The organism is Hyphomonas sp. BRH_c22 (assembly GCF_000961795.1).
GTDB lineage: Bacteria > Pseudomonadota > Alphaproteobacteria > Caulobacterales > Hyphomonadaceae > Hyphomonas.
This window is the reverse complement of record NZ_LADU01000019.1, coordinates 1-56401: the sequence shown is the minus strand read 5'-3', so window position 1 is coordinate 56401 and position 56401 is coordinate 1. Positions and strand designations below refer to the sequence as shown.

At 63.3% G+C, this 56401-nt stretch carries 54 protein-coding genes and 1 pseudogene; 32 read left to right on the top strand and 23 right to left on the bottom strand.

Annotated elements, in window-relative coordinates; genetic code table 11:
- Positions 1-2 precede the first annotated feature (2 nt).
- From VR74_RS02920 to VR74_RS02905, 4 genes are all read left to right on the top strand, one after another.
- The gene (locus VR74_RS02920) at positions 3-1877 is read left to right on the top strand and encodes a feruloyl-CoA synthase (protein WP_045694268.1); all 1875 of its coding nucleotides are present in this window, start codon (positions 3-5) and stop codon (positions 1875-1877) included.
- A 277-nt stretch (positions 1878-2154) separates the two neighbouring features.
- Entirely contained in the window at positions 2155-3702 is a 1548-nt protein-coding gene (locus VR74_RS02915) for an acetolactate synthase large subunit (RefSeq protein WP_045694314.1), read from the top strand.
- Positions 3703-3755: 53 nt separating this feature from the next.
- Positions 3756-4103 carry a hypothetical protein gene (locus VR74_RS02910; protein ID WP_299949439.1) on the top strand — a complete coding sequence of 116 codons (348 nt, stop codon included), beginning with the start codon at positions 3756-3758 and terminating at the stop codon, positions 4101-4103.
- A 62-nt stretch (positions 4104-4165) separates the two neighbouring features.
- A complete protein-coding gene (locus tag VR74_RS02905) occupies positions 4166-4873 on the top strand; it encodes a hypothetical protein (RefSeq protein ID WP_045694265.1) in 708 nt (235 codons plus the stop codon).
- Between the two features lie 357 nt (positions 4874-5230).
- Here VR74_RS02905 and VR74_RS02900 read toward each other — a convergent pair whose 3' ends face one another.
- Complete coding sequence (locus tag VR74_RS02900) at positions 5231-5800, bottom strand: NYN domain-containing protein (protein ID WP_045694263.1); 570 nt, start codon at positions 5798-5800, stop codon at positions 5231-5233.
- 157 nt (positions 5801-5957) lie between these two features.
- Here VR74_RS02900 and rpoZ point away from each other — a divergent pair, with 157 nt between their 5' ends.
- From rpoZ to recO, 8 genes are all read left to right on the top strand, one after another.
- Positions 5958-6308 (top strand): DNA-directed RNA polymerase subunit omega, encoded by a 351-nt coding sequence (gene rpoZ / locus VR74_RS02895; protein WP_045694261.1) that lies wholly within the window; start codon positions 5958-5960, stop codon positions 6306-6308.
- Positions 6309-6316: 8 nt separating this feature from the next.
- Entirely contained in the window at positions 6317-8581 is a 2265-nt protein-coding gene (locus VR74_RS02890) for a bifunctional (p)ppGpp synthetase/guanosine-3',5'-bis(diphosphate) 3'-pyrophosphohydrolase (protein WP_299949437.1), read from the top strand.
- Entirely contained in the window at positions 8571-9152 is a 582-nt protein-coding gene (pyrE, locus tag VR74_RS02885; RefSeq protein WP_045694259.1) for an orotate phosphoribosyltransferase, read from the top strand. The genes VR74_RS02890 and pyrE overlap by 11 nt, the downstream gene beginning before the upstream one ends.
- Positions 9152-9895, top strand: a complete 744-nt coding sequence (locus tag VR74_RS02880) for a pyridoxine 5'-phosphate synthase (RefSeq protein WP_045694257.1) — start codon at positions 9152-9154, stop codon at positions 9893-9895. The genes pyrE and VR74_RS02880 overlap by 1 nt, the downstream gene beginning before the upstream one ends.
- Positions 9892-10299 carry a holo-ACP synthase gene (acpS, locus tag VR74_RS02875; RefSeq protein WP_045694256.1) on the top strand — a complete coding sequence of 136 codons (408 nt, stop codon included), beginning with the start codon at positions 9892-9894 and terminating at the stop codon, positions 10297-10299. Before VR74_RS02880 ends, acpS begins: the two co-directional genes overlap by 4 nt.
- Positions 10296-11051: a ribonuclease III gene (rnc, locus tag VR74_RS02870; RefSeq protein WP_299949436.1), complete on the top strand. Its 756-nt coding sequence runs from the start codon at positions 10296-10298 to the stop codon at positions 11049-11051. Before acpS ends, rnc begins: the two co-directional genes overlap by 4 nt.
- The gene (gene era, locus VR74_RS02865; RefSeq protein ID WP_045694255.1) at positions 11048-11995 is read left to right on the top strand and encodes a GTPase Era; all 948 of its coding nucleotides are present in this window, start codon (positions 11048-11050) and stop codon (positions 11993-11995) included. Before rnc ends, era begins: the two co-directional genes overlap by 4 nt.
- A gap of 175 nt (positions 11996-12170) precedes the next feature.
- Complete coding sequence (gene recO / locus VR74_RS02860; protein WP_045694253.1) at positions 12171-12902, top strand: DNA repair protein RecO; 732 nt, start codon at positions 12171-12173, stop codon at positions 12900-12902.
- Here the strand turns inward: recO and VR74_RS02855 are convergent.
- From VR74_RS02855 to VR74_RS02845, 3 genes are all read right to left on the bottom strand, one after another.
- Positions 12899-13510: a glutathione S-transferase family protein gene (locus VR74_RS02855; protein WP_045694251.1), complete on the bottom strand. Its 612-nt coding sequence runs from the start codon at positions 13508-13510 to the stop codon at positions 12899-12901. The genes recO and VR74_RS02855 overlap by 4 nt on opposite strands.
- 31 nt (positions 13511-13541) lie before the next feature.
- Positions 13542-13970 carry an MAPEG family protein gene (locus VR74_RS02850; protein ID WP_045694250.1) on the bottom strand — a complete coding sequence of 143 codons (429 nt, stop codon included), beginning with the start codon at positions 13968-13970 and terminating at the stop codon, positions 13542-13544.
- Positions 13971-14052: 82 nt separating this feature from the next.
- Entirely contained in the window at positions 14053-14736 is a 684-nt protein-coding gene (locus tag VR74_RS02845) for an extensin family protein (RefSeq protein ID WP_045694248.1), read from the bottom strand.
- A 122-nt stretch (positions 14737-14858) separates the two neighbouring features.
- On the opposite strand from VR74_RS02845, the gene parC reads away from it, so the two are divergent.
- Together parC and VR74_RS02835 are read left to right on the top strand one after the other, a co-directional pair.
- Complete coding sequence (gene parC / locus VR74_RS02840; protein ID WP_045694247.1) at positions 14859-17093, top strand: DNA topoisomerase IV subunit A; 2235 nt, start codon at positions 14859-14861, stop codon at positions 17091-17093.
- 184 nt (positions 17094-17277) lie between these two features.
- A complete protein-coding gene (locus tag VR74_RS02835; protein WP_045694245.1) occupies positions 17278-17781 on the top strand; it encodes an Hsp20/alpha crystallin family protein in 504 nt (167 codons plus the stop codon).
- Between the two features lie 64 nt (positions 17782-17845).
- Here the strand turns inward: VR74_RS02835 and VR74_RS02830 are convergent, their stop codons facing one another.
- The gene (locus tag VR74_RS02830) at positions 17846-18595 is read right to left on the bottom strand and encodes a Sir2 family NAD-dependent protein deacetylase (RefSeq protein ID WP_045694244.1); all 750 of its coding nucleotides are present in this window, start codon (positions 18593-18595) and stop codon (positions 17846-17848) included.
- Positions 18596-18706: 111 nt separating this feature from the next.
- Between VR74_RS02830 and VR74_RS02825 the strand changes: the two genes are divergently transcribed.
- The 3 genes from VR74_RS02825 to VR74_RS02815 all read left to right on the top strand — a co-directional run bounded on the left by VR74_RS02825 (position 18707) and on the right by VR74_RS02815 (position 20787).
- Complete coding sequence (locus VR74_RS02825) at positions 18707-19270, top strand: LemA family protein (protein ID WP_045694242.1); 564 nt, start codon at positions 18707-18709, stop codon at positions 19268-19270.
- Positions 19271-19324: 54 nt separating this feature from the next.
- Complete coding sequence (locus VR74_RS02820; protein ID WP_045694241.1) at positions 19325-19654, top strand: hypothetical protein; 330 nt, start codon at positions 19325-19327, stop codon at positions 19652-19654.
- Between the two features lie 206 nt (positions 19655-19860).
- Positions 19861-20787: an IS110 family transposase gene (locus tag VR74_RS02815; protein WP_045694239.1), complete on the top strand. Its 927-nt coding sequence runs from the start codon at positions 19861-19863 to the stop codon at positions 20785-20787.
- A gap of 138 nt (positions 20788-20925) precedes the next feature.
- Here the strand turns inward: VR74_RS02815 and VR74_RS02810 are convergent, their stop codons facing one another.
- From VR74_RS02810 to VR74_RS02780, 7 genes are read right to left on the bottom strand one after another with little or no spacing between them, the layout of a single operon-like run.
- The gene (locus tag VR74_RS02810) at positions 20926-22056 is read right to left on the bottom strand and encodes an aminotransferase class I/II-fold pyridoxal phosphate-dependent enzyme (protein WP_045694237.1); all 1131 of its coding nucleotides are present in this window, start codon (positions 22054-22056) and stop codon (positions 20926-20928) included.
- Positions 22053-23633: a TRAP transporter large permease subunit gene (locus VR74_RS02805; RefSeq protein ID WP_045694235.1), complete on the bottom strand. Its 1581-nt coding sequence runs from the start codon at positions 23631-23633 to the stop codon at positions 22053-22055. Before VR74_RS02805 ends, VR74_RS02810 begins: the two co-directional genes overlap by 4 nt.
- A complete protein-coding gene (locus VR74_RS02800; RefSeq protein WP_299949433.1) occupies positions 23623-24300 on the bottom strand; it encodes a TRAP transporter small permease subunit in 678 nt (225 codons plus the stop codon). Before VR74_RS02800 ends, VR74_RS02805 begins: the two co-directional genes overlap by 11 nt.
- Positions 24301-24313: 13 nt before the next feature.
- On the bottom strand, positions 24314-25423 hold the full coding sequence (locus tag VR74_RS02795; RefSeq protein WP_045694233.1) for a TRAP transporter substrate-binding protein: 1110 nt from the start codon (positions 25421-25423) through the stop codon (positions 24314-24316).
- A gap of 42 nt (positions 25424-25465) precedes the next feature.
- The gene (locus VR74_RS02790; RefSeq protein WP_045694232.1) at positions 25466-26224 is read right to left on the bottom strand and encodes an arginyltransferase; all 759 of its coding nucleotides are present in this window, start codon (positions 26222-26224) and stop codon (positions 25466-25468) included.
- A gap of 17 nt (positions 26225-26241) precedes the next feature.
- A complete protein-coding gene (locus VR74_RS02785) occupies positions 26242-28086 on the bottom strand; it encodes an SLC13 family permease (RefSeq protein ID WP_045694230.1) in 1845 nt (614 codons plus the stop codon).
- Between the two features lie 44 nt (positions 28087-28130).
- Positions 28131-28865: a flagellar motor protein MotB gene (locus VR74_RS02780; protein WP_045694229.1), complete on the bottom strand. Its 735-nt coding sequence runs from the start codon at positions 28863-28865 to the stop codon at positions 28131-28133.
- A gap of 80 nt (positions 28866-28945) precedes the next feature.
- On the opposite strand from VR74_RS02780, the gene VR74_RS02775 reads away from it, so the two are divergent.
- The 4 genes from VR74_RS02775 (at position 28946) to VR74_RS02760 (ending at position 31778) form a co-directional block, all read left to right on the top strand.
- Positions 28946-29809, top strand: a complete 864-nt coding sequence (locus VR74_RS02775) for an NAD(P)-dependent oxidoreductase (protein ID WP_045694227.1) — start codon at positions 28946-28948, stop codon at positions 29807-29809.
- Positions 29810-29812: 3 nt separating this feature from the next.
- Positions 29813-30814: a TIGR00341 family protein gene (locus VR74_RS02770; protein ID WP_045694225.1), complete on the top strand. Its 1002-nt coding sequence runs from the start codon at positions 29813-29815 to the stop codon at positions 30812-30814.
- Positions 30815-30896: 82 nt separating this feature from the next.
- Positions 30897-31331 (top strand): DUF1801 domain-containing protein, encoded by a 435-nt coding sequence (locus tag VR74_RS02765; protein WP_045694223.1) that lies wholly within the window; start codon positions 30897-30899, stop codon positions 31329-31331.
- A gap of 12 nt (positions 31332-31343) precedes the next feature.
- Positions 31344-31778, top strand: coding sequence for a DUF1801 domain-containing protein (locus tag VR74_RS02760; protein WP_045694221.1), 435 nt, complete (start codon positions 31344-31346; stop codon positions 31776-31778).
- On the opposite strand, the gene VR74_RS02755 is transcribed toward VR74_RS02760, so the two are convergent.
- Positions 31757-32308 carry a response regulator transcription factor gene (locus VR74_RS02755; RefSeq protein WP_045694220.1) on the bottom strand — a complete coding sequence of 184 codons (552 nt, stop codon included), beginning with the start codon at positions 32306-32308 and terminating at the stop codon, positions 31757-31759. The genes VR74_RS02760 and VR74_RS02755 overlap by 22 nt on opposite strands.
- Before the next feature lie 107 nt (positions 32309-32415).
- Between VR74_RS02755 and VR74_RS02750 the strand changes: the two genes are divergently transcribed.
- Positions 32416-33069: a cytochrome b/b6 domain-containing protein gene (locus VR74_RS02750; RefSeq protein ID WP_045694218.1), complete on the top strand. Its 654-nt coding sequence runs from the start codon at positions 32416-32418 to the stop codon at positions 33067-33069.
- A 136-nt stretch (positions 33070-33205) separates the two neighbouring features.
- On the opposite strand, the gene VR74_RS02745 is transcribed toward VR74_RS02750, so the two are convergent.
- From VR74_RS02745 to hutI, 5 genes are all read right to left on the bottom strand, one after another.
- Positions 33206-34339: a PA0069 family radical SAM protein gene (locus VR74_RS02745; RefSeq protein ID WP_299949430.1), complete on the bottom strand. Its 1134-nt coding sequence runs from the start codon at positions 34337-34339 to the stop codon at positions 33206-33208.
- Positions 34340-34458: 119 nt separating this feature from the next.
- The gene (gene hutU / locus VR74_RS02740) at positions 34459-36126 is read right to left on the bottom strand and encodes a urocanate hydratase (RefSeq protein ID WP_045694216.1); all 1668 of its coding nucleotides are present in this window, start codon (positions 36124-36126) and stop codon (positions 34459-34461) included.
- 1 nt (position 36127) lies between these two features.
- Positions 36128-36931 (bottom strand): N-formylglutamate deformylase, encoded by an 804-nt coding sequence (gene hutG, locus VR74_RS02735; protein ID WP_045694215.1) that lies wholly within the window; start codon positions 36929-36931, stop codon positions 36128-36130.
- Positions 36928-38466, bottom strand: coding sequence for a histidine ammonia-lyase (gene hutH, locus VR74_RS02730; protein WP_045694213.1), 1539 nt, complete (start codon positions 38464-38466; stop codon positions 36928-36930). Before hutH ends, hutG begins: the two co-directional genes overlap by 4 nt.
- The gene (gene hutI / locus VR74_RS02725; protein WP_045694211.1) at positions 38463-39677 is read right to left on the bottom strand and encodes an imidazolonepropionase; all 1215 of its coding nucleotides are present in this window, start codon (positions 39675-39677) and stop codon (positions 38463-38465) included. The genes hutH and hutI overlap by 4 nt, the downstream gene beginning before the upstream one ends.
- Positions 39678-39741: 64 nt before the next feature.
- On the opposite strand from hutI, the gene VR74_RS02720 reads away from it, so the two are divergent.
- Together VR74_RS02720 and VR74_RS02715 are read left to right on the top strand one after the other, a co-directional pair.
- Positions 39742-41112 carry a formimidoylglutamate deiminase gene (locus VR74_RS02720; protein ID WP_045694209.1) on the top strand — a complete coding sequence of 457 codons (1371 nt, stop codon included), beginning with the start codon at positions 39742-39744 and terminating at the stop codon, positions 41110-41112.
- A complete protein-coding gene (locus VR74_RS02715; protein WP_045694207.1) occupies positions 41109-41801 on the top strand; it encodes a UTRA domain-containing protein in 693 nt (230 codons plus the stop codon). The genes VR74_RS02720 and VR74_RS02715 overlap by 4 nt, the downstream gene beginning before the upstream one ends.
- Positions 41802-41813: 12 nt before the next feature.
- Here the strand turns inward: VR74_RS02715 and VR74_RS02710 are convergent, their stop codons facing one another.
- A complete protein-coding gene (locus VR74_RS02710; protein WP_045694206.1) occupies positions 41814-42413 on the bottom strand; it encodes a DUF2064 domain-containing protein in 600 nt (199 codons plus the stop codon).
- A 65-nt stretch (positions 42414-42478) separates the two neighbouring features.
- Between VR74_RS02710 and VR74_RS02705 the strand changes: the two genes are divergently transcribed.
- Entirely contained in the window at positions 42479-43027 is a 549-nt protein-coding gene (locus VR74_RS02705; protein WP_299949428.1) for a hypothetical protein, read from the top strand.
- On the opposite strand, the gene VR74_RS02700 is transcribed toward VR74_RS02705, so the two are convergent.
- Complete coding sequence (locus VR74_RS02700; RefSeq protein WP_045694203.1) at positions 43024-43707, bottom strand: TIGR04283 family arsenosugar biosynthesis glycosyltransferase; 684 nt, start codon at positions 43705-43707, stop codon at positions 43024-43026. The genes VR74_RS02705 and VR74_RS02700 overlap by 4 nt on opposite strands.
- 91 nt (positions 43708-43798) lie before the next feature.
- Between VR74_RS02700 and VR74_RS02695 the strand changes: the two genes are divergently transcribed.
- Positions 43799-44275: a hemerythrin domain-containing protein gene (locus VR74_RS02695; protein WP_045694201.1), complete on the top strand. Its 477-nt coding sequence runs from the start codon at positions 43799-43801 to the stop codon at positions 44273-44275.
- Here VR74_RS02695 and VR74_RS02690 read toward each other — a convergent pair whose 3' ends face one another.
- Positions 44276-45079 carry a uracil-DNA glycosylase gene (locus VR74_RS02690; protein ID WP_045694199.1) on the bottom strand — a complete coding sequence of 268 codons (804 nt, stop codon included), beginning with the start codon at positions 45077-45079 and terminating at the stop codon, positions 44276-44278.
- A gap of 91 nt (positions 45080-45170) precedes the next feature.
- On the opposite strand from VR74_RS02690, the gene VR74_RS02685 reads away from it, so the two are divergent.
- The 5 genes from VR74_RS02685 (at position 45171) to VR74_RS02665 (ending at position 53443) form a co-directional block, all read left to right on the top strand.
- Entirely contained in the window at positions 45171-46853 is a 1683-nt protein-coding gene (locus tag VR74_RS02685) for an electron transfer flavoprotein-ubiquinone oxidoreductase (RefSeq protein WP_045694197.1), read from the top strand.
- A gap of 133 nt (positions 46854-46986) precedes the next feature.
- Positions 46987-48912, top strand: a complete 1926-nt coding sequence (locus VR74_RS02680) for a hypothetical protein (protein WP_045694195.1) — start codon at positions 46987-46989, stop codon at positions 48910-48912.
- A gap of 107 nt (positions 48913-49019) precedes the next feature.
- Positions 49020-51650 (top strand): penicillin-binding protein 1A, encoded by a 2631-nt coding sequence (locus VR74_RS02675; RefSeq protein ID WP_045694193.1) that lies wholly within the window; start codon positions 49020-49022, stop codon positions 51648-51650.
- Between the two features lie 87 nt (positions 51651-51737).
- A protein-coding gene (prfB, locus tag VR74_RS02670) for a peptide chain release factor 2 (protein WP_299949426.1) occupies positions 51738-52857 on the top strand; the annotation gives its coding sequence in 2 pieces (ribosomal slippage) (positions 51738-51806 and positions 51808-52857; 1119 coding nt in all).
- On the top strand, positions 52844-53443 hold the full coding sequence (locus VR74_RS02665; protein WP_045694305.1) for a DUF1294 domain-containing protein: 600 nt from the start codon (positions 52844-52846) through the stop codon (positions 53441-53443). Before prfB ends, VR74_RS02665 begins: the two co-directional genes overlap by 14 nt.
- Here the strand turns inward: VR74_RS02665 and VR74_RS02660 are convergent.
- Together VR74_RS02660 and VR74_RS02655 are read right to left on the bottom strand one after the other, a co-directional pair.
- Positions 53440-54783, bottom strand: a complete 1344-nt coding sequence (locus tag VR74_RS02660; protein WP_045694190.1) for a VWA domain-containing protein — start codon at positions 54781-54783, stop codon at positions 53440-53442. The two genes, VR74_RS02665 and VR74_RS02660, sit on opposite strands and share 4 nt — an antisense overlap.
- Before the next feature lie 6 nt (positions 54784-54789).
- Positions 54790-55782: a MoxR family ATPase gene (locus VR74_RS02655; protein ID WP_045694188.1), complete on the bottom strand. Its 993-nt coding sequence runs from the start codon at positions 55780-55782 to the stop codon at positions 54790-54792.
- Positions 55783-55907: 125 nt separating this feature from the next.
- Between VR74_RS02655 and VR74_RS02650 the strand changes: the two are divergent.
- Positions 55908-56401, top strand: a pseudogene (locus VR74_RS02650) (primosomal protein N'); the annotation flags it as partial.

The window sequence follows — 56401 nt, the reverse complement described above, 5'->3', positions numbered from 1 at the left end:
GCGTGGCCGATACAGCTCATATCCCGTTCCGCGAAGTGCCTTATCTTCCGCTCAGGCTGAACGTCGACCGCCGCGCAGACGGGACAATTTACCTGAATAACGGGCATCCCCTGAAGCCCTGCCCGCCGCACATGCTGGCGCCATTGGTGAAGTGGGCGGCCGAGGCACCAGGCCGCGTCTGGCTGGCCGAGCGGGTGCCGGAAGACCCGGCATCCGAAGGCTGGCGGGAGATGACCTATGCCGAGGGGCTGGAGCGCGTGCGGCGGCTGGCGCAGGGCTTTATCGATGCGGGCGCGGGGCCGGACGCGCCGGTAATGATCCTGTCGTCGAATGCCATTGACCATGCGCTGGTCATGTATGCCGCGATGTGGGCGGGCAGCCCGGTCGTGCCGGTGACACCGGCCTATGCGCTGCTGAGCCAGGACTTCGCGCGCCTGAAATATATCGACCAGCTGACCGAGCCGAAATTCATCTATGTCGAGGATGGCGCCGAGTATCAGCGCGGACTGGACGGCATGGGCGTGGGCAACCGGCTGGTGCTGTACAGCCGGCATGAGCCGAAAGGCTGCGACTGCGCCAATATCGGCCGCTTTGCCAGGGAGCCGACCGAAGCTGTCGATGCGGCCTATGCGGCGCTGACGCCGGAGACGGTGGCGAAATACATGCTGACGTCCGGTTCGACAGGCGAGCCGAAGGCCGTGATCAACCTGCACGGCATGGTGGCGTCCAATGCGAAGATGATCCGGTCGGTCTGGGACGAGGCGCGCCTCGACGAGATCACCGGCGGGCCGCAGGTGATGTGCAATTTCCTGCCGTGGAGCCACACCTATGGCGCGCATTCCATCCTGCACAACATGCTGGACTGGGGCGGCACGCTGTATCTTGACCAGGGCGCGCCGACGCCGGCCCGCCTGCCGGAAATGATCCGGAACCTGAAGGAAATTTCCACGACGCAGCACACGACCGTTCCGGCCGCCTGGGCGGCCCTTGCGACGGAACTGGAACGGGATGACGCCCTCGCCGAGGCCTTCTTCAAACGCCTGATCTGCATGGCCTATGGCGGCGCCGCAATGGGGCAGGATATCTATGAGCGTATCCAGGCGGTGGCCGTGCGGGTGACCGGCGAGCGGATCTCGCTGTCAGCCGGGTATGGCGCGACCGAGACGTCGCCGACGGCCTCGAACGTTCACTGGCCGAATGATGTGATGGGCCTGATTGGGCTGCCGCTGCCGGGCAATACATTCAAACTGGTGCCGAATGCCGGGAAGCTGGAGCTGCGCGTAAAGGGCGTGAACGTGACGCCTGGCTATTACCGCAATCCGGCGCAGACCGCTGCGGCGTTCGATGAGGAAGGCTATTACCGGCTGGGCGATGCAGTGCGGTTCGTCGATCCAGAACATCCCGAAAAGGGCCTCGCGTTCGACGGGCGCACTGCCGAGGAATTCAAGCTGGCGAGCGGGACCTGGGTGTCGGCGGGCACGGTGCGGGTGCAGGCGGTGGCGGCGACGGGGGGCGCCTTGTCCGATGCGGTCGTCTGCGGCCTCAACCGGGACGAAATCTGCCTGCTCGGTTTTCTCAACGAGGCCTGGTGCCAGCGCCTTGTCGGTGAGGCCCTGCCGATGGCCGAATTGTCACGGCATCCGAAAGTCATCGCGGCCGTGAAGGCGGGCCTGCAGAAGCACAATGCGGCCAATCCGAAGCCATCGGCGCGAATCGCCAGGATTCTGCTGCAGGAAACAGCGCCCCAGGCGGACGCGGGCGAAATCACCGAAAAGGGCTACATGAACCAGGGGCGCACGCTGGACCTGAGAAGAGATCAGGTTGAGATGCTTTATGGGGGTTCTGTATCTGATCCTGTAGTATCTATTGGCGATTAATCCCGAAAATTTGTGACTCTTGTCTCATTTTTTGCGATTCGGGCGTCGCAATTCTGTTTACCTTTTCCTAGACTGACTCTGGAGTCGCCCGTCCATCCCGGCGGCTTCAGCCAGATCCCCTCTGGCTGAGGGACGGATCGCAAAGTTGCCGCCAAGAACACCACGTCTGCCACGGCCTTTGCGATCCGTCCCGCTTTGACCCTCTGGGCGAACGCGCTAGACAAGCGCTGAAACAATAAAGGGCAGGACAATAATGCGCAATTCGGCTGAACGTAACATGACGGGCGCGGAAGCCCTGGTCTCGACCCTGGCTGATCATGGCGTCTCGGCGTGTTTCGCCAATCCCGGCACGTCCGAGATGCATCTCGTGACGGCGCTGGACCATGAGCCGCGGATCCATTCCGTCCTGTGCCTGTTCGAAGGCGTGGCGACGGGGGCGGCGGACGGGTTTGCACGTGTGGCGGGCGGACCGGCGATGACGCTGCTGCACCTTGGCGCGGGTTACCTGAACGCTGGGGCGAACATCCACAATGCGCGCCGGGCCTGGACGCCCATGGTCAACGTGATCGGCGACCATGCGGTGCCCCACCAGCGTTACGATGCGCCGCTTGCGTCCGACATAAGGGGCATGGCGGGGCCAAATTCGGTGTGGATCAAATCGGCTGACCGGGCGGAAACGGCGGGCGAGCTGGCCGCTGAGGCGTGGGAGGCGAGCCTGTCGCCGGTTACCGGGCCTGCGGCGCTGATCCTGCCGGCGGACACGGCCTGGCTGGAAGGCGGCAAGCCAGGGACGAAACGCGCGCGGCCGATGCTGCGCAAGCCGGATGCCCAGCGGGTCGATGCGGCGGTGGCGGCGATCAGGGCCGCGAAGAAGCCGATGGTGCTGATCAGCGGCACGGCGCTGACGGAAGGCGGACTTGCGATTGCCGCGCGGCTGAAGGCGGCCGGTGTGCGCGTGATGACCGACACGTTCTTCCCGCGCCAGGCGCGCGGGGCGGGGCGGTTCATTCCCGACCGGATGCAGTATTTTGCCGAGGGCGCGATGGCCGACCTTGAAGGCTGTGACCTGATGCTGGTGGCGGGCACGCAGGTGCCGGTGGCCTTCTTTGCCTATCCGGGCAAGCCGAGCGTGCTGGTGCCGGAAGGGTGCGCCACGATGATTGTGGGCGGACCGGAAAGCGACAGCGCAGCCATCCTTGGCGCGCTGGCTGACGGGCTGGGCGCAAAGGAGGCGGCGCCGTTTGCCGCGCTGGAGCAGCCGGGCACGCCAGCCGGGGCGCTGAATGCGGCAAGTGTGGGCGCGTCGATTGCGCGCCACCTGCCGGAGGGGAGTTTCGTGTCGGATGATGGCGTGTCGAACGGACTGCCCGCCTTCCTGATGACGCAGAAGGCCAGGCCGCATGACTGGATGATGCTGACGGGCGGTGCCATCGGGCAGGGCATGCCGCTGGCGCTGGGGGCGGCGCTGGCGGCGAAGGAGAGGAAAGTGCTGTGCCTGACCGGGGACGGCGCGGCCATGTACACCAACCAGGCGCTGTGGAGCATGGCGCGGGAGGGGGCCAATGTGGTGACGGTCGTGTTCGTCAACCATTCCTACCGTATCCTGAATATCGAGCTGGCGCGCACGGGCGCCGGCAATCCGGGCCCCACGGCGAAGAGCATGCTGGAACTCGACCAGCCGGAAATCGACTGGGTGGCCCTGTCGCAAAGCATGGGTGTGCCGGCGGTGGCGGTGGACACGGCGGAGGCCTTTGACGCGGCGCTGGCGCGGGCCTTTGCGGCGGAGGGGCCGCAGCTGATTGCGGCACATGTGCCCGCGCGGTGATTTCATCTCGCGCAGGCATTGAAGGACTGGGTTAACGGGGCCACATGGGCTTTATGAGTGATTATCCAACAAGCGAATATGAGAGAGACCAGTTGATTGCGCAGCGTCCAGGTGTTGGCCAGGTGGCAGGTCGTGTCGCAGTGGGCGCGACCAAGGGCACGTTCAAGTTCATTGCGTTCATCCTGAATTTCCTGATCCCGGGCGTCGGCACGTTTTTCGTGGGACGCTTCGGCACGGCAATCATACAGCTCGTCCTGCTGCCCATTGGCGTGCTCCTTATCCCGTTCAGCGGGATCGGCTTCCTTGTGCTGGTCGCGGACTGGGTGTGGGGACTGCTGACCGTGGTGCAGGCGTGGCGCAAGCCGGGCGTGGTTTATATCAGGCCGCGTTCGGGCCGATAGGTTTTTCCTATGTTAAGATTCCTCCGTTAGCTGCCGAAGGTGGTTGAAAGAGGAGAACAGGCATGGAAAATCCTGGCTTTGGCGTGGTCGCCGCAATCGCTGCCGCGGTACTTGTTGCAGTTGTGATCATCTATAATTCCGTCAGGAAACGGGGAACCGGACAGGGCGCTGCCAATGCGCCGGCGTCCGCGTCACCTTCGCAGCCGGGCCCTGATGCGGCCGGTATGCAGACAGTGATGTCGCATATCGTGACGAAAGCCCATTCGCAGCCCGCCTTCGATCAGTATCTCGCCGACCATACGCCCGAGCAGCTGGACGATGTGCCGGTCTATGCCGTCGCGCACATCATCACGGCGTCCATTCCGTCGGCATCGCGGGCAAAATGGCTGGAGCGGGTTGCCGCGGCCGTGGTGCCGCGCGGCGCCGATCCGGAACTGGTCCATACGGCGGACTATTTCTGGGAGGTGAACGAGAAGTGGCTGTTCAGCCAGACGGCGTTTGCAGACTTCTGCAGCCAGTACCTGATCGCGAACAAGGATGCCTGGCCACCGGCCGTTCATGAGCGGATCGTGCTGGCTGGGCTGACGGCGCTGGCATCACGTGACCCTGGCGATACTGCCAGTCCGGCAGACATGACTCGCGTCGCGACCGATTTTCTCAATGGCCTGAACATGGTTTCAGATGCCTATTTCGGCGCAGATTCTGAACAGGTCCGGGCGCGCCTCATGGGTGAGGCCGACAGGCTTGCACTCGGCATCAAGGCGGGTTAGGCGCAGCAGGAAAAGCCGGACTGGCGGGAGCCATCCGGTTTCCTCGGGAAAAAGTGCGCGGGAGGAAAGCTCCGGGCACGCGTTTTCAGTCTGTTGGTCTGAAAGGTTGGAAGGTGCGCACCTTCTGCCCTTCATCCCGCGCCAGTTACAGGTGACCGCGCAGGCGGGCACCCGCGCGGCCCGGCCATTATACGCCCGGCCGGGGGCCTGTGGGACAAGCGGGGCGGGATCTGCTGTGCGCCTTGGGCTATCGTGGTGGAGACGGACGCGGGGAGGGCGGGATTCGCCCGGCTCGTCCTTCGATCCCTGCCTGCGCAGGGACAGGCTTCGCTCCGGATGAGCCTTCGGGCGTGGGGATCAGTCCTCGTCGTCGCCCTGTTCATCGCCGGAAAATCCCTGCCGGGGGCGGGCGACGAGTTCGCCGAGGTCTTCCAGGTCGATGAAATTGTCGGCTTCGCGGCGCAGGTCGTCCGAGATCATCGGCGGATTGGAGGCAACTGTGGAAACGACAGACACACGCACGCCGCGCGCCTTCACCGCCTCGACAGCGCGGCGGAAATCACCGTTTCCGCTGAACAGGACGATGTGATCGATATTGCGGGCGGTTTCGAGCATGTCGACGGCCAGTTCGACATCCATGCTGCCGCGAACGCGTTTGCGGCCTTCGCGGTCGGTGAACTCCCGCGCGGGCTTCTTGATGACTGTGTAGCCATTATAGGCCAGCCAGTCGACGAGGGGCCGGATCGGGCTGTATTCGTCGGTTTCGACCAGGGCGGTGTAGTAATTGGCCCTGAGCAGGCGGCCCTTGCCCTGGAATTCCTTCAAAAGCTTGCGGAAATCGATCTCCAGGCCCACGGCGCGGGCGGCTGAATACAGGTTCGCCCCGTCAATAAACAGTGCAATGCGCTCGTCCTTGTAAAAGGCCATTGGCATTATTCCTCCGATGATTTAGGCTTGCGGCTAATAAAACGCCGAAATTTCTTATATGACTGGCATACTCAGGCTGCGTTTCAGGCGCAATAGCCGGGTTGCGCCAGCTTGCTGCACTGCATATAAGGGTCGGCTTCAAGGAGATTGACTGCCCATGGCCCGAGTGACCGTCGAAGACTGCATCCAGAAAGTGCCAAACCGTTTCGAGCTTGTCCTGCTCGCCGCGCACCGCGCACGCATGATCCGCGAAGGCTCGCCCCTCACGGTGGATCGGGACAATGACAAGGATCCGGTCGTGTCGCTGCGCGAGATTGCGGAAGAGTCGGTTGACCTGAAGCTGGTCAAGGAAGCGATGATCTCCAACCTGCAGGAAGTGCGTCCGAGCGAGGAAAGCGAACGCGAAGCCGATCGCATCGCCCTGATGTCTGGCCCGGCAGCCACCGAAGACGACGTAATGCGCGCCTATCAGGCTGAAATCGAGTCCGGACGCGACGACCGGCTCTAGGAGGCTCCATGGACGGCAGCGCCCTTTCCGCGAAGGACAAAGGGGCTGGCGAGGTGGCTGGCACGGAAGTTTCGACTGAAAATCAGGCTGAGCACCGCCACGTGCTGTTACGCGAAGAGCTGATCGCGAAAGTGCGGGCCTATCACCCCCGCGTCAAATCCGAACTGCTGGGCGCGGCCTATGATTTCGCCAAGCTGCATCACGGCTCGCAGACGCGCGATTCCGGCGATGCCTATTATTCCCACCCCGTGGAAGTGGCCAGCCTGCTCGCCGACGTGCGCCTCGACGAGGTGACCATCGTGGCCGGCCTACTGCACGATGTGGTGGAAGACACCGGCATCGACATTGGCGACATCGAAGTGCGCTTTGGCGCGGATGTGGCCGAACTGGTCGACGGTGTCACCAAGCTGGACGCGCTGGAATATTCGTCCAAGGAATCGGCGCAGGCCGAGAACTTCCAGAAATTCATCCTGGCCACGACGAGCGACCTGCGCGTGCTGCTGGTGAAGCTGGCGGACCGTTTGCACAACATGCGCACCCTCAAGCATCGCAAGAAGGCCGAGAGCCGCGACCGCACAGCGCGCGAAACGATGGACATTTATGCCCCGCTGGCGCGTCGTGTGGGCCTCTACTCGCTTGCCGCCGAAATGGAAGACCTTGCCTTCGAGGAACTCAATCCCGAAGCGCGGCGTGCGATCCTCTACCGCCAGGAAGAACTGGAACGCGAGAATGCCGACGATCTCGGGCGTATCGAGAGCGATCTGCAACAACTCATGGACATTTCGGGCATCCAGGCCAAGATCAAGGGACGCCGGAAGCAGCCCTATTCGCTGTGGCGCAAGCTGGAGCGCAAGTCGATTTCGTTCCGCGACGTGGCTGACCTGTTTGCGTTCCGTATCGTGGTGAAGGATGTCGACGATTGCTACCGCGTGCTGGGCGAGGTTCACACGCTGTGGGCCTGCATTCCGGACCGGTTCCGCGACTATATCTCGGTGCCCAAGCCGAATGGCTATGCTTCGCTGCACACGACGGTGCGCGCCTCGGGCAATCGCCGCGTGGAGCTGCAGATCCGCACCGAAGCGATGGACAAGACTGCCGAGTTCGGCGTTGCGGCCCACTGGGGCTACAAGAACAAGTCCTATGGCTTTGATGCAGAGTCCGCCCGTGCGGCGGGCCTTGACCCGGCCGCCAACCTGGAAGCATTTGCCGAGCTGATCCAGGACGGGGCCGACGCAAGCGAGTTTCTCGAACATGCCAAGCTGGAAATGTACCGCGAGCATGTGTTCGCGTTCAGCCCGAAGGGCAAGCTGATCATCCTGCCGGCAGGCGCCATGCCGCTGGACTTTGCCTATGCCGTTCACTCGGCGGTGGGGGATACGGCGATTGGTGCACGGATAAATGGCGAGGTGAAGTCACTGCGCCGCCCACTGAAGAATGGTGACGTGGTGGATATCCTGCGCGGCAAGGTGGCGGCGCCGGTTGTCGGCTGGGAAGCCATGACGATCACCGGGCGGGCGCGCTCTGCCATCCGCCGCCTTGTGCGCGAGCGTGACCAGATGCAGTTCCGGCGCCTTGGCGAAGGCTTGATCAACATGGCGCTGCGGCGCGCGGGGATAGATCCGATCGACGTGAAGATGACCCATACGGCGCAGCTTGCCGGGTTCCAGACCCGCGAGGAAATGGCCGAGGCGGTCGGGCGTGGCCGGATCTCGTCAGCGGACATCATGGAAGCGGCCTTCCCCGGCTATCGCGTCGAACGCTTTGACGACGAGAACAAGCTGCGACTGGACAATGAGCATGCGCGGCTGCTGGTGTCGGGGGAAGACCTGATGCCCGGCGTGACGCTGCATCTGGGCCAGTGCTGCTGCCCGTTGCCGGGGGACCGGATCATGGGCGTGCAGGAGCCCGACAAGGGCCTTGTCGTGCATGTCGCGAGCTGCCCGAAACTGGCCGAATATGACGACCATCCCGAGCTATGGGTCGATCTGAAATGGACGGAACTCGCCAAGACCGGCGCAGTGGCCGTGGGGCGGATCCGCGTCAATGCGTCGAACGAAAAAGGCGTCCTGGCCAAGCTGTGCGCCGCCGTGGCGCAGGCGAATGGCAATATCACGCGCATCGCGACGCAAGAGCGCCATGCCGATTTCACCGAACTGGTGATGGAAATCGAGGTTGAAGACCTGAAGCGCCTGTCGCAGATACTCGCGGCGCTCCGATCCCTGGCCGTGGTGGACCGGGCGGTGCGCGATCAGGAGGTCGAAGATGACGAATGAAGACGTGCTCGCGGTGTTCCGTGAGGCCGGAGCCTTGCTGGAGGGCCATTTCATCCTGTCGTCCGGGCGCCGCAGCCCGGTCTTCCTGCAAAAGGCGCTGGTCTTCTCGCAACCCGAACTGTCGGAGCGGCTGTGCAAGGCGCTGGCAGAAAAGCTGACGGCGCGGTTCGGCAGGATCGACGTGGTGGCCGGGCCGGCCGTGGGCGGGATCATTCCGGGCTATGAACTGGCGCGGCACCTGAAGGCGCGGGCGATCTTTGCCGAGCGCGTGGATGGCAAGCTGCAATTCCGGCGCGGTTTCGCGATTGCCGAAGGCGAGAAGGTGCTGATCGCGGAAGATATCGTGACGACGGGCCTGTCCTTCCGGGAAACCGTGGAGGCGCTGGACAGGCTGCCCGGCGAGGTGGTCGGCGGGGCGTGCATTATCGACCGGTCGAACGGCAAGGCCGATGTCGGGTGCGAACTGGTCTCGCTCGCGGCGGTGGATTTTCCTGACTATGACGCCAATGACCTGCCGCCTGAGCTGGCCGCGATGGAGGCCGTAAAGCCGGGCTCGCGGGGCCTTGCCTGATGGCAGGGCGAATACGCCTCGGCGTCAACATCGATCATGTGGCAACGATCCGCAATGCGCGCGGCGGGACGCACCCTGATCCCATGCGCGCGGCGCTGATGGCGACGGAGGCGGGCGCTGATGGCATTACGCTGCACCTGCGCGAGGACCGCCGGCATATCCGCGATGGCGACCTTGTGGAAATACGCACAGCGACGCAGCTGCCGATCAACATGGAAATGGCGGCGACCGAGGAAATGCTCGACATTGCACTGAAGTTCAAGCCGGAAACGGCGATGTTCGTGCCGGAAGAGCGCGCCGAACTGACAACCGAGGGCGGGCTTGATGCGGCGCGGGCGCACAACCATCTGGCGCATTTCGTTCGTCAGCTGAACAAGAATGGCAGCCGCGTGTCCTTTTTTATCGAGCCCGACATGGTGCAGCTGCATGCGGCGCAGGCGCTGGGCGTGCAGATTTGCGAGTTCCATACGGGGCGGTATGTCGAATTCATCCAGTCGGGCGAGGTGAAACTGGCCGAGCTGGAACTGGACCGGATCCGTACCTGCGCCGAAGAGGCCGTCCGTATCGGGATCGAGCCGCAGGCGGGGCACGGGCTGACCTTTGATACGGTCAAGCCGGTGGCAGCGATCGCGCAGATTACCGAACTCAATATTGGGCACTTCCTTGTGGGCGAGGCGATCTTTATCGGGCTGCCGGCGGCGATTGCCGAGATGCGCCGCCTGATGGATGAGGCCCGGGCATGATTATCGGCATCGGCAATGACCTCTGCAATATTGACCGGATCGCGAAGACGCTGGCCAAGTTTGGCGAGCGGTTTGAAAACCGCGTCTTTACCGAGACCGAGATTGCCCTGGCGCGGCGCCGCCGCCTGACGGCCGAGACCTATGCCAAGCGGTTTGCGGCCAAAGAGGCCTGCGCCAAGGCGCTTGGCACGGGCGTTCCGCGCCACGGCGTGCACTGGAAAGACCTGGGCGTTGTGAACCTGCCCTCGGGCCGGCCGACGCTGACGCTGACCGGCGGCGCGGCCGAGCGACTGGCGAAAATGATTCCCGAAGGGCATGAGGCGGTTATTCATCTGACGATCACGGACGATCATCCGTGGGCGGAGGCGCAGGTTATCATCGAAGCGCTGCCGGTGAAGCCATGAAGCCTGCCCGTCCGAAGCGTACGCGCCTGCGCGCCGCAGCCAAGGCCAACGTGCCGGGCCTTGCCGATGCGCAGGTCAAGGCGATCCAGGAGCGCATTGGCCATCATTTCAAGGACAGGAGCCTGCTCGTGCAGGCGTTCACCCATCCGAGCGCGGTGGCGGCAGCCGATTCCGTTCGCCTGTCGAACCAGAGGCTCGAATTCCTCGGCGACCGCGTGCTGAACCTCCTGATTGCCGAGCGCCTGATCGAGCGGCGCAAGACCGAGAGTGAAGGCGAGCTGGCCCCGCGCCTCAACCGGTTCGTGAAGAAGGGCGCCTGCGCGGAGGCCTTCCGGCATTTCGGCCTTCAGGAACACATCATACTGTCTGACGGCGAAGTGGCGTCTGGAGGCCGCGATCGCGAGTCCACGCTGGGCGATGCCTGCGAAGCGCTGATCGGTGCGATCTATCAGGATGGCGGCCTGTCGGCAGCGCGCAAGTTCGTCGAAGCGGGCTGGACGCACCAGTTCTCGTCGGCGCCTGCCGAAACCCGTGACCCGAAGACTCTGCTGCAGGAATGGGCCCAGGGCCAGGGCCTGCCGCTGCCGAAATACAATGTGATTGAGCGGTCCGGCCCTGACCATGAGCCGGTTTACGAGATAGAAGTGCAAGTACCGCCCCATGGGGCGGCCAAGGCGAAGGGTTCTTCGAAACGCGACGCCGAGCGAAATGCAGCCGCCCTGCTGCTGGACAGCCTGACTGGAACACCATGACTGAAACCGAAATCAACCGCGCTGGCTTTGCCGCCATTATCGGCGCGCCGAATGCGGGCAAGTCCACGCTGACCAACCGCCTTGTCGGGGCCAAGGTAGCGATCGTCACGCACAAGGTGCAGACGACGCGCTTTCCCGTGCGCGGCGTGGCGCAGGTGGGCGACGCGCAGATCGTACTGGTCGATACGCCCGGCATCTTCGTGGCCAAGCGCCGGCTCGACCGGGCCATGGTCAAGGCGGCCTGGAGCGGCGCGGCGGACGCCGATGCCATCGTGCACCTGATCGACAGTTCGGCCTGGGTGGCTGACCGGGCAGGCAACGCCACTGGCGCACAGAAAATGTCGATTGCCGATGACCGCCGCGTGATCGACCAGCTGAAACTGACCGAAAAGCGCGCTTTCCTCGCCCTCAACAAGATCGACCTGTTCCCGCATGACCAGGTACTGCCTGTCATGGCGGAGCTGAGCGACACCGGCGTCTATGACGAGATCTTCATGATCTCGGCCGAGAACGGTGACGGTGTCGACCGGCTGGCCGCTGCGCTCGCGGAGCGGATGCCTGCGGGTACGGCGCTCTATCCGCCGGACCAGACGGCCGACCTGCCGATGCGCCTGCTGGCGGCGGAGGTGACGCGCGAGAAGCTGCTGCTGCGCATGCACCAGGAACTGCCCTACCAGCTGATGGTCGAGACCGAGAGCTGGGAAGAGAGGAAGGACGGATCTGTCCGTGTGCAGCAGGTGATCGTGGTCGGACGGGAGGGCCACAAGGCCATGGTGCTGGGCAAGAATGGCGCCTCGATCAAGGAAATCGGGCGGATGGCGCGCAAGGAACTGACGGAGATGCTGGACCGGCCCGTGCACCTATTCCTGTTCGTGAAAGTGGACGAAAAATGGCAGGAGCGGCGGGACAGTTATTCCGGCATCGGCCTGGAGTTTGATGTCTAGAAGCCCCTCCCTCTGGGGAGAGGGGTTGGGGTGAGGGGACGCCGCGTTGTCCCCGGGAGCATGATTTGATGGATTACCTGAATGATGCCACTCGCCTCCGCAACCAGATACCAATGGGCAAGCCTGTGACCCCTCACCATCAACCCCCACTCCCAGAGGGAGAGAGGGCTTCAGCATGAACTGGACCGATGACGGACTGATCCTTGGCGGACGCCGGTTTGGTGAGGGCGGGCTGATCCTTGATGTGCTGACCAAGACGCGGGGGCGGCGGTCCGGCCTGGTCTATGGCGGCGCATCGCGCGCGCGGCGCGGCCAGTATGAGGCGGGAAATACGCTGTCCCTGTCATGGACCGGGCGGCTCGAGGAACAGCTCGGCCGGTTCGATGTGGCCGAGGCGAGCCGCGAGAGGGCCGCGCGCGTGCTGGATGATGCCGGGGCCTTGGCGGCGATTTCGGCGGTGACCACATTGCTGCGCGGCGCGCTGGACGAGGGCGATGCGGCGGGTTCGGCGCTCTATGAGGCGACGACGTTACTGCTCGACCAGATCGAGGCGCAGGACGTCTGGCCTGCTTTATATGTCCGCTGGGAACTCGGGCTTTTGTCGTCGCTCGGCTTCGGGCTTGATCTCGAGGCCTGTGCCCTGAGCGGCGCGAATGACGGGCTGACCCATGTGTCACCCAAGACAGGGCGTGCCGTGCGCGGATCGGAGGCCGAAGACTATGTCAGCCGGCTTCTGCGCCTGCCGGGCTTTCTTGTGTCGTCCGAGGCGCCGGTGGGCGTGACCGACATTGCCGACGGCCTTGCCCTGACGGGGCATTTCATCGAAACGCGCGTGTTCAACGGCATGAACCGCGCCGTGCCTGCGCAAAGGGCGCAGCTGGTGGCGCGGCTGCTGAAGCGAGGCTAGACGCTGGCGCTGGGGCGGGCGCCGACGCGCTCGAACCAGGCGGTGAGGTTCTTCAATTCCGGGTTCAGCGGCTGGCCGATCTGGTTGCCGAAGGCCTGGAAGCAGAACAGCATGATGTCGGCGAAACTGAAGACATCCCCGGCAATATGGTCGCGGGTGGCGAGCTGGCCGTCGAGGAAGGCAAGCTTGTCCTGCGCGCGGGCCTTCAGGCCGGGGGCGGCGTCTGGCAGGCAGCGTGTGCGGTCCTTGAACATGGCGAGGCCCTCGGCAAAGCGGAAGCCATTGGTCATCGGTTCCAGCACGTTGAGGTCTGTCCAGCGCGTCCAGCGGCGCGTCTGGGCGCGTTTCTCGGGCGTCGCGCCGAACAGGCTGTCGCCGGTATGGGTCTCGTCGAGATATTCGCAGATCGGCCAGATCTCGGTGATGATGCTGCCATCGTCGAGTTCCAGCGCGGGCGACTGGGCGGCCGGATTGACCGAGAGATAGGGCTCGCCGAGATTCGCGCCCTTGACGATGTCGACGTCCTGCGTGGGCAGGGTGATGCCGCGTTCGGCCATGAACATGCGCACGACATGCGGGTTGGGGCCGATGGATGTGTAGAGTTTCATGAGGTGCTTCCCTTTGGAATCATTCTTGTTTTCAGCTTGTCGCAAGGATGTAGATCGCCCGTCCTGCTAGCGGGAAGAGCATCAGTGTCGATGCGATGAACATGTAGAATCGGATCATGACCTTGTTGGCGGTGGCCTGCCAGATCGAGTGTACGATGCGGATGGCGACGTACGCCCACGCAAAGCCGACATCAACCAAGCCTGCAGATCCGCTGAGCGCGAGGGCCAGAGCCAAGGCATAGAAAATGGTCGGCTGTTCCATGAGATGGTTGTAGTTGTCCGAAATCTGGCGGACTTCCGAGGGCAGGGCGTTGAAGGCGTCGCTGCGCGTATGCTTGGCCTTTTCAGGGTGCATCTGCGCCTTTTGCATCGCCGGGACACGCGTCTTGAGCATCCATATCCACATCACCAGTGACCAGGCCGCAAGGACGGCAACGGGCAGAAGCATGGCATGGGTCATTTGAAACTCCCTGATCTTCTTGTTTTTCAGCAGTGTAGCGAAGATTGCCGGGTGCAGAAGGGGAGTCCTTGCGGCAGGTGCCTTAGCGGCAGATGCCGCCATTGCCCATGTCGAAGTGGAAATGGTCCGCGTGGGCGGCATTATAGTCGGGGCCGAGGGTGACGGAGAAGATATCGCAGCCGCCTTCGTGCACGCGCTTGAGGAATTTCGCCTCCTTTCCGCCTTGTTTCCAGTGGGTTTTCACGTCGATCAGGCGGCCATCCTCAAGGCGGAAGCCGGAAATGTCGACGGCATTGGCGTGGGCATGTTCGGAGAGGCGGCCGCTGCCGGCGATGTTGCGACAGGAGAAGCTGCCATAGGTTTCGATCCGGGCGAGGGGTGAGCCGAAGATTTCCACTGCTGCCGGGCGGGCGACATGGCGTTCCCAGGTGTAGAGGGCGGCCGTCTGGGCGCAGGTCATGCTGAGTGTGGCGGAATAGGGGGTGAGGGTGCGGTCGAGGGTGAGGGCGCCCCGCAGGCTGCATTTCTGGCCTTTGGGGTCGTCTTCGAGCGGGGTGTAGAGGATGGATGCCGAATCGAGGGCCGCGAAACAGACGTCCCGCTGGTCACGGGCGCGCTCCAGCTTGGCCTTGGTGCCGAAGCCGATCCGGTCTGTCAGGTCGATGGGCGCGAACGGGTTGTGCCGCGGCGGCGCCACCCACAGGAGCAGGGCGACCACAAGCACGGGTACGCCGAGAAGGAGGAGCCAGGCCCGAAACTCAGTCATTTGCTTGCGTTTTACCCATTCCTTAACCAAACCGCCGTTTCTGTTAATGCTGCGCAGTGGCCCGAGTCGGTATAGACCGGGCCCCTGCACCAGAATGTGGCACGAGATGCAAAGAGGCCAGAATGACCGACCTGCTTGACGGTGGCCCGGAAGACCGGATCATCAATGAACCCATGAGTGAGGCGCTGTCGAAGCGCTATCTCGCCTATGCGCTCTCGACCATTACCTCCCGCGCGCTGCCGGATGTGCGTGACGGCCTGAAGCCGGTTCAGCGGCGCATCCTGTATGGGATGCGGGAGCTGAAGCTGGATCCCGAAGGCGGTTTCCGCAAGTGCGCCAAGATTGTCGGCGACGTGATGGGTAACTGGCACCCGCACGGCGACAGCTCGATCTATGACACGCTGGTGCGCCTGGCGCAGGATTTCAACGTCCGCTACCCGCTGGTCGATGGCCAGGGCAACTTTGGCAATATCGACGGGGATAGCGCAGCCGCCTATCGCTATACCGAAGCGCGGATGACCCATGCGGCGGAACTGCTGCTGGATGGCCTCAGCGAGAACGCCGTCGATTTCCGCGCCAACTATGCCGAGAATGACGAAGAGCCGGTCGTGCTGCCGGCGGGCTTCCCGAACCTGCTCTGCAATGGTGCGACGGGTATCGCGGTGGGCATGGCGACCAGCATTCCGCCGCACAATGCGGCCGAGGTGATCGATGCCGCGCGCTTCCTGATCGAGACGCCGAAGGCGACGACGGCTGACCTGATGCAGTTCGTGAAGGGGCCGGATTTCCCGACAGGCGGCGTGATCGTCGAATCCCGTGAATCCATGCTCGACGCCTATGAGACGGGCCGGGGCAGCTTCCGCATGCGGGCGAAATGGGAGGTCGAGGATACCGGCCGGGGCACCTACCAGATCATCGTGACGCAGATTCCCTACCAGGTGCAGAAATCGCGCCTGCTGGAGAAGCTGGGCGAGCTGTTGGAGCAGAAGAAACTGCCGCTGCTGGACGATGTGCGCGACGAGAGCGCCGAGGACGTGCGCCTCGTGCTGGTGCCGCGCGCCAAGACGGTGGAACCCGACGTGCTGATGGAAAGCCTGTTCAAGGTCTGCGACCTGGAAACGCGTTTCAGCATGAACATGAACGTGCTGCACAAGGGCGCGCCGCAGGTCATGGGCCTGAAGGACGTGCTGAAGGCCTATCTGGAGCATCGCCGCGAAGTGGTCGTGCGCCGCGCCGAGTTTCGCCTCGACAAGATCGAGAAGCGCCTGCACCTGCTCGACGGCTACCTGATCGCCTATCTCAATATCGACGAGGTGATCCGCATCATCCGCGAAGAGGATGAGCCCAAGCAGGAATTGATGGCGCGGTTCGGGATTTCCGACATCCAGGCCGAAGCCATCCTGAACCTGCGTTTGCGGGCCTTGCGCAAGCTGGAAGAAATGGAAATCCGTGGCGAGCACACCAAGCTGGTCGAGGAGCGCGACGAGCTGGTCAAGCTGATCGGGTCGACCGCGCGCCAGTGGACGAGCGTTTCCAAGCAGCTGAAGGCCGCGCGTGACCAGCTGACCGAAGACCCGGCGCTGGGTGATCGCCGCGCGCAGTTTGAAGACGCGCCGGATGTGGACCTGGCCGCTGCCCTTGAAGCCTCGCGCCCGAAGGAGCCGCTGACGGTTGTCCTGTCGGCGCAGGGCTGGATACGCGGGATGAAGGGCCACGGCCTGGACCCGGATGCGACCAAGTTCAAGGATGGCGACGAGCTGTACCTGAGCGAAGAAGTGATGAGTACGGACAAGATCATCCTGATGGCGTCGGATGGCCGGGCGTTCACGCTGATGGCCGACAAGCTGCCGGGCGGGCGCGGGCATGGCGAGCCGATCCGCCTGTCGATCGAGCTGGAGGACAGCGTGGATATCGTTGCGATGTTCAAGCTGGAGGAGGGCCGCAAGCGCGTCATGGCCTCGACCGTCGGCTATGGTTTTGTGGTCGACGAGAAGGAACTGGAATCCAACCGCAAGGCGGGCAAGCAGGCGGTCAATACCGGCGAGGGTACGCTGAACGTTTGCATGCCGGTTGAGGGCGACATGCTGGCCGTGGTCGGATCAAACCGGAAGATGCTGATCTTCCCGCTCGACGAGCTGCCCGAAATGGCGCGCGGTAAGGGCAACAAGCTGCAGGCCTATCGCGGCAAGGACACGCTGGCCGACCTGATGACGTTCGACAAGCGCGACGGCCTGATCGTGATGGCTGGCGGGCGCCACCGTGCCTTCCCGGAATGGGAAGAGTGGATCGGCAAGCGGGCCCAGGCCGGCAAGACCGTGCCGAAGGGCTTCCCGCGGACGGGCACGTTTAACGGCTGACACGCCACAAGGGCCGCGACAGGCAACCAGTCCGGCGGGCGCCATGAATAAGCGTTAATGGACCGAGCTTAGGTGAACTCACGTATTGAGTTCAGCCGGGGCGTGACTAAATTTTTCCCTGCGGCCCTGTCCTGACAGGGGCTGAGGGCCGCGCGTCGATAACCAGTTTGGAAAGGAACTTAAAATGTCATTCCGTGATTTGATTCCCTTCGGAAACAGGTCGAACCTTCCGGTTCTTGGTCCGTCGAACGATCCCTTTGAAACACTGCATCGCGGTATTGACCGCCTGTTTCAGGATGTCTGGCAGAGCAACGGCTTGGAGCGGCATTTTGCGTCAGGCAATGGCGCAATCAGCATGCCGGAAATCGAGGTTTCCGAAACCGACACTGCATATCTGATTGAAGCTGACCTGCCGGGCATGAGCGAAAACGAAGTCGAGGTGAATGTCGCCGATGGCATCCTGACGATCGAGGGCGAGCGCAAACATGCGGAAAACAAGAAGGAAAACGGCATCCAGTATTCGGAGCGTTCCTACGGCATGTTCAAGCGTTCGCTGCAATTACCGAACGACGTGAAAGAGGGCGACATCAAGGCGACCTTCAAGAACGGCGTCATTCATGTCGAGCTGCCGAAATCGCCGGAGAAGGTCGAAAAGGTCCGGCGTGTCGAAATCAAGAAGGCCGACTAGGCAGGCGTCCGGCATTTTCTGCAATCAATGAAGGACTGCCCGCAGTCAGCCCTTCATGCTTGGGTCAGTTGGACAGCTGCTCCAGCACGGCATTCATCAGCGGCCCGATCTCCGTGTTCAGCACCAGGTCCGCATAGGCATCCTGATCGGTGGGTTCGCGGTTGACGATGACCAGTTTGGCGCCGTTGCGCTTGGCTTCCAGCGGGATGCCGGCGGCGGGGTAGACGACGAGGGACGAGCCAAGCACAAGGCAGAGGTCGCAGAGCAGGGCTTCTTCAGCGGCGCGTTCCATCTTGTCTTCCGGCATGGCCTGGCCGAACGATATGGTCGCGGTCTTGATCAGGCCGGTGCAGAACACGCAGGTCAGGTCCTCGTCCGCTTCCCAGCGGGGCTTGAGCTTTTCGATCTCGTAGCGCTTGCCGCAGGTGAGGCAGCGCGCATAGGTGGCGTTGCCGTGCACCTCGATGACCTGCTCTGGCGGCACGCCGGACTCCTGGTGCAGGTTGTCGACATTCTGCGTCACCACCGCGCCGACCTTGCCCGAGGCGACGAGCCGCGCCACGGCGCGGTGGCCAGCATTGGGGCTGGCGCCGACCCAGCCGGCCGAGCGGTTGAAGACGCGCGTCCAGGCTTCGCGGCGCTGGTCGCGCGAGGCGACAAAATCCTGGAAGTAGATCGGCTTCATCGTGGACCAGACGCCGCCGGGGCTGCGGAAATCGGGAATGCCGCTCTCGGTCGAGATGCCCGCACCGGTGAAAACCATCACGCGCGTTGCCGCGTTGATCATGCGCGCGAGGGTGGCAGCGTCGGACATGGCGCCAGTTTAAGCAAACTTGAATGGTAAGAGCCAGCGGGTTGGCCTGACTTGCGCAAAACGCGTCTGGCCGCTAGGCCATGTGTATCTGATTTTGTGGAGGGACGGCTCATGAGCCCCATTCTAATCGTTCTGGCGGCAGTGGTCGCCGTCGTCGGCTTTGTCATCCTGATCTACAACGGCCTGGTGATGAAGCGCCAGCGGGTCAATCAGGCCTTTGCCGACGTGGACGTTCAGCTGAAGCAGCGCCAGAACCTGATCCCGAACCTTGTCGAGACGGTGAAGGGCTATGCCAAGCACGAGCAGGAAACCTTCCAGCAGGTGATCGCGGCGCGCAGTGCGGCGCAGTCGGCATCGACCCCTGCAGAGATGTCTGCGGCCGAAGGCATGCTGACCGGCGCGCTGGGCAAGCTGTTCGCGCTGGCCGAAGCCTATCCGGACCTCAAGGCGAACCAGAACTTCATCCAGCTGCAGAACGAGCTCTCGGCGATCGAAGACAAGCTGGCCGCGGCGCGGCGTTTCTACAACTCCGCCGTGCAGGACTACAACACCTCACGCGAGCAGTTCCCCGGCTCCATCATTGCCGGGATGTTCAGCTTCGAGCCGCGTGACTTCTTCGATGTCGGCCTTGAAGGCCGCGAGGCGCTCAGCACACCGCCTGAAGTGAAGTTCTAATCCTTCCTGTTTGCATGTAGTGTGCCTCCCATGCCTGTCGTGGAAGGACATGAGATGAGATTTCCGATTCTGGCTGCGGCCATGTGGCTGGGCGCCTGCGCGAGTTCCGGCGGCGGCTGGAGCGCGTCGGCATGGGACGGCCTCGTGCCGCAGACCATTGGGACGCAGAATTATGCCTTCCTTGCCGCGCCGATGGCCGGACAGGGCTTCAAGCTGAAATTCACGATAAAGACGGATGGCAGTTTTGGCGTAGCCAGCGCCGGGCCGCCGACTCAGGCCGAACTGGAGGAGGCCGCGATTGCGGCAGCGCCGGAGGGCTGCAGCTTCGTGTCACTGGAAATGACGCCCGATGGAGGGGCGGAAGCGGAGTATGATTGCGGGTAGTCGAGCCGCGCTTTCGAAGTGCTCATCCTTGTAACTCAGCACTTCGCACATGTGCTATTGTTGGCGGTGCGGCGGCGGGTTGCAGTCCGTCTCATCCTTGGGCCTTGAAGCCCGCAGCTCAGCGAGGATCGCAACCCGCCGGTTCATCGACCCCGAACAGTCGCCAGGGCCGCAAGGCGAGCCCGCTTAGGCAAGGATGGGATCCGATGGACATTTATGCAGGTATAGACGTTTCGAAGGATTGGCTGGATGTGAGTGTCGAGCCATCGGGACAGGCCGTACGTTTTCGCCGCGACGCGGACGGGCTGGATGAGTTGGCGGGGTTCCTGCGGCCTCAGGGCCGTTGCCTGGCGGTGGTGGAGGCGACCGGCGGGCTCGAGGCGGTGGTGACCGCCAGTCTGGCGGCGGCCGGTCTGGACGTTGTCACGGTCAACCCGGCTCAGGTGCGGGCGTTTGCGTTCAGTCTCGGACAGCGGGCCAAGACCGACAAGGTCGATGCCCGGGTGATTGCGCTGTTCGCACAGGCGGTCCGCCCGCCTGTGCGGGCGCTGCCGGATGCACAGGCGCGGGAACTGGCCGACCTGGTCAGCCGCCGGCGCCAGATCATCGCGATGATTGTCGCCGAACGCCAACGCGAGCATCGTGCCTCTCCCCGCATGAAGAAGTCGATTGCCCGGCTCGTCCGGGCGTTGGAGAAGGAGCTGTCGAGTGTCGATGGCGGCATTGATGAGGCCGTCCGCAACTCGCCGGTATGGGCACAGACCCTTGACCTTCTGACCTCGGTGCCCGGTATCGGGGATCAGATCGCCCGGACACTAATCGCGGAGCTGCCTGAACTTGGCAGCCTGGACAGACGTCAGATTGCGGCACTGGCCGGACTGGCGCCTTACACACGCCAGTCCGGCCAGTGGCGCGGGCAAAGCTTCATCAGCGGCGGGCGCGCCAGCGTCCGGTCGGCCCTGTTCATGGGGGCCATGGTCGCCGCACGCTACAACCCAACCCTCAAAACCTTCCGCGACGATCTGATCGCCCGCGGAAAACCAAAGAAGCTCGCCCTCATCGCCGTCGCCAGAAAACTACTCACCATCCTCAACGCCATCATCAGGGACAAAAAATCATGGCAGACCGCTTGACCCCCAAGACAGTCGCTGAGCGAAGTCGAAGGATGGGCGTGAGCGAGACATGGGTTCAGCCCGGCTCGTCCTTCGATCCCTGCCTGCGCAGGGACAGGCTTCGCTCAGGATGAGCTTGTTTGGGAAGCGGGACGGGAGTCAGCCGCGCGCCTTGAACCAGGGCGTGATGCGGGCGAGGGCATCTTCGACTTCCGGTGTGGAGACGGCGAATGAGAAGCGCATGAAGCGGTGGCCGTCGACCGGGTCGAAATCGACGCCGGGGGCGGTGGCGACGCCGGTGTCTTTCAGCAGCTGCATGCAGAATTCCAGGCTGTCATCGGTGAAGCGCGAAATGTCAGCATAGATGTAGAAGGCGCCGTCCGGCGGGGCGATGCGTTCGAGGCCGAGGGCGGGCAGGGCGGCGAGCATGAGGTCGCGATTGTGCGTGTAGGTCTGCACATGGCCTTCCAGTTCGTCGCGGCAATCCATGGCGACGAGACCGGCATGCTGGGACAGGGACGGCGCGGTGAGGAACATGTTGCCGATATACGCAGCGACGCGGCTGGCCATGTCGTCCGGCGAAACGATCCAGCCGAGGCGCCAGCCCGCCATCGAGAAATATTTCGAGAAGGAATTGATGACGAAGGCATCGGCCGTGTGCTCGAGGATCGAGGCCGTGCGCGGGCCATAGGAAAGGCCGTGATAGATTTCGTCGGAGATGATGCGGATGCCGCGCGCGGCGCAGACGGCCACGATGGCGGCGAGTTCGGCCTCGGGCAGGATGGTGCCGGTCGGGTTGGCGGGGCTGGCGATGATGAGGCCGGCGGGAGCGGGATCGAGCGCGGCGATCTGGGCGGCGGTCAGCTGGAAGCGGGTCTCCTCGCCGCATTCGATTTCGGCGGGGACAAGGTTCAGCGCGCGCAGCGTGTTGCGGTAGGCGACATAGCCCGGCCGGGCGAGGGCAACCGTGTCACCCGGCGCGAAGGCCGACGACAGGGCGAGCACGAGGGCGGGCGAGGCGCCGCAGGTGATGGCGAGGCGGCGGGGCGTGACCTCGACCCCGTAAGTGTCGCTATAGTGCTGGCAGATGCGTGCCTTGAGGGCCGGGCTTTCCCAATAGCCCATCGATTCAGTGTCGAGAATCCTGTGCGCGGTTTCAACGGCGCGTCTCGGCGCGCCCGTCGATGGCTGGCCAAATTCCATATGGATGACCGAGCGCCCTGCGGCCTGCAGCTCGTGGGCAAGGCGGCTGACGGCAATTGCGCGGAAGGGGGCGACATCCTGGCTCAATGGGCTGCTAGGCCTGGCAGCCAGGTGGCGAGGGCGGGAACGGCGGCGACGAGGATGATCATGGCGACCTGAAGGCCGATGAACGGCACGGCACCGCGCCAGATGTCCGTGGTCCTGATCTCGTCCGGTGCTGCGCCGCGCAGGTAGAACAGCGCAAAGCCGAAGGGCGGCGTGAGGAAGCTGGTCTGCAGGTTCAGCGCCATGAGGATGGCCAGCCAGACCGGATCGAAGCCGAGAATGATCAAAGGCGGGGCCACGAGGGGCACGACCACGAACACGATCTCGATGAAGTCGAGGAAGAAGCCGAGGATGAACATGACGAGCATGGTGAGCGCGAGAGCCCCCCATTTGCCGCCGGGGGCCATGTGGAGGATTTCCGCCACCATTTCGTCGCCGCCATAGCCGCGGAAGACGAGGCTGAACAGCGAGGCGCCGATCAGGATGAGGAAGACCATGCTGGTGATGTGCGTGGCGCTGGTGAGGGCGGGCAGGAGCTGGCGCACCTTGCGCAGGACAAGCAGGCCCGCAGCGAAACCGGCGAAGAAAACAAGGCTGGCGAGCAGGGTGAGCACGATGCCGATGGCATTGCCGGCGCTGATGGTTTCGACCCCCGCGCGCAGGTCCATCGTATTGCGCAGCAGAAGGATCGCCGCGATGCTGACGAGACCGGCAAGGAGGAGCGGGGAGAGGCGGCTGTTGGCCTCTTCCGAGAGGCGCAGCCCTGCGAGAAGGACGGCGCCTGCTGCGCCGATTGCAGCGGCTTCAGTGGGCGGGGCGACACCGCCGAGGATGGCGCCGAGCACGGCCACGATCAGCAGGAGCGGCGCGCCAAGGCCGAAGGCGACTTCCTTGACGGTCAGCGGTTCGGTATCTTCGGCGAGCGTGACCGTCGGGCAGGCGGCAGGGCGGAAGAAGGCGGTTACCGCGATGTAGAGCAGGTAGAAGACGACGAGCAGGATGCCGGGAATGAGCGCCCCAGCAAAGAGGTCTCCGACGGAGACGACGCCGGATCCTGCGCCCTTGAGGCTGGCCTGGCTGGCGGCATTGGAGACGGCGTCTGCGAGCAGGATCAGCACGATGGAGGGCGGGATGATCTGGCCGAGCGTGCCTGAGGCGGCAATGGTGCCGGTGGCGAGTTTGGGGTCGTATCCCTGGCGCAGCATGGTGGGCAGGGCGATCAGCGTCATCGTGATGACGGTGGCGCCGACGATGCCGGTGGAAGCGGCCAGCAGGGCGCCCACGAGGATGACGGCATAGCCGAGGCCGCCGCGCACTTTCGCCAGTAGGCGGCTGGCAATGTGCAGCAGGTCTTCCGCCACGCGGGAGCGTTCGAGGATGACGCCCATCAGGACGAACAGGGGCACGGCAACCAGTGTCTGGCTCTGCATGATCGAGCCGCCCTGGATGCGGCTGGGGAAGGCGATCAGGAAAGAGGCGGAGAATGTGCCGGTGGCGATGCCGACAAGGGCGAAGAGGAGGGCGACGCCGCCAAGGGTCAGCGCCACGGAATAGCCCGCCAGTAGGCCAAGGATGGCGCAGGCGAACATGGCGACGGCGAGGATGATCTCAAACTCCATCATGGCCTCCCCCGGTTTCGCCTTCGATGGGCGTGGCGGCGGGCGCCAGCGCGCCCGTCAGCCGGAGCGCCGCTTTCAGCGCCACGGAGAGGCCCGCCCCCATCAGCAGGATCGCGAAAACGGGCACGAGCGTCTTGAACAGGAAGAGGATCGGCAGGCCATCGGATTCGCGGGAGCCTTCGAGCAAGGACCATGAGCGGGTCAGGCCCTGTTCGCCATTGGTGATGAGGCGCAGGCAGATGGGGAAGAGGAAGAGATAGGTGCCGACAAGCTCGATCCAGTTGCGCCCTGACTCGCCAAAGCGGGGACGCAGGATGTCGACCCGGACATGGGCATCATCGCGCAGGGCGGCGGCCGAGCCGAGCATGAACATGGCGGCGAAGGCGTAGATGACGATCTCGCTGAGCCAGGTGAAGGAGAGGCCGAACGCATAGCGCAGAATGACAACCGCGAGCTGTGAGACGACCAGCAGGAGGGCGCTGAAAATGGCGGCGTTGAGCGCGGCGCCGGACAGGGCATCAAGGCCCGCGATCATGCGTTTGGCGAGACCGTCGAGCCTTCCCGGCAAGGCCACGGCGATCAGGGGCACGAGGAAGAAAGGCAGGCACAGGATGCCGATGACCTTCAGCCAGTCACCGATCAGCAGGAAAACACCGGGATCCACCATCTGCCCCGCCAGCCTATTTGCCGAGTTCGCGGGCAGTATAATAGGCGCCGTCGGAAACCGACGCCCAGCCGCGCATGAGTTTCAGGCTTGTCTCGAAGCTCTCATAGATGCGCCTTTCGATACCATCCCGGCCGCTGGCGGCGCGGACATCCGCGGCGGCTTCGGCCATACGCGCAACGACTTCCGGCGGGAATGACCGCAGTTTCGTGCCGTGTTCGCGCACGAGCAGGTCGAGATAGACCGAGTTCTGGTAGGTGAATTCGCCAAGCGATGTGTGGTTGGTCGCCTCGCAGGCCGCCGTGATGATGGCCCTTTCGCCCGGTGTGAGGCCTTCCCACACTTTGAGATTGATGCCGACGGCGAGGCTGGCGCCCGGTTCGTGGAAGCCGGGGCCGTAATAGTAAGGCGCTTCGCGGTGGAAGCCGAGGGCGTAGTCGTTCCACGGGCCCACCCATTCGGTGGCGTCGATGGAGCCGGTCTGCAGGGCCTGATAGATTTCGCCGCCCGACAGTGAGATGGCCGATCCGCCGAGGGCCCGCAGCACGTCGCCGCCCTGGCCGGGAATGCGCATTTTGAGGCCGACCAGATCATCCAGGCTGTTGATTTCCTTGCGGAACCAGCCGCCCATCTGGTGGCCGGTATTGGCGCCCTGAATGGCCTTGACGCCGAACTGGCCGGAGAGTTCGTCCCAGAGTTGCTGGCCGCCGCCGAAATCGATCCAGCCCATGATCTCCTGGGCCGTCATGCCGAAGGGCACGGCGGTAAAGAAGGGGAAGGCGGTGGACTTGGCCGTCCAGTAATATTCGGCGCCGTGATACATGTCGGCCGAACCATTGGCGACGGCATCGAAGCTTTCAAAGGCGGGCACCAGCTCGCCGGCGGCGAAAACCTTGATCTCCATCAGGCCATCGGACATGGCGAAGACCCGCTCGGCCACCCGTTCGGCGGCGCGCCCGAGGCCCGGCAGGCCCTTGGGCCAGGTGGTGACCATGTTGAACTTGCGGCGGCTGCGGTTGATCTTCGCGGGGGCGAGAACCTGCGCGGCTTCCGGGTTGGCAAACGCGGCGGCGGCTCCGGCTGCGCCGAGCAGGCCGGCGCCAACCATATTGCGTCGGTTGATCATGCATGGTCCTCCCCAGCGACCCGCCCTGTCATGAATCAGGGACTATTCGTCGTCTCTTAGCGTTCGCCACTGGTCGCCGTCCAGCACTTCGAGGGGCTTGTAGCGACGCTTGTAGTCCATCTTCGGGCTGCCTTTGACCCAATAGCCGAGATAGACGTGCGGCAAGCCGAGGTCCTGGGCGTGCCGGATGTGGTCGAGGATCATGAAGTGGCCGAGGCCGCGCGATTCCATCGCCGGGTCGAAGAAGGTGTAGACCATCGAGAAACCGTCGCGCAGGACATCGGTGATCGACACCGCGATCAGGGGCGCGTCACTATCGGTGCCGTCACGATACTCGAAGATCAGGCTCTGCACCGGGCTGCCGCCGACCATGGTGACATAGTCGCGATAGGTCATTTCGGACATGCCGCCCTTGTCGTGGCGGGTTTTCACATAATCGCGAAGCAGGCGGAACTGTTCGCGCGTGGCGACGGCCTGGACCGGCGAGCGCACCAGCGAGGCATTGCGGGCGATGGCGCGGCGGTCATTGCGGGACTGGATGAATTCGCGCGTCGGCACGCGCACGCTGCGGCAGGCATTGCAGCGCGGGCAGGCGGGCCGGTAGGCGATGGTCTGGCTGCGTCGGAAGCCGGCCTGGCTGAGCGAATTGTGGATCGAGTCGGCGTCAGAGACGGCGAGATTGGTGAAAGCTTTGCGCTCGCGCATGCCGGGCAGATACGGGCACGGGCTGGGGTTCGTCACGTAGAAACGCAACGAGCGCTCGAGCCCGGCAGGCAAAATGTTGGAGTCCGTGAACTTCATGGTTTGAGACGATACACTTACAGATCAAACCGCCAAGGGGCGAAGATCGTAAAGACACACCAAAGTACCAAAACGAGCGGGGCGCCGAATTTCATGAAATCGCCGAATTTGTAGTGTCCGGGGCCCATGACGAGCATGTTGGTCTGGTAGGCGAAGGGGGTGGCGAAGCTGCAATTTGCCCCGTAGATCACGGCCAGAAGGAAGGGTAACGGGTCGCTGACGCCGAGTTCGGACGCCGCCGACAGGGCAATCGGCGAGAACAGGATCGCGGTGGCGGCATTGGTCAGCAGGTTGGTCAGGATGGCGACGCTGATGAACAGGGCCGAGAGGACCGCCAGCGTGCCGTACGGCGCCGCGAAGTTCACCACCGCATGTGCAATGGCTGCTGCAGCACCAGTCTTTTCAAGCGCCATGCCCATGGCGAGGGCCGCCCCGATGACAAGGAAGATGCGCAGGTCCAGCGAACGGCTGGCCTGGCGGGTGTTGACGCAGCCTAGAACCAGCATGGCGACGGCCGCCAGGACCGAGGCGTGAAGGATGGAGATGACACTGGTGGCGGCGAGGGCGACCATGGCGAGGGCGATGAGGCGGGCGGCGACGGCGCGGGTGGTGAGCGGGATTTCGGTCTGGGACCATTCGAGCAGGATGATGTCGCGGCTGGACCGCAATTCCCGGAAGGCATCGACCGGGCCGCACAGCAGCAGCGTGTCGCCGGATTCGAGCCGGATTTCGCCGAGCTTGGTGCGAATCATGCGGCTGCGGCGCTGGATGCCGAGGGTGACGGCGCGGGTGAGACGGCGGAAACCCAGCATCTCGACCGTGCGCCCGACCATGCGCGAGCCGGGCGCAATGACGGCTTCGGTGAGGGCGAGCGCGCCGGGACGGCTGTTATCGTCGAGGTCGCCGCCGGCCGATTCCCAGACCTGCTGGAGGAAGTCCGGCTGGCGGGCGAGGACGTTCTGGAGGGCGGCGCGGGTGGCGGCGACGATGACGAGGTCACCCGGCTGTAGGGTGATGTCCTCATAGGGCGGCAGGAAGGCGCGTTCGCCGCGCTGGATCATGCGGACGGTCATGTCGGGCAGGTCGGCAAACATGCCTGCGACGGGCTTCTTGCCCTTCAGGAAGTGGCCGAAGGTGACTTCGATCTGGGCGACGAACTGCTTGCCGGAGGGCTGGGCCAGCTCGTCGCTGAGGCCGCGGCGATTGGGCAGGAGGAATTTCGAGAAGATGGCAAGGTAGATAAACCCCGCGCCGGCAAGGATGAGGCCCATGGGCGACTGGTCGAAGAAGCCGAGCTGGCGGCCTTCGATGCGCTGGAAGGCCTCGGCAGCGAGCAGGTTGGTCGAGGTACCGATCAGTGTGGTCATGCCGGCAAAGATCGAGGCGAAGCTGAGCGGCATCATCAGCTTGGATTGCGAGGCATTCATCCGCTTGGCGATGGCGCTCATCACCGGCAGGAACATGATGACGATAGGCGTATTGTTGACGAAGGCGCTGGTCACGAAGACGCCGAGAAAGGCGAGGACGAGCGTGGCAATCGGGCGCTTTTCATAGCCGGCGACGAGCGCCTTTGTCGGCCCGTCGAGGGCGCCGGTCTGGAAGAGGCCCTGGCCGACGACGAGCAGGGCCATGATGGTGATCAGGGCCGGATTGCCGAAGCCGGACAGAAGCTCTGCCGCGCTGATGGGTGAACCGTCTGCGCCATGCGCGCCGGGAATTGTGAACAGCAGGAGCAAAGCCGCCATTACCCCGACAGAGACAAGCTCCATCGGCCAGCGGTCCGACATGTAGAAACCAATTGCAGCGAGAACAACCGCGAGGCTTGCCCACATGGGCCAGTGGGCCAGGAAGTCAGCGATCATCAAGGCTCCGGTTCTTCAGCGCGCACTGTCCCCCATACAGGTTATCAGTCGTGAATGTGAACCAGTATGCTGACGCGGCGGTTTGCTGACAAGTGCGGTTGGCCCGCCTGCAAGGGCCGCGTGTCTGCCAGACCTGTGACAGCGCGGATGCGGGCCGGTGCCAGACCGGCGGCGATCAGGGCGCGGCGGGCCTCATTGGCCCGGTCTGACGAGAGTTCCCAGTTGGAATAGGTCGAGCTGGCACCGCTGAAGGCATCGGTATGACCTTCGATGGACACAGGTTCGGAAAACTGCATCAGGACATGACCGGTTGTCTCGGCAAGGGCGAGGCCGGCTGGCGAGAAGGCACCGCTGCCCGAATCAAACAGCGGATTGCGCGCCGAATCGACAAGGTCGATGCGGACGCCGTCTGCTTCGCGGGCGAGGACAACACTGTCGCCCGCCGCGACAAGGCCCGATTGCTGGCTGAGCGCCGTGAACAGGCGGCCTGCAGCCGAACTGGTTTCAGCCGCCGCTGACTGGGCGGTGGGAGAGGTGTTGCTGTTGAAGTGTTTGGCGATTTCGTCACGGCCCTCGGGAGAGACGCCGCTGATGATCCACATCAGGAGAAAGAATGCCATGAGCGCGGTGAGGAAGTCGGCATAGGCCATCTTCCAGGTGCCCGTTTTGCGGGCAGGCGCGGCGGGCATTCTGCCCGCATACCGCCGAGAGTGAGTGGCAATCGCCATGCGCTCGAAATCCGGTCCTTCTGATCCGATGTGCCAGTCATAGCAGGCCATGGTGAAGGTCAGGTCTAAGGCAAGGGTAGGATTTAGATGAAATTTGATCTAATCCGCCTAGCATAACAGGAGACAGAGACATGGCGCGGACGGCATTCCTTGGACTTGGCGTGATGGGGTTTCACATGGCGGGGCACCTGGCCCGGGCCGGGCATCAGGTCAGCGTCTGGAACCGAACCGGTGCCAAGAGCGCGGCTTGGAAAAAGGCACACAAGGGCGAGGTCGCGAAAGATCCGGCAACCGCCGCCTTCGGCGCGGAATTCGTGTTCCTGTGCCTCGGCGATGACCCGGATGTGCGCACTGTATTTGACGCGCTGGAGCCGAGCCTCGGCGCCGGCATGATCGTGGTCGATCATACGACGGCGTCGGCCGGGCTGGCGCGTGAACTGTATGAGCGGTGCAAGGCCAAGGGGGCGCATTTCATTGACGCGCCGATCTCCGGCGGCGAAGCAGGCGCGGTGAATGGCAAGCTGACCATCATGTGCGGCGGAGACGAGCGTGCCTTCGCGGCGGCCGAGCCGGTGATGGCTGCGTTCGGCAAGTCGATGACGCTGATCGGTGACAGCGGCGCAGGGCAACTCGCCAAGTCCGTCAACCAGATCTGCATTGCGGGAATCGTGCAGGGCCTCGCCGAGGGGCTGCACTTTGCCGAGAAAGCCGGACTGGACGCGGCGAAAGTGATCGCGGCGATCAGTGGCGGTGCGGCCCAGAGCTGGCAGATGGAGAACCGCTGGGAGACGATGGTTGCCGGTCACTTCACGCATGGCTTTGCGGTCGACTGGATGCGCAAGGACCTGCGCATCACGCTGGAGGCAGCACGCGAGAATGGCGCGAGCCTGCCGATGACGGCGACGGTGGACCAGTATTATGCCGACGTTCAGGCGATGGGCGGCGCCCGCTGGGATACGAGCAGCCTGATTGCCCGCCTGAAGCGGGACGCATAGACAGTGCGGCGCCTCGACATCCATCTCGCCAGGGATGCAGCCTGTGACACGGTCATCCGTGCCATCAAGGCAGCGGACCCGATTGACTATGCCGTGATGGAGACAGAGCAGAAAGACCGCTGCCTGATCTCGGTGTTCATGCGCGAAGGCACCAACCAGGTTCTGATGGACAATCTGCAGACCGCGCTGGAGGGGCGCAAAGACTGGCGCATCACGGTGCTGCCAATCGAAGCGACTGCGCCGAAGCTGGAAGAAATCGAGGGAGACAAGGCGGTCCGCGCCGACCAGGCGACCCGCGAGGAATTGTTCTCGGATGTTTCCGACGGCGCGCGGTTTGGCCACAACTTCCTGATCATGGTTGTGCTGTCGACCATTGTGGCGGCGATCGGCCTCAACTCCAACGGCATTGCGGCGGTGATCGGTGCGATGGTGATCGCGCCGCTGCTGGGTCCGATTCTCGGCTTTTCGATGGGTGCGGCGCTGGGCGATTTCGACCTTCTGAAGCGCGGCGGCGCGACGCTGGTCATCGGGATTGGAACGGCGCTGGCGACCGCCTTTGCGATCTCTTTCCTGTTGCCGCTGAACCTGGAGAGTCATGAATTGATGTCACGGGCGGAGGTGCGTATCGACGGACTGGCGCTGGCCATGGCGGCGGGCAGCGCAGCGGCACTGTCCCTGACACAGGGAAAGGGCGAGGCGCTGGTCGGCGTGATGGTTGCCGCCGCCCTTCTGCCGCCGGGTGCGGCGCTGGGCCTGTTTGCCGGCGGCGGGGAATACGGGCTGGCCCTGCGCGCAGCGCTGCTGCTGGCACTGAACGTGGCAAGCCTGATCCTGTCGGCGCTGATCGTGTTCCGGCTGTGCAAAATCCGGCCGCGCAAGTGGATCGAGCAGAAGAATGCGACACGCGCGGTTTGGCTGAATGCCGGCCTGTCGGCCTTCTTCCTGGCCGTGGCCGTGGTCCTGATCCTGCTGCTGGACCTCGGCGCGCAGGTCGAAATAGGCTAAGTGCAGGATACTTTGGACCTTTTTGTCCCAAGGGTGTAGGGTGGGCTTTCCGCCCACAATAAAGGACTCAGTCGCACCCCTTATGACCGTAGTAGATACTGCCCTGAAAGCCCCGAAAACCCGTGTTGAACGCTATGTTGCCAGCCTGAGCGACCCTCAGCGCAAGGCCGAAGCCGAAGAGTTGCTGGCCATGTTTGGCCGCGCAACGGACCTTCCGGCCACGATTTGGGGAACCAGCAAGGTCGGCTATGGCCGTTATGCCTATGAGATGCCAGGCGGGCGCAAGAGCGAGTTCATGATGGCGGGCTTCGAGCCGGCCAAGAAGCATGTCGTGGTTTACCTTTCGCCGGACTTCGAGGACTTCACCGCGCCGCTGGAAATCCTCGGCAAGCACGAGAAGGGCAAGTCCTGCGTCTTCATCAAGGCACTGAAGGATGTGAACCTTGAGGCGCTGGAGGAACTGGTCCGGCTCGGACTGGCGTCCACAGAAAAGAACTTCAAGACCAGCGAGACCTAAGCGGAAGCCGGCATGGCGAAGGCAGAGAACAAGACCCAGCCGACCGCCGTTTCGCCCAGGGACTTTATTGCCGGTCTCGGCCATGCCGGGCGCAAGGCCGATGCCGAAACGCTGCTGGCCTGGTTCGAGGCGGTCACCGGCCTGCCGCCCCGGATGTGGGGCCCGTCGATCATCGGGTTCGGGCGTTATCACTACAAATATGCCAGCGGACGGGAAGGCGACTTCCTGATGACCGGATTTTCGCCGCGCAAGGCGTCGATGGTCGTCTACATCATGCCCGGATACCGCGACATGTCCGAGCTGCTCGCGAAACTCGGCAAGCACAGGATCGGGTCATCCTGCCTGTACATCAACAGGTTGTCGGACGTGGACATGGACGTGCTGGCCCATATCGTCACCGATGGGCTCGCCTATATGCGGGAAAACTACGAGACCTGGGACACATGATGGCCGCTGCTTCCGGCATCCGGTGATGGCGCTAGGCCGGGTAGCAGGTCTTCGAGGAAGAAGGCGGAAAGAGCGGAGCGGCCGGACAGGCCCGCCTTGCGGTACAGGGCACGCGATTGCTCCCTCACCGTCCGCTCACTGGTCTGGCGCAGGTCTGCGATTTCCTTGTGGCTGAGCCCCTTGAGCAGGAAGAGGCCGATTTCAGCCTCGGCCGCCGTCAGTTCCCAGAGCGTGAACTGGTTCTGGATTGCTGCACCAAGCCCGAGCACAAGTTCCCGGTTCGCCTCGCGCCACTGATTGGCCTCACTGCGCGCCACGGTCAGGTCTGACCGGACCCGGCTGAACTGCCGCAGCAAGAGGGCTGCGCCGGTGGCGGCCACGAGCAGGGCGAAGCTTTCCACGGCGATGTGGAGGAAGCCGGCGCCTTCGCCGCGGTCCATCACAAGGTCTGCCGCGATCAGCAGGGCAATGAGGGCAAACAGGGCCGCAGGGCCGATGAGGCGCCACCGATCGCTTGTGTCATCCGACATATGAAGCCTCCTGCCTTCCCTGTTGTGACTGATCCCGTCACATGACGAATTGCGCTGCAAGGCCACGCGCCTGACCTTACCGCCAAGTCTGGAACAGGGAATGTGGCATGACCGACACCGAAACCAACAAGACGATACGCGTATGGGACCCGATTGTGCGGATCGGCCATTGGGTGCTGGTGGCCGGATTCTTCACCGCCTATTTCACGGGCGACGAGTTTTTCCAGCAGCATTTGTGGGCGGGCTATGTGGTCGCGTCGACGGTTGCGATCCGGATCGTGTGGGGCTTCATCGGGCCGAAGCATGCGCGGTTCTCCAGTTTTGTCCGCTCGCCGGCCGCCATCGGCGCCTATCTTGGTGGGCTGATGACAGGCCGGGCGAAGCGGCATGTCGGGCACAATCCGGCGGGAGGCGCGATGATCCTGGCGCTGCTCATCAGCCTGGCCGGCACGGCCGGCACGGGTATGGCGCTGTATGCCGTCGAGGACAACAAGGGCCCGCTGGCGGGCATTATCACAGCCAGCCCGCAACAGGCTGAACCGGCCTATACGGGCGCGCGCGGCGATGATGACGATGATGCCGAGGGTGAGACCGGTGAGCACGAGGGCGGGGAAGAGATGTGGGAGGGGCTTCACAGTGCCTTCGTCTACCTCACACTTGCGCTGGTGGCCCTGCATGTCGGCGGTGTTGTGTTTTCGAGCCTCTCACACCGGGAAAATCTCGTCCGGGCCATGGTGACGGGCATGAAACGGCCTGAGTAGCGGCGGCGAGGCATACGAACACGGTCCCGCGATGAGCTCATTGCGGGACCGTCGGCACCAGGACTAGCCCGGTCGCGGATGCGTGGCCTGTGGATAGATCTGTGGACGTCTTTATGAATTTGCTGGGGGCGGGCTGTTAGAATCCCAGCGATAACTGGCCTCCCGGCGTGTCGAGCGGGCGGAACAGGTCGGTGCGCAGGTCGGGGCGCGGAGTGTCCAGGCCGAGTCGCTTTGTCTCGCGTGCAAATCGCTGGCCGATCATCTGGGCGACCGGGCCGCGTCCGGTTCCGCGTTCGAACCAGCGGGCGTCATAATCCCGCCCGTTGCGCATTTCGCGGATCGTGTTGATCACTTTCGCGGCCCGGTCCGGCACGTGGGCGACCAGCCATTCATGGAAGAGGTCCTTGATCTCGTAGGGCAGACGCAGAAGCACATAGCCGGCGCCGCTGGCGCCATGTGCGGCTGCGGCTTCAAGCAGGGATTCGATTTCATGGTCGGTCAGCCCGGGAATGATGGGTGCGGTCATCACCGTGACCGGTATGCCCGCGTCGGACAGGACACGGATGGTCTGGAGGCGGCGCGCGGGCGTGGCTGCGCGCGGCTCCATCTTGCGGGCGAGGGTGCGGTCGAGCGTGGTGACCGACACGCCAACCCGGGCGAGGCCCATGCTGGCCATCGGGCCAATGATGTCAATATCGCGCTCGATCAGGGATGACTTGGTCAGGAGGCTGACCGGGTGCCGGTAGGCCAGCAGGATCTTCAACACTTCCCGCGTCAGGCCCGTATCCCGCTCCACTGGCTGGAAGGCATCGGTATTCATGCCGAGCGCAATCGGGCGCGGGCGATAGCCGGGCCGCGACAATTCCCGCTTCAGCAGCTCTGGCGCGTTCGGCTTGAAGAAAAGCCGGCTCTCGAAATCGAGGCCTGCCGACAGGCCGTCATAGGCATGGCTCGGCCGAGCAAAGCAATAGCTGCAGCCATGCTCGCACCCCCGATAGGGATTGATTGTCCGGTCAAAGGATATGTCGGGCGACTTGTTGAACGTGATGATCGTCTTGGCCGATTCCTGCGTAAGCGTCGTCTCCAGGCGGGCGGCCGCTTCCTCCACCGTGTCCCAGCCATCGTCAAAGGCGTGCCGTGTTTCGGGCTCATACCGGCCGGTCTGGTTGGACACGGCGCCGCGTCCGCGCTGATCAAGGCGCTCGGCCGCTTGCCGGGTTTCCAGCAGTGTGACGCGCCCTTTGGAGTTCAGTTTCTGTCCGGTTCTCATGGGGTCATTTGCCCACACCACAAAGAACAAAACAAGAACAAATTCTATTGTGTCGACTAAAATATGTGGATGGATCGCATTCCCGAAGATCAGCCCCCGCAGATCCTGCTTCGGGGCTGTTACAGGATCGCCGGCAGATTCAGGCCTTTCTCACGGGCGCAATCGAGCGCGGCGTCATATCCCGCGTCGGCGTGGCGCATGACCCCAGATGCCGGATCGTTCCAGAGAACGCGCGCGATGCGGCGGGCAGCATCTGCGGTGCCATCGGCGACGATGACCATTCCGGCATGCTGGGAATAGCCCATGCCGACCCCTCCGCCATGATGCAGGCTGACCCATGTTGCGCCAGACGCCGTGTTGAGCAGCGCATTCAGGAGCGGCCAGTCGGAGACCGCGCTTGAGCCGTCTTTCATCGCTTCGGTTTCCCTGTTGGGGCTGGCAACCGATCCGCTGTCGAGGTGATCGCGGCCAATCACGATCGGGGCGCTCAATTCGCCGCTGGCGACCATATCGTTGAAGGCGAGCCCGAGGCGGTCACGGTCGCCCAGCCCGACCCAGCAGATGCGCGCCGGCAGGCCCTGGAATGCGATCCGGTCGCGCGCCATGTCGAGCCACCTGTGCAGGTGGGCATCATCCGGCAGCAGTTCCTTGACCTTCCGGTCCGTCTTGTAGATGTCTTCCGGATCGCCCGAGAGCGCGACCCAGCGGAACGGGCCGACGCCCCGGCAGAACAGCGGGCGGATATAGGCCGGAACAAAGCCCGGGAAGTCGAAGGCGTTTTCGAGGCCCGCATCAAAGGCGACCTGCCGGATATTGTTGCCATAGTCGAGCGTGGGAATGCCTGTGTTCCAGAAGTCCAGCATGGCCTGGACCTGTACTTTCATCGACGCGCAGGCCGCGCGTTCGACAGCCTTCGGATCGCTTTCCTGCTTCTCTTTCCATTCTGCCATCGTCCAGCCGATGGGCAGGTAGCCGTGGATGGGGTCGTGCGCCGAGGTCTGGTCTGTCACCAGGTCCGGGCGAACGCCGCGCCTGACCAGTTCCGGGAAGATGTCGCCCGCATTGCCGCAAAGGCCGACAGATTTGGCCTCGCCCGCCGCTGTCCACTGTTCGATCAGGGCGAGGGCCTCGTCGAGGCTGTCGGTCTTTTCGTCGAGATACCGGGTGCGCAGTCTGAAATCGATACTGTCCGGGTTGCACTCGACGGCGAGGCAGCAAGCGCCTGCCATGGCCGCCGCAAGGGGCTGGGCACCTCCCATGCCGCCGAGACCGCCCGTGAGAATCCACTTTCCCTTGAGGTTGCCATCATAATGCTGGCGCCCCGCCTCGACAAAAGTTTCATACGTGCCCTGAACAATCCCCTGCGTGCCGATATAAATCCACGAGCCGGCTGTCATTTGGCCGTACATCATCAGGCCCTTCTTATCGAGCTCGTTGAAATGATCCCAGGTCGCCCAGTGCGGCACCAGGTTCGAGTTGGCGATCAGGACGCGCGGAGCATCCCTGTGCGTGCGGAAGACGCCGACAGGCTTGCCGGACTGGACCAGAAGGGTCTCTTCTTCTGTCAGGGTTTTCAGGGTTTCGATGATCTTGTCGAAGTCGGGCCATGTCCGCGCGGCGCGGCCGATGCCGCCATAGACGACCAGTTCGTCGGGATTTTCGGCAACGTCCCGGTCAAGATTGTTCTGGAGCATCCGGAAGGGCGCCTCGGTGGTCCAGGACAGGCAGTTGAGTTCGGTGCCTGTCGGGCTTTTGATGTCGCGTCTGTTCTTGCAGGGTGTGTCCATGTCAGGTCTCCGTCTTTAGGCTTGAGCTTGCCGTGTCTTCGACGGCCTTCAGGATCGTGCCGAGCAGGTCCCGGAGCGGGGCCGCGTGGCTGGCGGAATAGGCAAAGGGCGGCGTTTCGGATTCGAGGTAGCAGCGCTGGACCAGTTCCATCTGGATCGCATGCACGCCTGTTTCCGGCCGGCCATAATGGCGGGTGGTCCATCCGCCCTTGAAGCGGCCATTCACGACATGGCTGTATACGGGTGATTGCGCGCATATGGCGGCGACTGCGGAGGTGATGGCTGGCGCGCAGGACCGTCCGCTATTGTCACCGATATTCAGGTCAGGCAGCTGGTTGTCGAACAGGTACGGGATTTCAGACCGGATGGAGTGGCAGTCATAGAGGACCGCAAAGCCATGCTTCGCCTTTACCCGCGCAATCTCAGCCTCCAGGGCCGCGTGATAGACGCGGTGGAAAGACCCGATGCGCTGCGCGATGTCAGACTTTGCCGGGTTCGCATGCCAGATCAGCTCGCCGTCGAAGGTGCTGGTTGGGACGAGTTCGGTGACATTCAGGCCGGGATAAAGGCTGGTGCCCTCAGGGTCGCGGTTCGCGTCGATGACATAGCGGCTGAAATTGGCGCGGACGATTGATGCGCTGGGCAGCAGGCCGTCATAGAGCTGGGGCACGTGCCAGTCCGTATCGCGCAATTCCTGGCCGAGACTGTTCAGGCGGGCGAAAATGTCGTCCGGAACGAAGGTGCCTGAATGGGGCTGGCCGAGAATGACGGGACCTGTGCCAGGGATGATAGTGACGGGGGTCATGGCATCAGTCCTATGGGAGTGGTTCCGCCGTTCAGATCACAAAGGGCGCCGGTCTCGAGGACAAGGTGGGAAAGGGCTTCGATGTCGGGGCTGACCATGCGGTCATCGTCGAGCGGCGGGCAATGTTTCCGGATGGTGGCGATCACGCCGGCGAGGCGGCCGCTGGTTTTCAGGGGCGCGCGCAACTCGATGCCCTGCGCGCCGCACATGGCTTCGATGCCCAGAATGCCGGCCAGGTTGGTGTTCATCTCCAGCAACCGGCGCGCGGCATGGCAGGCCATGGACACATGGTCTTCCTGGTTGGCCGAGGTCGGGGTTGAATCCACCGAGCGCGGATTCGAGAGCGACTTGTTTTCGCTCATCAGCGCTGCAGACGTCACCTCTGCGATCATCAGGCCCGACTTGAGGCCCGGGTCCGGCGCAAGGAAGGCCGGAAGGCCGAAGCTGAGAGCGGGGTCGACCAGCATGGCGATCCGGCGCTGGGCGATACTGCCGATCTCGGAGATGGCGATGGCGGCCTGGTCGGCGGCGAGGGCGACCGGCTCGGCATGGAAGTTTCCGCCGGAGACGATCTCGCCACTGGACAGGACAAGCGGGTTGTCAGTCGCTGCGTTGGACTCGATTTTCAGCGTCACGCCCACCTGCCGGAGCTGGTCGAGGCAGGCGCCGATCACCTGGGGCGCGCACCTGAGGCAATAGGGATCCTGCACCCGCTCGTCGCCACTCTTGTGGCTTTCCCGAATCTCCGATCCCTGAAGAAGTTCGCGCAGGCGGCGGGCGCTGTCGATCTGCCCCTGATGCCCGCGCAGCTGATGGATTTCGTCGCTGAACGGTGCGCTGGACCCCATGGCCGCGTCAATCGACAGGGCGGCTGTCGTGAGCGATGACACGGACAGCCGCCAGGCGCCGAACAATCCTGCGAGCGCGAGGGCGGTTGATACCTGGGTGCCATTGAGAAGTGCGAGCCCTTCCTTGGCCTGCAACTCGACGGGAACGAGTCCTGCTTTTTGTAGGGCCTGTCCCGACGGCATCCGCTTGCCGCGATAAAACACTTCGCCTTCGCCGATCAGGCTGGCCGCCATGTGGGCGAGCGGGGCAAGGTCGCCCGACGCACCGACCGATCCCTTGGCCGGAATGACGGGCAGGATGCCGGCCCGCGCCATGTTCTGGATATGCTCGATGAGTTCGGGGCGAACGCCTGAAGCGCCCCGCCCGAGGGAAATGCATTTGAGCGCCATGATGAGGCGGACGACATTGGAGGGGAGCGGCTCACCGACCCCTGCGCAATGGGAGCGGACCAGGTTTTTCTGGAGGGCCTTGAGCTTGTGATCGTCGATGCGGATGGAGGCGAGTTTTCCAAAGCCCGTGTTGACGCCGTAGATTGCATCACCGCTCCTGATCCGGTCGACCAGGGCGGCTGCCGATTCCGCGACGCGCGTGTAAGCCGACAGGTCAAGCTGGAAGGCATTGCCGCCGCGATAGAGGGTTTCCAGATCGCGGAGGGATACGTGGCCTGGCGTAAGTGAAATCATCATGCCGCGATCCCGGTCGAGAGGCGCTTGTGGAGTGGTGAGCCGCCGATCCAGTATGACAGTTCGGACGGGTGTTCGACATCCCAGACGGCGAGTTCGGCACGGGCGCTGATTGTGATCTCGCCGTACTCGCCTGACAGCCCCAGCGCCCTGGCGGCGCATCGGGTCGTGCCGGCCAGCGCTTCTTCAGGTGTGAGGGCGAATTCGGTGCAGGCCATGTTCATGGCGGTCAGGATGGACGAGATCGGTGAGGTGCCGGGATTGCAGTCCGTCGCAATGGCGATGGCGACGCCATGGTCACGCAGGGCGGCGACCGGCGGCAGCCTGGTTTCCTTCAGCGTGTAGAAGGCGCCGGGAAGCAGCACGGCAACGGTTCCGGCGGCGGCAAAGGCTTCGACATCGGCGTCGGTCAGGTATTCCAGATGATCAGCCGAAAGCGCCGAATAGCGGGCGGCCAGGAGCGCGCCCTTCTGGTCGGAGAGCTGTTCGGCATGTAGCTTGACGGGAAGGCCCAGTGAATGCGCGGCCTGGAAGACGCGTTCGATCTGCCCGGGTGTAAAGGCGAAGGTTTCGCAGAACCCGTCGACGGCGTCGACGAGGCCTTCGGCAGATGCCTGCACAAGGCCGGGGATTGCAACCTCGTCGATATAGGCGTCGGGGCGTCCGGAGTAGTTGGCTGGCACGGCATGAGCGGCGAGCCAGGTTGTCCTGACATTGACCGGACGCAGGGTTTCCAGGTGGCGCGCGACACGCAGCATGCGCATTTCATCATCAATGGTCAGTCCGTAGCCGGATTTTATCTCGACGACGGCGACGCCTTCGCCGATGAGGCTGTCGAGGCGACGCAGGGATTGCTCGACCAGTTGATCGAAGCTCGCTGTCCGGGTGGCAGCGACGGTTGAGGCTATGCCCCCACCGCTGCGGGCGATCTCTTCATAGCTGGCGCCGCGCAGGCGCTGTTCGAATTCGCGGGCGCGGTTGCCGCCGAAAACCATATGCGTGTGGCAATCGATGAGCGCGGGCGTCACGAGGCGGCCATCGAGGCTTTCAGTTGGCGTGTCCTGGAACTCCGCCGGCTTGTGCTCTGCCTTGCCGGTCCAGACGATGCGTCCGCCGCGAATGGCGAAGGCTGCGTCGGGGATGAGGCCGTAGTCTGCCTCTCCCCATTTCATCGAGGCCAAAGTGCAATCGGAGAAGAAAACAGCTTTCGTCATCGCCCTTGTTATTCGCGTTCGATTTGATATTTTGTATGCACATAATAATCCGGGCGCAAGCGTGATGACAACCAGAATTTTTGCCAGACAGGCGCTGATGGCAGATGGCTGGCGGGCGAATGTGACCGTCGAAGTAGATGAAGCCGGGTTGATTTCCGGTGTGTCGGACACCGACGGGCGGGCCGACCATCGAGTCGGTGTTTTGCTGCCTGCACTCTCGAACGTGCACAGTCACAGTTTCCAGAGGGCGATGGCGGGGCTGGCCGAAACGCGCGGCCCGACGGCGATTGATGATTTCTGGACCTGGCGGCAGGTCATGTACCGGTTCCTCGAAATCCTGTCGCCGGACGATATCCAGGTGATTGCCGCGCAGGTTCAGATGGAGATGCTGGAAGCGGGTTATGCCGCGCAGGCCGAATTCCATTACCTGCACCATGCGCCGGGCGGACGGGCCTATGCGCAGGTCGAGGAAACCTCCCTCCGGCATATCGAGGCGGCCCGGTTGACGGGCATCGGCTTCACGCACCTGCCGGTGCTTTACATGCAGGGCGGCCTGGACGGAAGCGCGCTCGAAGGCGGGCAGTTACGGTTCGGCTGCAGCCTCGACGCGTTCCAGACCCTGCATTCCAGACTGTCGGGCCACTTCGCGGACCTGCCGGATGATTTCGTGCTAGGTGTTGCGCCGCATTCGCTGCGCGCTGTTTCGGCAGAAGGGCTGCGCGCGTCCGTGCAGCTGGGAGAGGGCGGGCCGGTGCACATCCATGCGGCCGAACAGGTGGGCGAAGTGCGGGAAGTGGTGGATGCGCTGGGCGCGCGCCCGGTCCGGTGGCTTCTGGACAATATGCCGGTCGATCACCACTGGTGCTTCATCCACGCGACACAGATGGATCCAGCAGAAACGGTTGATCTGGCAGGGTCAGGCGCGGTGGCGGGCCTCTGCCCGATTACCGAGGCCAATCTGGGCGATGGCATCTTCGATGGGGCGCGGTATCTGCAGGCGGGTGGCCGGATCGGGATAGGTTCGGATTCGAATGTGAAGATCGCCCTGACGGAAGAGTTGCGCATGCTGGAAGTGTCGCAACGGCTTCGCGACCGGCAGCGGGTGATCCTGACGGAACAGGCCGTGCCGTCGAATGGGCGGTATCTCTATGAGCGCGCGGCGCGCGGGGGTGCGCAGGCAATCGGGCGCAATGCGGGGCGGATCGAGGTGGGCGCACTGGCGGACCTGACGGCACTTGACGATGCTAACCCTGCGATCTGCGCGCTGAAGCAGGACACGGTGCTGGATGCCTGGATTTTTGCCGGATCAGATGGCGTGGTCAGCGATGTCTGGGCTGCAGGGCGGCATATGGTCAGCGGCGGCAGGCATATCCATCACGAGCGGATCGCGCGCGATTTTACGCAGACAATCTACCGGCTGAGAGAGGCCCTATGAGCGGCAATTCACATCACGCGATCCGTCAGTCCATACTGGAGCGGATCCAGAGCGGCGAATGGGCGCTGGGCGAGCGCATTCCGGGTGAAGCCATGCTGGCGGACGAGTATGGCTGCGCGCGGGTGACGATAAATCGCGCGCTTCAGGGACTGGCGAATGATGGCCTTGTCGTCAGGAAGCGCAAGGGCGGAACGCGCGTATGCGACATGCCGGTGCGCCAGGCGAAGTTCAATATTCCGGTCGTTCGCGAACAGGTCGAGTCGCTCGGCAGCGCCTACAGCCACCAGCTCACGCGCAGGGCCGACAAGGTGCCGCCCGCTGCCATCAGCACCAGGCTGGGCCTGCCGGCGGGGGCAAAGGCGCTTCATCTCGACACGGTCCATCTCGCAGACGGGCGGCCATTCGCTTTCGAAACGCGCTGGGTGAATACACGGGTCGTACCCACGATCATGGATGCGCCGCTGGACACTGTCAGTGCCAATGAGTGGCTGGTGCAGACGGTTCCGTTTTCTGGCGGAGACGTCGTGTTCTCGGCGGTCAATGCCGACAAGGCGGTGTCGAGCGCGCTCGACGTGCGCGAAGGGACGGCCGTATTCGTGATTGATCGCACGACGTCGCTTGCGGGCGAGTTCATCACGACGATGAAACTGTACTATCGCGAAGGCTACCAGCTCCATTCACGCCTGTAGGCAGGGCGCCGGTCAGCGTGCCGCATTCCAGTCCCGCCAGTCCTGTCCCTCGTCGATGTCGATTAGCATCGGTAATAGCGCCACGGAGGCGCCTGCCGGAAGATTGCTCCAGACGTCCTCCATTGCGTACGGGCCCGACCATCGGACCTTTTCGAAGGGAGACTTTGTACGGGCGCGCTTGTTGATCCCGAACAGCCAGAATCCGCCATCCCGTGCGGGGCCGAAGACGGCATCGTGGCGTTTCAGGGCGCGGATCGCCTGGTGAAGCAGGGCCGGCGTGAGGTCTGGCGCGTCGGCGCCGATGAAGAGGACCGGTCCGTTATATGCGTCGGCGAGGCCCCGGTTCAGGCGCTCGGTGAGGCTGCCTGAGCCCTGGCTGAGACGGACAAGGTGGGCTGGCCAGATGCCGCCGATTGTGTCGGATAGTGCGCCGTCAGGCGCCGCATAGAGAACAGGCCTCCAGGGGCCGGAAAGCGCCGCCCTCATGGTGCGTGCGAGGGTGAAGTGAGCGATGCGTCTGGCTTCGGTCAGGCCGACGCCGCTGGCCAGGCGGGTTTTGGCCAGCCCCATCCGGGGCGGTTTTGCGTAGATCAGGACGGTCGCATTTTTCATTTCTTGGCCTTACTTTCGACAGCAAGAAGAGCAAAGCTTTCATTCACGCTAGGGAGAGATATGTCATGAACGCGCCTCGAATGCTCGCAGTCCTGACCGGGTTGTTCGCCCTGTCAGCCTGCTTTTACAGTGAAGTCCCGCTTATTCCGGCGGGGGAGCAAGTCAGGTTACCTTACGATGGCGTGGTGCTCTGTCTTGACGATGACTGCCGGATTGTGATGGCCGAAAATGACGGCACGTACAAAATCCAGCCCCCGCCCGAAGAGGCGGATGAAAAGCCGCTTTTCGTGCGCTTCCAGATGCTGGCCGCGCCAGGCAGCGATGAAGACATGAACCCGGTTTACCTGGCTGAAGCGGAAATGCAGGACGGTGAGGAAGTATCGTATCACTATCTGGTGGCACACAGGCGGAGAGATACGATGACCCACGTGCCGACATATGAATTCGCGATGCCGTCATGCAATGACGCGGCGGATGAAGCGTTGGCGCGTTTCGGTATTGTGCGGACCGACAGCTATTCGTGCCGGGTTTCTGATCTTGAGGCGTTCAAAACTTACCTGGTTGAGACCCACAGCGCAGATTTCGAGACCGAGGATTTCTGGAAAGACAACTAGGTGTATTCCTTGGCGAGCTTGTCCGGGCTTACGCCCAGGAGAAAGCGTGCCAGCATCCAGGAATTCTTCCAGGCGCGTTTGCGCCAGCCGTCACGCTCATACTTGGCCGCCGATGTGCGGGCCTCGGCATCAAGGAAGGTGAGGTTCTTCTTTCCCACCGCCTGCACGATCATGACGTCTTCCATCAGGCGCACATCGGGAAAGCCGCCGATCTGGTCATACTTTTGGCGGGAGATCAGCAGGCCCTGATCGCCATAGGGCAAGCCGAGCCAGCGCGCCCTGCGGTTGGCGCGTGACTCCAGCCAGCGGGCCCCTTTCTCGTCCGACCGGTATTTCAGGCGGAAAACGGCTGCATTGTCCGGGCGGTGGGAGATGTGGTCCGACACGCGTTCGGCCCATTCGCGGGAGAGGGCCGTATCGGCGTGAAGGAATAGCAGCCATTCGCCGCGCGCGGCCTCTGCGCCGGCAATCAGCTGGCGGCCACGACCCTTGGCGGCCTTGAGCAAAACAGCACCGGCTGCTTCTGCCAGCGATTCTGTTCCGTCTTCGGAGAACCCATCAGTTACGATGACTTCACGGATCAAGCCGCTATCGAGGCCGGGCATCAGGCTTTCGAGGCACAAGGGCAAATCCCGGGCGGCGTTCAGCGTGGGAATGATGACGGACAGTGGAGCGGGCATGGGGATTTCCTGGCAGGCGCATGAGCACGAGGAACTCTCTTCGGGCAACCGCGTTCCATCTGCAATCCAAACCTGCACGAGGAAATCTCAAATGACGAGCATTTATGATCGCCTGAAGTCAGACCATGACAGGCACCGCCAGCTATTGTCCCAGCTGGTTGAAACGACCGGCGACAGCGAAGCGCGCCGCAAACTCTGGGAAACATTCTTCTACGATGTCGGGGCGCACGCCGCTGCCGAAGAAGAGGCATTCTATGCCCCCTTGATGGAAGAATCGAAGGGCCAGCCCAAGGCGCGCCACTCGGTGTCAGAGCATCACGAAATCGATGAAATGATCCAGGATATCGAGGCGATGGACTTCAGTTCGCCCGGTTGGCTGGCGCGGTTCAAGACAATGCGAGAACGCTATGAGCACCATATCGACGAAGAAGAGAACGAGATTTTCGCAACCGCGCGCAAAGTGCTGGGCGCGGATGCGTCAGGCGAAATCGCGGGCACTTTCGAAACCCGCAAGAAGAAGGAACGCGGCCTCGTCGACGCGAAGGCCGACGCGGCGCTGGAAGAATGATCAGCCGAGTTCGGTCAGCCTCTTTTCGATGAGCAAGAGGTCCCGCCAGGCCCGGCTCTTGTCCTGCGGACGCCGCAGGAGATAGGCCGGGTGCAGGATCGGGATCAGGGGAATCGAGGCGCCGCCCGGTGTCGTGAACGTGTACTCGGTACCGCGCAATTTCATGATGCCGTCGTCGCTGCCGAGCAGGGCCTTGGCCGGGACGCCGCCTGTGGCGATGATTAATTTGGGTTTTCCCAGTTCGACCATCCGGTCGACGAAAGGGCGGCAGACGTCCAGTTCTTCGGCATCAGGGTTCCTGTTGCCGGCCGGGCGCCAGTAATTGACGTTGGTGATGAACGTGTTTTCGGTGCGTGAACGGCCAATCGCGGCGAGCATCCGGTCGAGCAGCTGGCCCGCCTTGCCGACGAAGGGCAGGCCGCGCCGGTCCTCGTCTGCGCCCGGACCTTCGCCAATGACCATCAGGTCGGCCCCCACGACACCATCATAGACGACCGTATGTTCACAGGTCGCCTTGAGCGGGCAGCCGTCGAACGCCTCGATCGCCGCTTTCAGCGCGTCCATCGAATCGCAGGCGGCGGCAGCCCGGGTGGCTTCCGCGACCCAGTCAGTGGGTCCGCGGGTGCGGCGAGGTGCGGCTTTCGGCGCGCCTTTTGTATCCGCTTTCACGGGTTTCAATACCGGCTCGGAGGCCTTCATCTCCCGCATCAGGGCGTCGATCCGGGCCGAATCGACCTCGACTCCCATGTCCAGCCACCAGTCTGTCAGCGCCTTGAGGGCATCACTTGACGCGAGGTTTGGCATTGCGACGCTCTGGACCTTCCCGAAACAGGCTGTAATTGCATATGATTGAAACGTAAGGCGGTATCCTACACGCCACAATGAGGAGTTACCAATGGCTGATGACGCCCCGCAGCGCGAGTCGATGGAATATGATCTGGTTATCGTTGGCGGCGGCCCGGCCGGCCTGTCGGCAGCAATCCGGTTCAAGCAGGCGGCGAATGCGGCCGGCGAGGACATGTCAGTCGTCGTTCTGGAAAAAGGCGGCGAAATTGGCGCGCACATCCTGTCAGGCATCGTGCTTGATCCGAAGGCGCTGGACGAATTGCTGCCCGACTGGCGTACCAATAGCGATTGTCCGCTGAAGACCGAAGTCAAGATCGACCGCTACAAGCTGCTCGGCGAGAACGGATCGGCCGAGCTTGGCTGGCTGCCCTTCCCGCCGCTGATGAGCAATCATGGCTGCTATGCCGGCTCGCTGGCAAATGTCTGCCGCTGGCTTGGCCGCGAAGCGGAAGCGCTCGGCGTTGAAATCTATCCCGGCTTTGCCGCATCCGAGGTCGTTTACGGCGAGAAGGGCGAAGTCCGCGGCGTCGTTGCCGGCGTCATGGGCATCGGCGCTGATGGCCAGAAGAAACCCGATTTCGAGCCGGGCATGGAACTGCTCGGCAAGTATGTGCTGTTTGCGGAGGGCGCTCGCGGCTCGCTCACCAAGCAGCTGATGAGCAAGTTCGACCTGCAGGCCGACAGCGACCCGCAAAAGTTCGGGATTGGCCTGAAGGAAGTCTGGTCGGTGCCGGAAGAGATTTTTGTGGATGGCCTGGTGCAGCATTCGTTCGGCTGGCCTGTCCAGGACAAGGACGGCAATGGCGGCGGATTCCTGTATCACTTCCGCGACAATGGCGAGCCGTTCGTCTCCGTCGGCTATGTGGTTCACCTGAACTACAAGAATCCGTATCTCGCGCCTTATGAGGAATTCCAGCGCTACAAGCATCATCCCGACATCCGTCGCTACCTGGAAGGCGGCAAGCGCGTGGCCTATGGCGCGCGGGCCATCACGTCCGGCGGCCTGCAGTCCATTCCGAAGCTCAGCTTCCCGGGCGGTGCGCTGATTGGCTGCTGCGCAGGGTTTGTGAACCTGCCGCGCATCAAGGGTACGCACAATGCCATGAAGACCGGCATGCTGGGCGCCGAAGCGGCGTTCGAAGCGATCAGGGCCGGGCGTTCCGGTGACGAGATGAGCGAGTATGACGAGGCCATGCATTCCAGCTGGGTGCAGAAGGACCTGTCGACCGTGCGGAACATGAAGCCGCTGATGTCGCGCTTCGGCACGATGATCGGCGCCATGATCGGTGTGCCGGACATGTGGATGCGCTCGCTGGTCGGCTTCGGCTTCCTGCCGACGCTGAAGCACGGCAAGACGGATGCGTCCTCGCTGAAGCCAGCAGCAAAGTTCAAGCCGATCACCTATCCGAAACCGGATGGCGTGCTCAGCTTCGACAAGCTGACCAATGTGTCCTTCACCAACACGTTCCATGGCGAGGACCAGCCCTGCCACCTTATCGTGAAGGACATGGCGCTGCAGAAATCCTCCGAGCATGATGTGTATGCCGGCCCCTCGGCTCGTTATTGCCCGGCGGGCGTGTATGAGTGGATCGGGGAGGGCGCCGACCTCAAGTTCCAGATCAACGCGCAGAACTGCATCCACTGCAAAACGTGTGACATCAAGGATCCGAACCAGAATATCAACTGGACCGTGCCCGAGGGTGGCGGCGGACCAGCCTATCCGAACATGTAGGCACGACCGCACGATTGCGTGACAGTGGCGCGGGCAGGGCAACCTGTCCGCGCTTTTACCATTCGGGGCCTTGTTCTTGCCTCATGGGGCTGCTTCATTCTTCGCAAACGCGAAACGGAGAACCCTGACGCCCATGCGCCTCAAGCCTGTCTTAGCCGCCTCTGCCCTAGCCATTACACTCGCACTCGCGGGCTGCGCCTCGGTCGCCTCCGGGCAGGCCGCTGACGCGTCAGCGTCGGTCTATGCCGATGCCGAACTGTCGGATGCCGCCCGGTCGACAGCCGTGATGGGCGCCGATGGCAAGCCGGTCGGCATTTCAGCCTATCCGGCACCGATTGACGCGATCAAGGCCGGGGACATGGCGGCGTTTCTGATCATGACCCGCGGTCTTGCCCTGGAAGACCGCGACTCCAATCCCCTGTTCAATGCCTTCCTCGCAATCGACCGGGCGGCGGCGAATGATACGGCTGGCGCGCGCTTGATCCTGAACATTCACGAGCCCGTTGACGATCCCGCTGACGCGACGGGCAGCCAGTCGCAATTCTATGCCTATCTCGATGCCTGGTTCCTCGCCATGGACGGACAGGCGGACGCGGCGCTTGAGCGCCATCGCGGTGCCTCGTCCGGCATGCCCGGATTGACGGGTGACCTGTCGCTGGCCGCCATGCTGGAGGCGCTGGGCCGCCCGGAACAGGCGCTGGCTGTCTATGAATCCCTCACGCCGACAAGGATCGAGGCGCCGGAACACCAGTTCGATCCGCGCGGGCTGCTGTATTCCCACATCAAGACGGTGATTTCCCGTCATGCGCTATTGCTGCAGAAACTCGACCGGATTGACGAGGCAAAGGCCGTTTACCAGCGTCTGGCAGATGCCGAACCTGAAGAGGCGATCAGCTATGCCGCCGCGCTCGAAAGTCTCGAAACCGGCAAGAACCTGCGCAATGAATCGCTGACAGTGCGGGCCGCCTTTGCCCAGTCCCTGGCGGATGTTTCGCGGGCCCTGCAGGAACAGAGGATCATCCGTCAGATCATGATGGGCGGACGTCCTGACGGGTTTGACGACCAGCGTTCGGCGTTCGACCAGGTCGCGCTTCTGATCCATCCCGAGGATGATGGTTTACGCACGTCGATCGTCGATGATTTCTACGAGAATGCCCTCTATGAATCGGCTGCGCACGTGGCGCTGACCGGACCCAAGCCTACCGCGTCGCTGGAAATTGCGGCCGGGCAGGCCTACCTGATGGCCGGGCAGGAGGCTGCGGCGCGGACCGCCATCGACAAGGCGCTGGAGCTGTCTGATACTGACAACCGGCTGCAGACCCTGTATGGTGCGCTGCAGCTGCGCACGCTGCTGAATGATGAAGCCGAGGCCGGTGAGCTGCTCGATGAATTGCTGGCGGCGGCCGAAAGCCCTGCCGAACGGGCGGCCGCTCATGGCCTTGCCGCAGAGATTTACGGACAGTTTGGCAATTATGCGAACGCGGCCGAGAATGCCGAAAAGGCGCGGGCGCTGGACGACACGCACGATCGCCGCCTCGCGCTGGCGGATGCCCTGGGCAAGGCGGGCCGGGTCAATGAAGCGATCATCCTGTTGCGCACCGAGCGGCTGGCGCGTCCCAACGATCCCTACACGCTGAATTCACTGGGTTATTTCCTGATTATCCACACGGACAAGTACGAGGAAGGCTATCGCGTGCTGGCCCGGGCCAAGGCGCTGGCTCAGCACGACCCCTATATTTCGGATTCCTTTGGCTGGGCCTTGTTCAAGATGGGTGACCTGAAGGGCGCCTTGCGCATGATCGAGACCTCGCGCAAGGAGCTGAAACCTCACCGGCACTGGGAAATCGAGAGCCATCTCGGTGATATCTACTGGTATCTGGACCGCAAGGATGACGCGCGCGAAGCTTGGCAATATGCCCTCGACAACCGGCCACCGGTAGAAGAGCGGCGGAAACTGGAAGCCAAACTGGCAGAAGGCCTCACTGCGCCCGCACCCGAGAAACGGCCGCTTCCTGATGTGTCCATAAACGACGGCGAAGTCGATAGGCAGGACATCTGACACTGGCCCCTTTAACGCGCCGCCGGTGCGCCTTACTATCGCCGGAAACGAATGCGATTCCGCCTTCTGCTGCCAGGGATCGCTGGCCCTTGTAACAGGACAACCACATGGCCGATGCCTACGAGAAGCCCCGCATTCCGACCTGGGTGTGGCCGGTCGCAAAGTGGACCTTGATCGCCGGTTTTGTTCTTGGCGTTATCGGCCTGATTGCGATCTGGCTGTATTTCGCGGCGCTCGGCCGCGATGTGCCGAGCATTTCCAAACTCAAGCAGTATGAGCCGCCAATTACCTCGCGCGTCCATGCCGGCGATGGAACGCTGATCGCGGAATTTGCCGATGAGCACCGCGTCTTCGTGCCCTACGAATCCATTCCCAAGCACGTCATCGACGCCTTCGTGGCCGCCGAGGACAAGAATTTTTTCACGCATGACGGGCTCGACTATGTCGGTATCACGCGCGGTGCGGTGAATTCTGCCAAGAACAAGGTGACAGGTTCGGGCGGCCTTCAGGGCGGGTCGACGATCACGCAGCAGGTTGCCAAGAACATGCTGCTGACGCGCGACCAGAACCTGAAGCGCAAGGCGAAGGAAGCGATTGTCGCCCAGCGGATGGAGAAGGAATTCACCAAGGGCGAGATCCTCGAACTGTATCTTAACGAGATCTATCTTGGCGGCCGGTCCTATGGCGTCGGCTCGGCCGCGCTCAACTATTTCAACAAGTCGCTGCCGGAGCTGAACCTGTCCGAAGCTGCCGTGCTGGCATCGCTCGCCAAGGCACCCTCGGCGGTGAATCCCTACACCAATCCGGACAAGCTGCTCGCGCGCCGCAACTATGTGCTCGGGCGGATGGTGGAAGACGGCTACATCACACGTGAGCAAGCCGACGAGGCGAAGGCGATGCCGCTGACGACGACCAAGCGTCTTCGCGGGCCGGAATATGCTGCAGCGACCTATTTCGTGCAGGAACTGCGCCGCGACCTGACCAAGACCTATGGCGAGGAAACGCTCGGCCGGAGCGGCCTGTCCATCCGCTCGACCATCGACACGCGCATGCAGCTGGCGGCGCAAGAGGCGCTGCAAAACGGACTGATATCGTATGACCGGCGTCACGGGTATCGCGGGCCGGTCACGAGCTTGCCTGTCGGTGGCGGCATGCTCGAGGCGCTGAACGCTGTAGAGCTTCCCGGAGGCTATGGCACATGGGAAGCCGCGCTGGTTACGTCTGTCGGTTCCAAATCTGCGGAATTGCTGTTGATCGACGGTGCCAAGATCAAGCTGCCGGCCGAAGAGCTGGAATGGGCCCAGACCTATAAGCCCGAAGGCGGCAAGCCGGGCCTGCAGGTCGGCCATGTTGTCCTGGCTGAGCTCAAACGCCAGGTTCTGAATGCGAATGAAACCGGCGCGCCTGATCCTGATGAGCAGGAGCTCGACGAAGAGGGCAACCCGATTGCCCGGCCGGTGGCGCAATCCATGTTCCTGCCGGTTGGCAATGCCACGCTGCGCCAGGTGCCGGAGGTCGACGGTTCCCTGATTGCGCTGGACCCGCATACGGGGCGTATCCTAGCCATGCAGGGCGGCTATTCCTTCTTCAAGAGCAGTTACAACCGTGTAACGCAATCGAAGCGCCAGCCGGGGTCGAGTTTCAAGCCGTTCGTTTACGCTGCCGCGCTCGAGAAGGGCTATACGCCCGCGTCCCGCATGCTGGATGCGCCATTTGTCTCGTTCGACGTGTCGACGGGCGATTACTGGCGTCCGGCGAACTATACTGAAGGCCGCTCCTACGGCATGGTCACCCTGCGCATTGCGCTGGAAAAATCGCTCAACCAGGTCACCGCCCGCGTCGCGCAGGACATTGGCATGGAAGCCGTGTCCGAACTGTCCGAACGCCTTGGCGTCTATACCGACCTGCCGCCCTATGCTGCCATGTCGCTTGGCGCGGGCGACGCGTACCTGATCGATGTCGCGCGGGGATATGCGGCGTTCGTGAATGGCGGGAAGATCGTCACGCCGACCCTTCTCGACCGTGTGCAGGACCGTCACGGGCGAACGCTTTTCCGTCATGACCAACGCGAGTGCGCGGGATGTGAAGTCGAAGAGTGGGATGGCCAGGGGCCGCCGGAACTGCCGGATAGCCGCGATCAGGTACTCGACCCGATCATCGCCTATCAGGTGACCCACATGCTGGAGGGCGTGGTCGAGCGCGGCACCGGTCGCCGGGCCCTTCGCGTGGGCAAGCCGCTCGCCGGAAAGACCGGCACGACCGATGACTATCGCGACGCGGTGTTCATGGGCTTCTCGCCGGACATCGTGGTTGGCGTCCGCGTCGGGTTTGATGACAACCGGTCGCTGGGCGAAGGGGAAGCGGGCGGCTCTGTTGCCGCGCCCATCTTCACGGACTTCATGGAGAAGGCGCTTGACGGTACGCCGGCCATTCCGTTCCGGATTCCTCCCGGAGTGCGCCTGGTGAAGATCGACGCGCGCACGGGCGAACTGCCCGGCCCCGGCACATCAGTCATCATCGACGAGGCCTTCCGCCCAGGCACGGAGCCCGGGATGGCGGCGTTTGCCGGAACGGATGACTGCCTGTCAATTTCAGGCGCGTGCGGGAATTCCGGTTCGGGTTCCGGCTCGTTTGGGTCGTTCGACCCGCGTACCGGCGAACAGCCTGTGCCGGAAAGCGAGCAGTTCCCGAAGCCGCCGGAAGCGACCGCCGATGACAGTCTCGACGGGATTTTCTGAACTAGGATTTTGACGGACTGTCAGGGCTCGGCTATCCCGGCCTCTGTAATCCCGTTTGCGAAAACCCGCCCGAAGAGGCCCTTTGTCATGTCCGCTGAAATCAAGTCCCTGATCGATCAGATCCGCCAGTCCTCCGAACTGCTACGGAGGCGTCTTTGACTGGGATACAGCCACGAAACGCCTTGATGAGCTGACAAACCTGTCCGAGCGTCCCGACTTCTGGGACGATCCACAGGCGGCGCAATCCATGATGCGGGAGCGCCAGCGCCTCGCGGACGGGATCGCCATGGTCGAATCGCTGCAGCAGGAATCCGCCGATGCGGAAGAATTGCTGGAACTGGCCGATGGCGACGCGTCGATGATCGAGGATATCGAACGGACGCTTACACGGGCGGCGGAACGTGCCGAAAAGGCCGAACTCGCTGCGCTATTGTCCGGTGAAGTGGATGCCAATGACGCATTCGTCCAGATCAATGCGGGCGAAGGCGGAACGGAGAGCCAGGACTGGGCCAACATCCTGCGGCGCATGTATACGCGATGGGCCGATGCGCACGGCATGCAGGTCGAGGAACTTGACGAGCGTGAAGGTGAAGAGGCCGGCATCAAGTCGGCCACGATCCAGATCAAGGGCGAGAATGCCTATGGCTGGCTGAAATCGGAACAGGGCGTTCACAGGCTTGTGCGGATTTCGCCGTTCGACAGTTCGGCGCGGCGCCATACAAGCTTTGCCTCGGTCAGCGTTTCGCCCGTCATCGATGACAATATCGAGATCGAGATCAATCCCTCCGATGTGCGCACCGATACCTACCGCGCTTCCGGCGCCGGGGGACAGCATATCAACAAGACCGACAGCGCGGTACGCCTGACGCACGCGCCGAGCGGGATCGTGGTCGCGTGCCAGGTGTCCCGGTCGCAACACCAGAACCGCGACCAGGCCTGGCGCATGCTGCGGTCGAAACTGTATGAACTGGAACTGCAGAAGCGCCGGGATGCGGCCGACGTGGCCAATGCCGCCAAGAGTGCGATCGGGTTTGGCCACCAGATCCGCTCTTATGTCCTGCAGCCCTATCAAATGGTGAAGGACCTGCGTACGGAGGTTGAAACGTCGGACACGCAGGGTGTGCTCGATGGTGATATTGACCGCTTTTTGAGCGCCGCGCTGGCTGCTGCCGTGAAACAGGGAAATGGAACTGATGACTCGACGTGAAGGCCGGTTGGTCGAGTGGTTTCCCGACAGGGGCTTCGGCTTCATTGCGCCGGATGATGGCGGCCCGAACGTGTTCCTTCACATCAAGAGTCTTCCCAAGGAAGACAAGCGGCTGGACATCGGACAGGCCTATTCATATGACGCGGTGACGGATGCGCGCGGACGGTTGCAGGCGCAGAATGCATTGCCGATCATCGAGCCTGCGACACCGCCGAAACGACCGCGTTTCTGGGCCCTCAGCCATGTTCCGCCATTCCTCGTGATCGCCGCATTCCTCGGCATCGTCATGGCCGTGTCGCAGGTCACAACTGTTTCAACGGATTGGTGGATCGTCTACGGCATCGCGAGCTTTGGCTCGGTCATCGGCTACTGGATCGACAAGAATGCCGCAATCCAGAAGAACTGGCGCATTTCCGAAACGGTCCTGCTCCTGCTGGGGCTGGTCGGCGGCTGGCCGGGCGCGATCCTGGCGCAGGAGCTTTTCCGCCACAAGACGCGCAAGGGCACGTTCCGTTACCTGTTCTGGATGACCGTTGCCATCAACATGGCGGCCTTCGTGCAGATCAATGTGCTGGGCGGCCTCTAGCCATAGGCGCTGAGCACTTCGTCGACGGCGCGCTCAAGGTCTTTCAGGGTCGCGACATGGCTCATCTGCGTGCAGAAAGGCAGGTAGCGCGGAATGGCGCTGTCGCCGGTTCCCCAAAGGGCGCGGCCTTCGGGATTGAGCCAGATCATGCTTTTGGCGCGCTGGGCAAAGTCGCGGAACAGGTCGGCGCGCGGGTCGCCATAATTCGATCGCCCGTCGCCGAGGACGATGACGGTCGTGCGCCGGTCGATGATGCTCTCATGCTCGACTTTCAGGTCAGACCAGGCCTGGCCATAGTCAGTCGAGCCCATGCCGAGTTCACGGATGATCTTGGCCATGGCCGCTTCAAATTCATTGTCGGCAAGGATGTCATCGACAGGCTTGAGGCGGTGCGAAAAGGCAAAGGCGTGGATGTCCGGCACCGCGTCGGCCAGCGAGTAAAGCAAGAGCAGGAGGAAGCGGACATATTGGGCCACAGAGCCTGACACGTCGCAGATGGCGACGATCTTCGGGCGGTCTTTCTTCTTCTGGCGCCAGATGACATTGAACGGCACGCCTTCGAGACCGGCATTGGCCCGCATCGTGCGGCGCACATCGAGCTGGCCGCGATTGCGTTTGCGCCGCCGGCGCGAATGCTTCACGGCGAGGCGCTTGGCGATCTTGGCGATCAGGCCCTTCATGCGCTCCATGTCATAACGATCAAGCGCGTTCAGGCGCTTCTCGGCAGCAAAATCATCCCGGAACTGCTGGGTCTCTCCGGCGCCGAAGACGTCGAAGGCCCGCTCGGCGCGTTCGCGCGCCCGCATGGTGAGGTCACGGCGAATGTCGATCAGTTCCTGGGCCTCGGCCTCGTCTTCCGGTTCCCGGCCCTGGAGGGCTTCGAGCAGGCGTTCCTGCAGGCCTTCGCCGCCCATCTGCCTGATGATCTGCTGGGCGTAATAGGCAACCTGCGTGGAAAAGCGGATATTCTCGATGCCGGCCGCTTCGGCGGCGCGTTCGAGCGCCGTGGAGATGGCGCTCTCGTCGCCCGACTGGAGAAGGCCGACAAGGTCTTCCGGCGCCGATTGGGGCGCATCGCTATCAGCCTCGCTTTCCGGGGAGCCAGAGGCCGTATCCGTGCGCGAGTCTGAATGGGAGAAGTAGAGATCGAACAGACGGTCGTGGATATCCTTTTCCTCGGTCGACTTGGCCAGCACGCAGCCGAGCGAGTCCCTGAGGAGAGAGCGATCCCCATAGCCGATCAGGGCGACGGCGCGCGTCGCATCGAGCGCCTCTCCGGTCGAGACGCGCACGTCGGAAGACCGCAGTGCCCGGATGAAATTGGTGAGCGTGCGCTCCATCTGCCGCTATCCGAGTTCGGGATAGCCGGAAGATGTGCGTCCGGCCTTGTCCGGTCCGGTGGCTTCGCGCACGAGCCGGGGGATTTCCTTCGACACCGCTGCGATATCGCTCTCGTGCTTGAGCAGGACATTGAGCGTGGTGCGCACAAAGGTCTCGTCGAGGGCGGTCGTGTGCATCAGGAGAAGCGTGCGGGCCCAGTCGACGGTTTCCGAAATGGACGGGCGTTTCTTGACGTCGGTTTCGCGCACGCCCTGAACGAAGCTGACCAGTTGCTTGAGCAGGATCTCGGACACGTCCGGCACGCGGGCCTGGACGATCAGGCGTTCGCGGGCCGCATCAGGAAAGCCGATATGGAGGTGGAGGCAGCGGCGCTTCAGCGCGTCGCCGAGTTCGCGGACATTGTTCGATGTCAGGATCACGATGGGCGGGACATTGGCGCGGATCGTGCCGATCTCGGGAACCGTGACCTGATAGTCGGACAGGACTTCAAGCAGGAAGGCCTCGAACTCCTCATCCGATTTGTCGATCTCGTCGATCAGAAGGATCGACCCGGCAGGCTGCTGCATGGCGGTCAGCAGAGGACGGGATTCGAGGAATTGCTCGGAGAAGAACAGGTCTTCGAACGAGGCGAGCTTTCCCAGCGATTGGGTCAGATTGTCCGCCGAGCCAATCAGCTCGTTCAGCTTCTCCTTGAGGATCTGCGTATAGAGCAGCTGCTTGCCGTATTTCCATTCATACAGCGCCTTGCCCTCGTCGAGGCCCTCATAGCATTGCAGGCGCAGGATCGGCAGGTCGAGCCAGCGGCCAAGCGACTGGGCGAGATCTGTCTTGCCGACACCGGCCGGGCCTTCGATCAGGATCGGCTTGCGCAGGCCATGGGCGAGGAAAACCGAGGTCGATATCTCGCGCGTGGAAATATAGCCGACTTCGGCGAGCCCGGAAGTGACAGCCTCAATCGAGGTGAGCGGCTCGTAGCCGGTGGAAATGTCTTTTGCCATGCCGAAAGGGGTAGGGGGCGGGCGAATGGCTGGCAAGGCATATCGCTGGGGCAGGGGTGGTGCTGGGGGAACGGCCCCTGTCTGCACGGGATGACGCCCCGGCTGATCGGCGCTAAGCCAGACGCATGCCTGTTGCCCGGATTCTCTTTGTTCTACCGCTGCCCGAACCGTTTGATTATGCGGTGCCGGAGGGCATGGATGTGCAAGTTGGCGCTTACGTCACGGCGCCGCTGGGGCAGACCGAGCGGCTGGGCGTGGTGTGGGAGATGCTGGATGACGAGGCGGCGGCGGGGCGGGAGCTGAAGCCGGTGCTTTCTGTCTATCCGGCCCCGCCAATGCCGGCCGCGATGCGCGACTTCATCATGTGGGCGGCCAGATATACCGTGTCGCATCCGGGCCATGTGCTGGGCATGACGCTGCGGGCGCGGGGCGGTCTGTCGCCTTCGCCGACAGAGACCGTGTTCCATCTGACAGGCGAGGGACCCGACAAGCTGACGGATGCGCGGCGGCGTGTGCTGGATGCGGCAGGGGAGGTTGGCGCGGCGAATGCGGCGGCGCTGGCTGCGGCGGCCGGGGTGTCGAGCGGGGTGGTGAAGGGGCTGGTGAGTGCCGGGGCGCT

Excerpts from the sequence above, each read along its gene's own strand:
- VR74_RS02915 (WP_045694314.1), top strand. The coding sequence starts at position 2,155 with ATGACGGGCGCGGAAGCCCTGGTCTCGACCCTGGCTGATCATGGCGTC.
- VR74_RS02910 (WP_299949439.1), top strand. The coding sequence starts at position 3,756 with ATGAGTGATTATCCAACAAGCGAATATGAGAGAGACCAGTTGATTGCG.
- VR74_RS02905 (WP_045694265.1), top strand. The coding sequence starts at position 4,166 with ATGGAAAATCCTGGCTTTGGCGTGGTCGCCGCAATCGCTGCCGCGGTA.
- VR74_RS02900 (WP_045694263.1), bottom strand. The coding sequence starts at position 5,800 with ATGGCCTTTTACAAGGACGAGCGCATTGCACTGTTTATTGACGGGGCG.
- rpoZ (WP_045694261.1), top strand. The coding sequence starts at position 5,958 with ATGGCCCGAGTGACCGTCGAAGACTGCATCCAGAAAGTGCCAAACCGT.
- VR74_RS02890 (WP_299949437.1), top strand. The coding sequence starts at position 6,317 with ATGGACGGCAGCGCCCTTTCCGCGAAGGACAAAGGGGCTGGCGAGGTG.
- pyrE (WP_045694259.1), top strand. The coding sequence starts at position 8,571 with ATGACGAATGAAGACGTGCTCGCGGTGTTCCGTGAGGCCGGAGCCTTG.
- VR74_RS02880 (WP_045694257.1), top strand. The coding sequence starts at position 9,152 with ATGGCAGGGCGAATACGCCTCGGCGTCAACATCGATCATGTGGCAACG.
- acpS (WP_045694256.1), top strand. The coding sequence starts at position 9,892 with ATGATTATCGGCATCGGCAATGACCTCTGCAATATTGACCGGATCGCG.
- rnc (WP_299949436.1), top strand. The coding sequence starts at position 10,296 with ATGAAGCCTGCCCGTCCGAAGCGTACGCGCCTGCGCGCCGCAGCCAAG.
- era (WP_045694255.1), top strand. The coding sequence starts at position 11,048 with ATGACTGAAACCGAAATCAACCGCGCTGGCTTTGCCGCCATTATCGGC.
- recO (WP_045694253.1), top strand. The coding sequence starts at position 12,171 with ATGAACTGGACCGATGACGGACTGATCCTTGGCGGACGCCGGTTTGGT.
- VR74_RS02855 (WP_045694251.1), bottom strand. The coding sequence starts at position 13,510 with ATGAAACTCTACACATCCATCGGCCCCAACCCGCATGTCGTGCGCATG.
- VR74_RS02850 (WP_045694250.1), bottom strand. The coding sequence starts at position 13,970 with ATGACCCATGCCATGCTTCTGCCCGTTGCCGTCCTTGCGGCCTGGTCA.
- VR74_RS02845 (WP_045694248.1), bottom strand. The coding sequence starts at position 14,736 with ATGACTGAGTTTCGGGCCTGGCTCCTCCTTCTCGGCGTACCCGTGCTT.
- parC (WP_045694247.1), top strand. The coding sequence starts at position 14,859 with ATGACCGACCTGCTTGACGGTGGCCCGGAAGACCGGATCATCAATGAA.
- VR74_RS02835 (WP_045694245.1), top strand. The coding sequence starts at position 17,278 with ATGTCATTCCGTGATTTGATTCCCTTCGGAAACAGGTCGAACCTTCCG.
- VR74_RS02830 (WP_045694244.1), bottom strand. The coding sequence starts at position 18,595 with ATGTCCGACGCTGCCACCCTCGCGCGCATGATCAACGCGGCAACGCGC.
- VR74_RS02825 (WP_045694242.1), top strand. The coding sequence starts at position 18,707 with ATGAGCCCCATTCTAATCGTTCTGGCGGCAGTGGTCGCCGTCGTCGGC.
- VR74_RS02820 (WP_045694241.1), top strand. The coding sequence starts at position 19,325 with ATGAGATTTCCGATTCTGGCTGCGGCCATGTGGCTGGGCGCCTGCGCG.
- VR74_RS02815 (WP_045694239.1), top strand. The coding sequence starts at position 19,861 with ATGGACATTTATGCAGGTATAGACGTTTCGAAGGATTGGCTGGATGTG.
- VR74_RS02805 (WP_045694235.1), bottom strand. The coding sequence starts at position 23,633 with ATGGAGTTTGAGATCATCCTCGCCGTCGCCATGTTCGCCTGCGCCATC.
- VR74_RS02800 (WP_299949433.1), bottom strand. The coding sequence starts at position 24,300 with ATGGTGGATCCCGGTGTTTTCCTGCTGATCGGTGACTGGCTGAAGGTC.
- VR74_RS02795 (WP_045694233.1), bottom strand. The coding sequence starts at position 25,423 with ATGATCAACCGACGCAATATGGTTGGCGCCGGCCTGCTCGGCGCAGCC.
- VR74_RS02790 (WP_045694232.1), bottom strand. The coding sequence starts at position 26,224 with ATGAAGTTCACGGACTCCAACATTTTGCCTGCCGGGCTCGAGCGCTCG.
- VR74_RS02785 (WP_045694230.1), bottom strand. The coding sequence starts at position 28,086 with ATGATCGCTGACTTCCTGGCCCACTGGCCCATGTGGGCAAGCCTCGCG.
- VR74_RS02780 (WP_045694229.1), bottom strand. The coding sequence starts at position 28,865 with ATGGCCTGCTATGACTGGCACATCGGATCAGAAGGACCGGATTTCGAG.
- VR74_RS02775 (WP_045694227.1), top strand. The coding sequence starts at position 28,946 with ATGGCGCGGACGGCATTCCTTGGACTTGGCGTGATGGGGTTTCACATG.
- VR74_RS02765 (WP_045694223.1), top strand. The coding sequence starts at position 30,897 with ATGACCGTAGTAGATACTGCCCTGAAAGCCCCGAAAACCCGTGTTGAA.
- VR74_RS02760 (WP_045694221.1), top strand. The coding sequence starts at position 31,344 with ATGGCGAAGGCAGAGAACAAGACCCAGCCGACCGCCGTTTCGCCCAGG.
- VR74_RS02755 (WP_045694220.1), bottom strand. The coding sequence starts at position 32,308 with ATGTCGGATGACACAAGCGATCGGTGGCGCCTCATCGGCCCTGCGGCC.
- VR74_RS02750 (WP_045694218.1), top strand. The coding sequence starts at position 32,416 with ATGACCGACACCGAAACCAACAAGACGATACGCGTATGGGACCCGATT.
- VR74_RS02745 (WP_299949430.1), bottom strand. The coding sequence starts at position 34,339 with ATGAGAACCGGACAGAAACTGAACTCCAAAGGGCGCGTCACACTGCTG.
- hutU (WP_045694216.1), bottom strand. The coding sequence starts at position 36,126 with ATGGACACACCCTGCAAGAACAGACGCGACATCAAAAGCCCGACAGGC.
- hutG (WP_045694215.1), bottom strand. The coding sequence starts at position 36,931 with ATGACCCCCGTCACTATCATCCCTGGCACAGGTCCCGTCATTCTCGGC.
- hutH (WP_045694213.1), bottom strand. The coding sequence starts at position 38,466 with ATGATGATTTCACTTACGCCAGGCCACGTATCCCTCCGCGATCTGGAA.
- hutI (WP_045694211.1), bottom strand. The coding sequence starts at position 39,677 with ATGACGAAAGCTGTTTTCTTCTCCGATTGCACTTTGGCCTCGATGAAA.
- VR74_RS02720 (WP_045694209.1), top strand. The coding sequence starts at position 39,742 with ATGACAACCAGAATTTTTGCCAGACAGGCGCTGATGGCAGATGGCTGG.
- VR74_RS02715 (WP_045694207.1), top strand. The coding sequence starts at position 41,109 with ATGAGCGGCAATTCACATCACGCGATCCGTCAGTCCATACTGGAGCGG.
- VR74_RS02710 (WP_045694206.1), bottom strand. The coding sequence starts at position 42,413 with ATGAAAAATGCGACCGTCCTGATCTACGCAAAACCGCCCCGGATGGGG.
- VR74_RS02705 (WP_299949428.1), top strand. The coding sequence starts at position 42,479 with ATGAACGCGCCTCGAATGCTCGCAGTCCTGACCGGGTTGTTCGCCCTG.
- VR74_RS02700 (WP_045694203.1), bottom strand. The coding sequence starts at position 43,707 with ATGCCCGCTCCACTGTCCGTCATCATTCCCACGCTGAACGCCGCCCGG.
- VR74_RS02695 (WP_045694201.1), top strand. The coding sequence starts at position 43,799 with ATGACGAGCATTTATGATCGCCTGAAGTCAGACCATGACAGGCACCGC.
- VR74_RS02690 (WP_045694199.1), bottom strand. The coding sequence starts at position 45,079 with ATGCCAAACCTCGCGTCAAGTGATGCCCTCAAGGCGCTGACAGACTGG.
- VR74_RS02685 (WP_045694197.1), top strand. The coding sequence starts at position 45,171 with ATGGCTGATGACGCCCCGCAGCGCGAGTCGATGGAATATGATCTGGTT.
- VR74_RS02680 (WP_045694195.1), top strand. The coding sequence starts at position 46,987 with ATGCGCCTCAAGCCTGTCTTAGCCGCCTCTGCCCTAGCCATTACACTC.
- VR74_RS02675 (WP_045694193.1), top strand. The coding sequence starts at position 49,020 with ATGGCCGATGCCTACGAGAAGCCCCGCATTCCGACCTGGGTGTGGCCG.
- VR74_RS02665 (WP_045694305.1), top strand. The coding sequence starts at position 52,844 with ATGACTCGACGTGAAGGCCGGTTGGTCGAGTGGTTTCCCGACAGGGGC.
- VR74_RS02660 (WP_045694190.1), bottom strand. The coding sequence starts at position 54,783 with ATGGAGCGCACGCTCACCAATTTCATCCGGGCACTGCGGTCTTCCGAC.
- VR74_RS02655 (WP_045694188.1), bottom strand. The coding sequence starts at position 55,782 with ATGGCAAAAGACATTTCCACCGGCTACGAGCCGCTCACCTCGATTGAG.